We start from the raw sequence: 50181 nt of genomic DNA, 5'->3' as shown, positions 1-50181 counted from the left end.
CTCATCAAGCGCTCCGAGCGGAATCCCATCGTCACGGAGATGCTGGGGGGCACCTTGAAGGGCCGCACCCATGAGCTCCTCCATGTGCACTATCAAAAAAAGGGAAAATGATCAAAAAAGGTCTGGCGCGAAAGCGCCAGACCTTTTTATTGCTGTATAAATGAAAACCACGGGCTAAGCCCGTGGTTCTAAAAAGGCTAAGCCTATGCGGAGAAAAATGAGAAGAAAAGAGACCAAAGAAAGCAACCAGGTTGAGTACAAGCACGAATATAGACATTGGAACTAAATGAAAAGAACCCAAGCAAGAAAAAGTCTCGGAGAGACGAAAAAGACTGCACCCCACCGCCGATAAAAATCGGCAGCAGGGCACAGATGCAGTAGAAATAAAATTCGAAAGCCTTTAGGCTTTGCCAGTAAAAGCCCCTTATAGGGGCGAGTGCAGGCCACCCGTTATACGGGTGGTCCTGACTCCGATTCTTTTGTCACAGCCCGGCGGACGTCTCCTGAAAAATAGAGAGACCCCAGGGCGCAGACCGCGCCGTCAGGCCCCGCGGCGCGAATGGCGGCGGCCACGCCTGCCTCCACGGTGCTGCAGACCTGTGCGGGGATCCCCCGGGCCTCCAGCAGGCCGCACAGCGCCTCCGCCGTCAGGGCACGGGGACTGTCCGGGCGAACGGTGAACACCTGCCGGGCCAGGGGAGCCAGCAGATCCAGCATGTGGTCCACATCCTTGTCCGCCAGGATGCCCAGAAGAAACACCAGCTTCTGCCCGGGAAAGAGGGCCCGCAGGCTCTCCGCAGCGGCGGCGATGCCGTGGGCGTTGTGGGCACCGTCCAGCAGAAAGACCGGACTGCGCCGCAGGACCTCAAACCGCCCCGGCCAGCGGACGGCGGCAAGGCCGTCCCGGATGGCGGCGTCCGGGATCCGCCACCCCTTCCGGCGGAGGATCTCCAGCGCCGTAATGGCAACGGCGGCGTTCTTCATCTGGTAAGCCCCTGCCAGGGGGAGGCGCAGGGCCTCATAGGGGGCAAAGTCAAAGGTGCTGCCGTCCAGCGTCAGTGCCTGGGGACGGAGGCGGGAGAAATCCACCTCTGTCAGATGGGCGTTCTGCTGCTCACATACCCGGCGGAACACAGCGTCCGCCTCCGGACAGCCGCCGCAGCTGACCACGTCGCCGCCCGGCTTGATGATGCCCGCCTTGGCGGCGGCGATATCCGCCAGCGTGGGGCCCAGCAGGGCCACATGGTCCGTGCCCATGGCGGTGAGAACGGCCGCCTCCGGCACGTCAATGACGTTGGAGGCGTCCAGCGCGCCGCCCAGGCCCACTTCCAGCACGACAAGATCACAATCCCGTTGGCGGAAATACAGCAGAGCGATGGCGGTGATGAGTTCAAATTCTGTGGGGTGCTCCTCCATGGCCTCGGCGGCGGGGCGGACCTGCTCTGTGATGGCTGCCAGATCCCCGTCGGAGATGGGCACGCCGTCGACCTGGACGCGCTCGTGGAAGGTGACCAGATAGGGGGAGGTGTTCAGCCCCACCCGGTACCCGGCGGCCTTCAGAACAGCGGCCAGCATGGCGCAGGTGCTGCCCTTGCCGTTGGTGCCCGCCACATGGACGAATTTCATGCGCTTCTGGGGGTCTCCCAGGGCACGGAGGAGCGTCCGGATGCGGGCAAGCCCCGGTGTGTGCTTCTCCCAGTTAAAGGAGTGGATATAGGCAATGGCCTCTTGGCCAGTCATGGATGGTTCAGCCCCTCTCTCAAGTACGGAACAGTTTTTGCCGCTCCAGCAGATACACCAGGGGAACGGCCACCAGCGCCACCAGCACGGAGGTGATCATGCCGGTGACAAAGCGCGCCGCCGTGGCGCCGAAGACGTAGGCAAAGGAGTAGTAGCCGTAGATCACACTGTCCAGCCAGATGACAAGGGTGTTGGCGGCAGTGGTGATGACCGCGGCGGCTATGCAGACGATGTTGCACAGAATGGGACGGGCGGTCAGCGGCTTTGCGGTGCGCTTGAAGCGGATGGCCGCGGCCCCGATGACCAGGCCCCGCAGCATGGTGGGGATGGTCCACAGCAGGGTGGTGGCAGTGAAGCCGTAGCTCAAAAGCTGCTTCAAAAATTCTCCGATGAAGGCTGTCAGCGCGGCCTCAACCGGCCCCATCAGAAGCGCGGCAACGACCACCGGCAGGGAGCCGAAGGAGAATTTCAGGTTGTTGGGGCCCTGGACGGACAGAAACAGGGACAGCGGCACATACATGGCCGCCAGCACCGCGATGGTGCAGGTGGTGCGGGTGTTGAATTTGGACATAAAAAGACCTTCCTTCTGTTGATTCGGCAGTCCGATACCGGAGCGCCGCACAGAGGAAGGCTTGCCGCGTTTCTCCCATGCGGCAGCGGGATGCGGGACACACACTGCAAGGCTTCTGCCCTTTCGTCCGGAAAATAACTCCCCGTTTTTCCGGCACTATTTCACACGTGCGTCCCTACTCTGCCTGGATTCCTTCATTATATGCCTTTTTTCAGAAATGGCAAGACAAAATCCCCCATTTCTCTTCTGTTTTTTGAGTTGCTCCATGCCGGCCTTCTAGATGATTGGTCAAAGCACCCAATAAATGGAAAACCGCCACGCATAAGCGTGCTTTATATGTATGGTGTTCTCAAAGGAAAAGTTCAATTTCCATAAAATCATATTGCGGAATTCCTGAATATGTTCCGGCAGCAATTCGTATTGCAATGGCTCCTGTGGATAGGATTGTTTTGTATAATATTCGTGGAGCGTACAGATCCCATCCTTTCAACCTCCATCTGCATCAAAACAGTACAGTCCCTTGTCAGAAAAATCTTTTGCGGCTTGCTCTGCGCGTCCGGTTTTATTTGCAAGCAGTATGCTGCTGGGGCCCCTTTCCAATTGATCGAAATATGCTGTCAGCGCATCCGCCCTTGATGCGGATAATCCGGTATGGTATCATGGACCCGTAAGTCAAAATGCAGGGAGGTGGTCCTATGAAACTTGGCATTGATGGTGCTCCATGCAAGGCTTGACGGAACAGGCTTGTATGGAGATCAACTCTGTTCCAAACAGCTTTGCATTTTCCAAAAACAAAATGCAAAGGAGAATGAATATGGAGTATCCATATACAAAGGTCGATTTGGACGAATGGAATCGAGGAAAGCTTTTCAAATGTTATATCGATCATATGCGCATTGTCATGAGCTTGACCGTTGATATCGATGTAACAGGGCTGCTCAAATTTTCCAGAGACAATCATTTGAAGTTTTACCCCACCATGATTTGGACCGTATCAAAGGTCATCAATGCGCACGATGAATTTAAGTATGGCTGGGATGACAGCGGGGATCTGATCAAATGGGACTTTATTTCTCCGTCCTACGCTGATTTTCACAAAGAGGATGAGAACTTTACAAAATTCGTCACGGCCTATTCGGATGACCTGTTTGAATTTCATTCCTGGTTTATGCGGGACCGGGAGATCTATAAAGATCATCGCGGGTTTGTGGAAAACCAGCCTCCGAACTCTTTTGATGTATCCTGTCTGCCGTGGGTGACATATAGGCATTTTGATGTGCATGTGTTTGACGAGGGGAAATTTCTCGCGCCCGTCATCACATGGGGCAAATATGAGATGGATGGCGGGAAATACAGGATGCCGGTCACGATGAATATCCATCATGCGGTTGCGGATGGGTTCCATCTATCCAGGTTTTTTATGGAAGTACAGGAATTGATAGATTCTTTCGCGTGATCCCGTAAAAAACGGTGCTGCGGCAATTGCCATTGACCGGGCAGGTCCCCTTTGGGCCTGCCCGGATTTTATAGGACCGACGGTCCGGGGCGCGGCGGAGGAAAATGCAGTCATGGTGCCTGCGTGCCCTCCCGCCCGTTTTTGGGCGGGAGCTGGAATCCGGCCTTCCCAAAGGGGGCGGTAAAGGTGGGGATGCCCTCCGCCGCCGGGGCGATGGCGTACATGGGATAGAAGAAGGAGAGGCCCTCTGCCGTCAGATAGAAATTCTGGGCGTTGAAGCGGCGGCGCAGGGACTTCCGCCATCCCTCATGATACCGGGCGATGCCCGCCTTCTCCTGCCGCTGGATCTCCGCCGCGGCCAGGTCCAGCAGCTGCCGCTTCCAGGAGCTGCGGGTCGGAAAAAAGGCGGACAGCGCGGCGGGATAGCCCTCCGCCAGGTCCCAGGTGTCCCCCCGGCGGGTGACAAGCGTCTGCCCCGGCAGCGTGACCTCCCGGGACTGGGTGTACAGGCTCCACAGACCGCCCTCGTTGTATGTAACATGGTAAGTCAGCTCCGCGTGAAAGCAGGGCAGGGGTGCGCTGGCGGCCAGGGCGGCCTGATACTCCGCCTTTGCCTGGGGCAGGAGCCAGTTTTCACAATAGCGCAGGAAGGCGCGGCACTGTAACTGATAGTACCGCCGGATGCGGCGGGTGACCCCTCCGGCGGCCGGCACCGGCTGTGGTACGGACACCGCCGCGGTCAGTACGGGGATGCCGTCCACCGTCCACTCCCGCTCCGCCGCGAAAGGCTCTGTGTGCAGTTCTGTCAGGCTCTCTCTCATGCCTCTGCCGCTCCTCTCCCTGGATCTCGTTTTGTTTTAGCCTATGAAGGGGGACAGGCCGGGGTGAATGTGCTGCCGCTTTCCGGAAAAAATTAAGGAAAATCCCTTTACTTTCACGCAGTACAATGCTAAAATATATTTTAGCGGCGTTTAGCCGCCAATTTGCTGGAACGATCCCAGAAAGGGTGTTTTGATATGGTCAAGATCGGCAAGAAAGAGAAAAATGACCAGCTCTACAAAGCCATCCTGCAGCTGAAGGACGAGCAGGAGTGTTATGACTTTTTCCAGGACCTGTGTACGGTATCCGAGCTGCGCTCCATGGAGCAGCGGTTTGAAGTGGCGTCCCTGTTGAATGACGGCATGATCTACAATGAGATCCTGGAGCGCACCGGCGCGTCCAGCGCCACCATCAGCCGGGTGAACCGGTCCTTGAGCTATGGGACCGGCGCCTATGAAAAGATCTTTGCGCGAATCAAAAAGCAAAAATGAGCAGCTATGACGCGCTGGCCTCCAGCTATGACGGCCTGATGGCGGACGGCAGCTACCGGAAGCGGGCGGACTGGCTGGAGCGGCTGTTCCGGAAGAGCAGCATCCCGGTCCAGACGGTCCTGGATCTGGCCTGTGGCACCGGTACTATCTCCTGCCTGCTGGCGGAGCGGGGCTATCAGGTGACGGCCACGGACGGCTCTGAGGAGATGCTGACGCAGGCCATGGGGAAAGCGGCGGCCCTTGACGGGCAGCCGCCCTTATTTCTGCACCAGACCATGCCCCGCCTGCGGCTCATCGAGCCGGTGGACGCCGTGGTGTCCACCCTGGACTCTCTGAACTACCTGACCAAAGAGCGCGACATCCGGGAGACGTTCCGCAGGGTGTACCGCTGGCTGAAGCCCGGCGGCCAGTTCATCTTTGACGTGAATTCCCCCTACAAGCTCCGCCGGATGGACCGGCAGATGTATATGGACGAGACGGAGGACAGCTTCTGTGTCTGGCGGACATTTTTCTCGGAGCGGACCCAGGTGTGCACCTACCAGGTGGACCTGTTCCGCGCTCGGAGGGACGGCGCCTGGGAGCGGGACTTTGAGGAGCACCGGGAACGGGCCTGGACCGAAGAGCAGCTGCGGCGGTATCTCACCGAAGCGGGCTTCACAGCGATCATCCTCACCGGGGACCTGACCATGAAGCCTCCGGCGGAGGATGAGAACCGCTGGATCTTCCGGTGCAAAAAAGCGTGACATTTCAGTTGTTATTGTTGATAAGGAGCTATCTTGCATGAGCGATCGATTGGTGCGTGCGATTTCTAAAGACGGCAGTGTGAAGGCGGTAGCGGTCTCCACCCGGGGCCTGACGGAGCGGGCGCGGCAGATCCATAAGACCCTGCCGGTGGCCACGGCGGCGCTGGGACGGACACTGGCGGCGGCCTCCATGATGGGCAACGCCCTGAAAGGAGAGGGCGCCAGCGTGACACTGCAGATCAAGGGCGGCGGCCCTCTGGGGACGCTCCTGGCGGTGTCCGACAACCAGGGAAATGTCCGGGGCACTGTGGACAACCCGGCGGTGGACCTCCCGCTGCGGCCCGACGGCAAGCTGGATGTTGGGTCCGCTGTGGGCTTTGACGGCACTTTGACCGTCATTCGGGACCTGCATATGAAGGAACCCTATGTGGGCAGCGTGGGTCTGCTGGGCGGCGAGATCGCCGAGGACCTGGCGGCCTATTTTGTGGAGTCCGAGCAGATCCCCACGGCCTGCGGCCTGGGGGTGCTGGTGGACCGGGACCAGAGCGTGCGGGTGGCGGGCGGCTACCTGATCCAGCTGCTGCCCGGCGCCGGAGAGGACGTCATCTCCAAGGTGGAGGGCGGCGTGATGGCCGCCGGAGCCGTAACGGGCCTTCTGCAGGAGAACGACGACCCCAAGGCGGTGCTGCGGAAGGTCCTGTCGGATTTTGAACTGGAGATCCTGGAGGAGTCCCCCATTGAATACCGGTGCTATTGTAGCCGGGACCGGATGGAGCGGGCGCTGATCAGCCTGGGGCCGAAGGAATTGAAGGGGATCATCGATGAACAGGGCAGCGCGAAGCTGGCCTGCCAGTTCTGCGACAACGTGCAGACCTTTACAAAGGCTGATTTGGAAGGCCTTCTGGCGGATATGAAGAAAAAAATGTGATTTTTTGAAATTTCGGGTTGACAAATATGTCCTCTTTGCGTATAATAACTTTTGCCGTCTGACGAGTGCGGCAATCGGGGAGCATAGCTCAGCTGGTTAGAGCACCTGCCTTACAAGCAGGGGGTCACTGGTTCGAGTCCAGTTGTTCCCACCAAGTTATGATTTGGCCCGGTAGTTCAGTTGGTTAGAACGCTAGCCTGTCACGCTAGAGGTCGACGGTTCGAGCCCGTTCCGGGTCGCCATCTCCCACGAGATGGAATTTCTGTCTCGTGGGTCCCTTTCGGGGTCGTGATTCCCCGGCCGCGCCGGTTGGCGGGCCAAAAGACTTGCCCAGATAGCTCAGTTGGTAGAGCAGTGGACTGAAAATCCACGTGTCGCTGGTTCGATTCCGGCTCTGGGCACCACCTGCGGGCATAGCTCATCTGGTAGAGCGCCACCTTGCCAAGGTGGAGGTAGCGAGTTCGAGCCTCGTTGCCCGCTCCAGTTTGATGCCCACACAAAAGTGTGGGCATCAAAAATAAAAATAAATGTGGACTTTTTTCAAAAGTTCGCATATAATATAGATGTCTCCAATGGTGACATAGCCAAGTGGTAAGGCAAGAGTCTGCAAAACTCTGATTCCCCGGTTCAAATCCGGGTGTCACCTCCATGAAGAAATCCTAGAGCCGCAACGGTTCTAGGATTTTTCTTATGCCTGTTTTGAGCTATTTACCCCTTCGTTTACCCCTTACAGAATTTTATACCCCATTTCAGGAGCCGGAAACGCTCCTGATGAACGCCTCCATTCTGTCAGCACTGGCGTGTTTCATCTGGTCCGTAACGTGGCCGTAAACATCTAGGGTAAAGGCGGCTGTGGCATGGCCTAGATTGCCCTGTACCGTTTTGATATCGTCCCCAGAGCGGATAGCGGCAACTGCATAGCTGTGCCGCAAATCGTGAAAACGGGCGTCTGGACGTCCGATGGAGGCAACGACTTTTTTAAAGGACCTGTATAGCGTCGATTTTGTCAGGTGCTTTCCCTGCTCGTCGGTGAACACAAGGTCGCTGTGGTGCCATAATTCGCCAGCAAGGAGCCGTTGCTCCGTCTGTGTGACTTTGTGCCGCTTCAACTGGGCCATAACAAAAGGGGCGGCGGTGATCGTGCGATTCTTGCTGTTCTTCGTGGGAACGGGGACATATGCGTTCATGCCCTGCTCCTGGTGAAGCTGCATCTGTTTGTTGATAATCAAAATGCCGCTTTTAAAGTCAACACAGTCCCAGGTCAGACCCAGGACTTCCCCTTCACGCAGTCCGGTGAACAGAGTTACGATGAAGATGTCCTCGAACCTGTGTCCCTGGATGGCTCTTAAAAAGGCGGTGATTTGTGGTTCATCAAGCGGGTGTATCTCTTGCTTTTTTGCCTTTGGCAGTTTGCAGAAGTCGCCGTCTGCGGGATTAAGAGGGATGTAACGGTTTACAACGGCCTGTCGAAGTGCACCATGCAAAACACCGTGGACATTCTTCACAGTTTTTACAGAGAGGGGTGCGCCCTCATAAACAGTTTTACCGTCTTTCTTGACGGCCTTCCCATCCTTGTCCCTTTTGGGAACCTTCTTGCCGCTCTTCAGCAGGGAGTTAAAGTATTTCTGTACCGTGTGTGTATCCAATTCCTCTAACTTCACCGCTCCAAGATAAGGCTTGATATGCAATCGGATATCGTCCTTGTAAATTTTAACTGTGCGTGGCTTCACGCTGGTTAAATAGGTATCCGCCCAGATATCCAGCCACTCTCCTAAAGTCATTTTACAAGGCTCCCTGTAGGACTTGTTATCAACTGCGGCCACGGCCTGGGCTAGCTTCTGGCGGCACTCTTTCTGTGTTTTAGCATAGACGGACTTCCTGATCGGCTTACCTGTTCCGGGGTCATGCCCAGCTACAAAACGGGCCTCCCATGTGCCGTCTGGGCGCTGCCGGATTGAACCGGCTCCTTGTGCAGCTCTGGTGTTAGATTTTCGCGGCATAGAAATTCCTCCAATACTGCGTTACGGTTGTTCTGTGTGGTCATTTTGACCAAGCTGTTTTCTCATGCGGTATGCTTTCTGTTTACACGCGTTACAGCAATACCTTGCCCCGGCTCTCTCGGGTGTAAAAATCTTTCCGCACTCTTGGCACTCTGTAATACGGTTGAATCGACGGTTAAATTTTGCGTTTTTTCTGTGCCGATAACGGGAGCATTTGTAATAGTCATCGTAAACTTTACGGCTGTTGTATGTATAAAATGTGGTTCCGCATACTGGGCATGTCTTTTTATATACGGGATATGCTGGAGTGTTCCGAGTTTCGTATATTTCTTTAAGGTGCTCTTGGTACTCTTTTTCTTTAGCAGCTTGTTCTTGATAATATGCTTCCCACTCTTCTGGTGTCTTTTCGCGCACTCCAAGAACCTGACAACAATAGGACACTATTTCATTCGGTGCCCATCCTGTAAAATCGGTAATTATATCCATTGGATCACCCCCTTTTAATCGCTGCGGCAAAATCTCCTGTGTTACGGTTGTTCCGTGCCATCACTTTGATGGCACACCATTCTGTTACGGTTATTGCGTGTCGCCAAAGTGGCGACAACGATCCAATGAAAATCATCGGATTATTTTTTTGCTTTGTTACGGTTGTTGCATGTGCCCATTGTGGTCCTTTGCCGTCCCTGGTGTTGGTAGCACCGGGGGCGGTTTTTATTAATCTTCTTCCCTCCATATCCGTCCATCATTAGATTTCATAGTCGGATCAGTTTCTTTGTCAATTCTTCGTATTGCATCTGCAAGATAAATCTGGGCATTCTGAAGTATCATATTTTTTTCTAGGGCCGCGGGTACTACTCGCAATGCCCCGCCGGTTCTTTTCTTTACATCAGCGTCTATCGAAAGTAACTCCTCTTGCGTGTAATTTCTCGTTTTGCTTATCGATAAATACGAAACGAGAGCATTAATAATGTCATAAAACTCCATCGTTTCAATAAGAAGCATAAACGCAAAAGCATGCCCTGGCGTTTTACATATATTCATTATAGCACTTTGAGTCTGAGGTCTAAGGCCAGCGTTTTCTGCTAAATTTTTGTAATCATCTTTAATGACATTAGTTGTTCCTAGCATAAAGGAATAGCTAACCTGGAAGTAATCCGCTATTAACTTGAATTTGAGCATATCCGGGACAGATGTTCCTAACGTATAGGCACTCACAGCTTGTCGTGTAATGCCCAAATGTTTTGCAAGTTCCGCTTGCGTTACACTCCGATTTAAAGGACTTATGTTATTTCTGTTTTCCATCAGCGCCCGAAGTATTTCAGGAAAGGCCGAATTATATCCATATTCCCCCAAAGTACATTTGCTAGACTGCGACATCTTTACCATCTCCGTTAAATATATTTGCACTTTATGCGAATGAGCAAACTAAACTTGCGCGCAAATGAAATTTGCGGTATACTTACGATAGCAAATAAATCATACCACGGTGATGATGATTTTGCAAGCATTTTTGAAAGGAGATTTTGACGTGTCTAGGCAAAATGAACAGGTTCGGAGGGCAGCCAGGGTTGCAGATGTTCCATTTTGGAAAATTGCCGCAACCGTTGGGGTAAGCGAACCAACACTAACGCGCTGGATGAGATTTCCTCTTGATGAGGACAAGGAGACTCGCATCATGACGGCTATATCGAAACTGTCGCAGGAGGTGAGCTAATGGAGGACAAGCTGGAGAGGCTGGCATATTCCCCCACAGAGGCGGCGGCAGCGGCAGGCGTAAGCCGCCCGACACTCTACCGATGGATGCACATGGACGGATTTCCCGTAGCTCGGCTTGGTGGCTGTACTCGAATTCCGGCAAGAGCGTTCGAAGCGTGGTTGAATCGACAGGCAGGGGTACATGCAGATGCGTGATGGAAAAAGAAATGCCCGCCCTGCTGTGCCACCAGCAGAACGGGCGAAGCAGGAAAGTCACTGGGTAGGCGGCAATCCCTATGAGAATGATAGCACAGTACAGGCCAGAACACAATTAAAAATTGCTGACCTTCTATCCCACGGCCAGGACAACGCCGTTCCGCTCCGGCAGCTTGTGAGCATGACCGGCCTTGACGGTCGATCCGTCAGGCAGATGATCCAGGCGGAACGGCTGGCCGGAGTACCGATTTTGTCAGACAATGCAAACGGGTATTTTTTGCCAGCAAATGACGGCGAACGACTGCGGTTTATCCACTCTATGCGGCACAGAGCGGCGGAGATTACACGGACGGCGGAAGCGCTGGAAAAATTGGGAGGTCATAGTGTCAGAGCAAAAGACCGAGAATAATTATCTTCAATTTCTTCTGAGTAACGGTATTACACTAGATGAAATCAAGAAATACAGGCGGGACGGAATTTCCCTAGAAGAAGTGGCCGGAACCGTTCAACGCATGATCGACCGAGGCGAAGCCCCAACAACACAAGAAGAAACGGCCTCTGTCAAGCGGCACAAGAAATACCTGACAGAAGATGCACTAGAAGAATACTTAATCAAAAATGAGATGTCCGTGCGGTTGAACGTCATTACCCACGATGTCGAAATCAGCGGAATAGACGATGAATACAATCCAGAAACACGGCGGCAGGATTTCCCCGTAATCCTGTATGATGAATTGAAGCCAGACTTCATTTGTGACCGTCAAATCATCGTTGATCTTCTGTCTTTGATTGCTGGCCGATACCGTTATAATCCAGTGCTTGAGCTGATCGACGGCGAGGAATGGGACAACCGGGATTATCTGGGCGAGCTTATTGAAATTTTAGGTATCCAGAAAGAAGATACCTTGTCGCAGACCCTTCTATATAAGTGGCTGGTGCAGTGCTATCAGATGTTACACAACGACATCCGGGACGCTTACGGCGCAGATGGCATGCTAGTCCTGCAAGGTCCCCAGGGAATCGGAAAGACCTCTTTTGTCAGGACAATTGGAATCAGACCGGATTTTGTAAAGCTCGGACAATACCTGGACACCCACGATAAGGACACGCTGCGCCGATGTACATCAGCTTGGATCGTGGAGCTAGGAGAAATCGAAACCACCTTGAAATCTGACATTGAGCGTTTAAAGGCGTTTATCACAGCGGAGAAGGACGAATACCGGCTCCCATATGGCCGGGCAGATCAGACCCTTGCACGACGAACTTCTTTGATTGGAACTTGCAACAGTGAGCGGTTTTTGATTGACCCGACAGGCTCCCGCAGATTTTGGACGATCCCAGTTGAAAATATCGACCTCAACCGGCTTATGAGCTTCAATTCTTTGCAGCTTTGGCGACAAATCAAGGTGCTATGTGCAGATCATCCTAACGAGTTTAGATTGACGCCGGAGGAACGGGAAGAGCTGGAGGCCCGAAATGCACAGCATGAAAAGCCTCTGAAGGCGCAACTGGAGGTTGAAGATATTCTATCTGATGCAGAAGAAAATCCCAACAATTATGAATGGCGGTACATAACCGTTTCAGACTTTAAGAACGAGTATAGATCACTAAGTTCATGTACTGTAAATCAGATCGGTCAGGCATTGGACAAGCTGAAAATAGGCAGTATACAAAAACGTGTCAACGGCAAGCGGCCTAGAGTTAGACGGCTTCCCTGTATCAAGCGGGGATTTTCGTATTCACCTATCAACACAGGAAAGCCAAATGATTTCAGCAAGCTTTTACAGTAAGTGTCACAGACGCGTCACAGACGGCACAGGCAAAATTTTTAAAGTGTCACGCCATGTCACAGACGTGTCACGGACAAAAAAATACGCCGTCCGTGACGGTCAAAGCATTGCAGCACAACGATTACAAGAATGTGTCACAGACGGAACATACACTTTTATATAAAAGTCTGGAAACAGCAAAAAGAAGGGTATAACGGCCTATTTTGGCGCTATGGAGTTTTGCCGGAGTTTGTCCGTTCCGTCTGTGACACCCCCCCTAAAACAACAGAAAGGAATTAAAATATGCCCCGTAAATCACAGCGCAAAGGCCGCAGCGGAGAGTTAGAGCTCGCCCGCCGGTTACAGGCCCACGGCCTTGATGTCCGGCCCGGTGAGCCGGTTAGCTATGGCCGGGAACCTGACCTTGTGGGCCTTGATGGGATTCATTGTGAGGTCAAGAGAGCGGAACAGCAGAAAATTTGGGATTGGCTGGGACAAGCAAAACGAGATTCCAATAAATTCCATGATGGAATCCCGGTCGTGTTTTGGCGGAAGAATTTGAGGCCCTGGATTGTTTGTATGGACCTGAACGACTGGTTGCGGCTCTATGAAAAGTGGAAGAAACCAGAAAAAAAGAGAGAGGAGGTAAAAAGTGACCCCTAACAAAGAACGAGCAATAGCGGCTCTGATTACATATCCAACCAGGAAAGAAGCGGCAGCAGCGGTGGGAATTACCCCCCGTACATTACAGGACTACTTCAAAGACCCTGAGTTTTTGGAACGGTACAAGGCCGCTTTTGGGGACATGGTGCAAGATGCCACCCGGCAGGCGCAGCAAGCCATAAATCCGGCTCTGTCCGCCTTGCGGGAAATCCTGGAGGACAAGGATGAACAATCTAAGGACAGAATCAGCGCTGCCCGTGCCGCGCTTGAGTATGCTCTGAGGCTGACGGAGCAAGCGGACATTCTGGATCAGCTCCGAGAGCTTGAACGATGGAAGGATGAAACCGATGGGAAGTATTAAAGAACGTGTGGCGGCTCTGGATGCTTATATGAAAGGATTACAGCCGCAGCTCACAACATTTCTTCTGGCAGATGGGACAGAGTTTCATACGCCGATAGACCCGTTTACATATTTGAAGGACTACGGCGCATATGCACCGGATGGGCGGCGGATCGTGGCCTATCCTCACCCAACAGAACACACCGACGGTCTGAGCCTGTCACTGTATCAAATGATCGACAGTGCGATAGAGGCCGGACGGCTAGACCTGCCAGACCTGGAAAGTGACGAGGTGGGCAGATGAAAAAGGACTTTACAGCGCGTATTGCTCGCCTCCAGACAGTCCACAGGCAGCAGGGCCAGGAGCTTCTAACTGTGGTCTATAAGGACGGACACAAGCAGCGTTTGACTGGACACGAGGCGCTTGTGGAGGCTATCCGAAACGGGGCCAAGATTAACTATGCAGAGAACAGCGATAGCCATAAAGTTGGTTCACTATTTAATGCGCTCATTTCAGAAAAGTAACATTTTTAGCGGATATACCGCAGAAAGGATCAAAAATGACAAACACAGAGAGATACTTCAGAAACATTGAGTGGTTCCGCAAGGACCTGCGGGAGATCGATGCGCGGTACAAGCCCAAATATGACCACATTTCGCAGTTCAAAGACAGTGAGTACTACCCCAGCGAAAAAGCGTCATTGGACAAGCAGAGGGCGGCGGAGGTTGATGCTTTGCGCAGAGAGGCGCTGACGCGTATCCACGCCGTTGTCGATGACATGGAGAGGACGTATATGGAGCGTCCGTCCTCCGCCCCCACACAGGAGCAGCTTGCCTTGCTCACAGCGTTGAAGATGCGTGAGACCGTTAGCCGGGATGAACTGAGAGAGGCAGCGAATGCGCTGAAAGGCTGTCCGGTGGGTGAGCGTGTCTTGGAGGAGATTGCGAGAAAGAACAGTCATGCTATGACAATCTCCACGGAGATTTCCGGGGATGAGGTTCGAAAGCATATCCAGAGCCTGCGGAACAGCGCTGAGCACATGATTTTAAGGTTAGAGCATACAGACAGCCGCCGTGTGCACACAAACAGTGGGGACTACAGCCTTTTCCGCTTGGATGTTGACCCGGCAAACGAAGCGGATGCCCTGCGCATTTTCGGGTATGTGACCGATACAAAGCAGTTTGCTAATGCGGTCAATGCGGAGGTAGAAGTATGAGCGAAGCTATGAAGATTTCCATCAACAACGGCATCAAGAAGATCGAAGTCAATGACCGGGGGGAGTACATTCTCCTCCCGGTGGGGGATGATACCTTTATCAAGCGTTTCTACTCCCTGGCCAAAGAAACACAGAGAAAAGCGGCAGAAATTAAAACGGATACAGCGGATGTGGTTGCAACAATGGACGATATTATCGAGCTTGATAAAGACCTGAAAGCGCGTGTTGACGGCCTGTTCGGCGCGGACACCTGCAGAAAAGTATTTGGAGATATGACACCTGGTGTTGCGGCTTTCATGGAGTTTTTCGCACAGATCAGCAATATCCTAAAAGAATATATGACAAAAGAAGTTAGGGAGCAGGTATCCCGGTATACCAGAGGGTAAGGTGATTGAGTGGCCGAAAAAGTTGATGGCTCTATCAGAATCAAAGCGACGATAGATACAAGTGGGGCAGAAAGCCAGCTCAATAATTTGGGCGGCAAGGCATCAAGTGTCTTTTCAAAAGCGGCAAAGATTGGCGCTGCCGCGCTTACAGCCGCAAGCGGAGCTGTGGCAGCTATTGCAAAATCCGCTCTTGATAGCTATGCAGATTATGAGCAGCTGGTCGGCGGTGTTGAAACGTTGTTCAAAGACAGCGCCGATATTGTTCGCCAGTATGCGGATAACGCCTATAAAACAGCGGGAATGTCCGCAAATGAGTACATGGAGACCGTTACAGGCTTTTCCGCGTCCCTACTGCAATCTTTGGGTGGAGACACGGAAGCCGCAGCAGAAAAGGCAAACCAGGCGTTAATTGATATGTCCGATAATGCCAATAAGATGGGTACGGATATGGAGGCAATTAAGAACGCCTATCAAGGCTTTGCCAAGCAGAATTACACAATGCTGGACAACCTGAAGTTGGGCTATGGCGGTACAGTTGAAGAAATGGAACGCCTCTTGAAAGACGCCGAGGCGCTGTCCGGTGTCCATTATGACATATCCTCATTTGCTGATATTGTGGACGCAATCCATGTCGTTCAAACAGAATTGGGGATTACGGGAACAACAGCTTTAGAGGCATCCACTACGATCCAGGGGAGCCTTGCTTCCATGAAAGGCGCATGGGAGAATCTGCTTACTGGTATCGCGGATGAAAATGCGGATTTTGACACACTCCTTGTAAATTTTGTGGATAGCGTCGGGACCGTTGCAGAAAACATCCTTCCACGAATTTACCAGATTTTGAACGGGATCGGGGAAATGGTGTCTAAGCTGGCACCAGTTGTCGCAGAGGCAATTCCACAGCTTGTCAGTACGGTTTTGCCGTCCTTATTGAATGCCGGTGTTTCAATGATCGGAGCCATTGGCAACGGTATTATTAGCGCACTTCCGGCCCTGGTAGAATCAGCATTTAAAATTGTCCAAACATTAGCTGATAGCCTTTCCAATAGCCTGCCCGAATTGATCCCCGCTATTGCAGATATCCTTGTGCAGATCGTGGAGACCCTGATTGAAAATGTTGGTATGCTGGTTGATGCCGCTATCGCCATTGTTACAGCACTTGCAGAAGGTTTGATTGCAGCATGGCCAACACTTATTGAAAGCATCCCAATTTTGATAAACAGCTTACTTAATGCAATCCTTGAAAATGCGCCGAAGCTGCTGGAGGCAGCCGTTGAAATTGCCGTTACACTGGCAAAGGGCATTATCCAGAATATCCCCAAAATCATAGAGGCCGTTCCTGAAATCATTGCGGCGATCCTTGACGCTTTTGGAGAACTTGGCCTTCAAATCATAGAAATCGGCAAAAATATTGTAATAGGGCTTTGGGATGGAATCTGCCAAATGGCAGATTGGCTGAAAGAGCAAGTCAAGGACTTCTTTGGTGGGATCGTTGACAGCGCAAAAAGCGTGTTGGGTATTCACAGCCCCTCCAAAGTGTTTGCTTCTATTGGCGATTACATGATGCAGGGTATGGCGGAAGGCATTGCAGCCGGAGGCCGGGAGGCAGTCAAGGCAACAGAAGGAATCATGTCCGCCCTGGAAAAAGTCGCTGTCCCCAGCCTGTCCGGCAGCTTTAACGGCATTGCGGGACGCTTAGAATCTATCAAGACGCCGTTTGCGGGAATGAGCTTTCCAAATGTCCCTGCTAGCCCAATGATTCCGCCAAATATGGAATACATAAGCGTGATGAATAACAACTATAACGCAAGCGGCATTTCTGCGGCAGACGTGGAAGCTGCGGTTTCGAGAGGCTTTGCGGCAGTGGGGACCGGCAGCACAAATGTCAACGTGGAGTTTAATGGCAGTCTTGCGGCGCTGGCCCGTGTGCTTGTCCCTGCCATCAAGGCTGAGGAACAGCGGAGAGGTCCGACAATTGGAAACAACTTTGCGTAAAATATAAAAGAACCACCTCCGCCGCGCTGAAGGTGGTCCCTGCTGGATGATGGATTCTGTTTGATTCATTATACCACGAAAGGGGCACAGTTTCAATGACAACGAATGAGATCGCGGCGGGGGTGCAGGGTGGACAAGCTGACTATTTGCAGCTATGGGAAGCTGTACGGGGATTTGCCCATGATCGGGCCTATCGGTGGGTAAGATACGACGTGACCATTGATGATTTGCAGCAATGCGCCTTTCTGGCTCTTATAGAGGCCGTGGGAAGCTGGGACAGGGATCGGGGCGCATTCCTTACCCTGTATGGTCTAAAGCTGCAAGCGGCCTTTACAGAGGCCGTAGGACTGCGAACAGAACGGGATAAGCGGGACCCGCTGCGGACGGCTGTTTCCCTGGATGCTCCCCTGACTGATGATGAAGGGGATCCACTAACTCTGTCAGATGTCATTCCAGACCCGGCGGCCTCTATTGACAATGTGGCGGAATTGGATTTCCAGCAGCGCAGGCGTACAGCCCTAGAAAAGGCCCTTGCAAGGCTTCCAGAGGCCCAGCGGGCGGCGGTGGTTGGAAAGTGCTGCTATGGCCGCAAAGTGGATACACGGGCTTACAGCGCAGGATTGCGGGCACTCCGGCATCCGTCCATCTCGCGGGAGCTGAGGCAGTACGTGTAATTAAAGAGGGGGAGCCGCCCGGCAGGCAGCTCCCGCTTCTTTTAGCTGTTCTGCTTGGCAGTGATCTCCACGTCCTCGGCCTTGCATCCAAGATACGCGGCGGCAATCACCTCTACCATGTGGCGGTTGTTGTGCAGATGATCCAGCAGTTCCTTGATAGTGTTCTGTTCGTTCATGTTCTTACCTCCAAAAAGTTTTTGATTTGTTCCGCGACAAACTGGGGTGGAAAGATCGTGCTCAAAATATCCTTTGTAATCGCCTCCCGCTCCCTCAATTTATCGACTTCCCGTTTATCGGCACAGATACCGAAGAACTCGTCGAGAGAGATATCCAGTGCCGCACAAATAGGGCCTACCGTAAATATGGACGGGCACTTTGACAGGCTTGAAAAATAACAGTTCACAGTGGATACAGGAACGCCCGATTCATCGGAAATGGCCTGATTCGTCATGTGCTTTGCATACTTCTGTTCTCTGCACAGTTGTTTCAATAAATCCATATCAATTCCTCCTTGCGGTTTGGAGGGGACCGTGATACAATAACCACAATCACCCTCCGTGGTGGTTGCTGGGGCTTCTTACATCTTGCTTTGGTCGGCGTGGATGTAAGGGGCCTTTCCTTTTGGCTGCTCGATACAGTCTACCAGGGCAAACAGCAGCTTTGTCAAGTAGACAGCCCCGGCAATGGTTACAACGGTTTCCATCATGCCACGCAGAAGCGGCGGCTTGTGGTGGTCCTGGTGAATCTCTCCGCCACGTCCGGCAGGGCCTTTTTCAGGGCCGTGGTATCCAGGCGAGTAGTGGTGACGGCCTTATATGTGACCTTCCAATCCGTACCCAGCAGGGTATCCATGCCGTGCGCGTCCATGTGGGCCTTGATGGAATCTGTCAGGCTCTCGATCTCTGCCGTAAGTTCTTCCTGCATCCGTTTCAGCTCCCGCAGCTCATTGATGCGGTTGTCCAATTCGTTTATACTCATGATGTACGCTCCTTTCGTTTCTTGGGGGTATAACTACCCTCGGTTCGTTGTGCGTGGGCTTAAACGTCTGCTCGGCCAGCGGTTTTCAAGGCATTTCGTGCCTTTTCCAGCGCCTGCCGCTGTGCTTCTCCAACTGTGCGCGGCGGGTAAATCCGCATCCAGCCCTTAGGGATAATAAAATCAACGGCTTTCCCCTCATGGCTCGTTTTCTCCCGGCGGCAATCGCCGGGCCTTTCCTGGGCCAGCTTGTCCAGCTTGCGGATCAACGCCTTGTTATGGGTGTAGATGCTGGCCGCCTTTTCTTCCTCGTTGAAATTGATAATGGTTTCTTGCTCATACAATGAAAGGTTCAATTTTTTGCCTCCTTACTTTGTTCAGGGCTGACGGATTGTAGAGAGCACACCCGGAACGTTCCCGGTCCATCTGTCGCAGCCGTCAGGCCCTGTGTGGGATTTGAGAATTTAGAGGGAATATCCGATTCGTCCTCGGCCCGTCCGTCGCATCTCTTGTCCCTTGCTGTGATTATAATATAACATATCTAAGCCTAGATATCAATAGGGAGATCGCACAAATATCTAGGCGTAGATTTGTGCAAAATATATCTGGGCGTAGATTTCTTTTCGTGCTATAATATAGTTATAATGGGAGAGGGAGCATTTAAAAAAAGCCCTCCCCAGAAGGGAGGGGAATATGGGCGAGAAAACTGAAGCGCAAAAGAAGGCCCAACAGAAATACATGGAGAAGTTTGCAGTTGCGCGGGTAAGGATGGATCGCGATAAGTATGAAGCCATCCAGACCCACGCCGAATCCCGCGGGGAGAGCGTCAACGGCTTCATCAACCGGGCCATTGAGGAGGCTATGGAGCGAGAGAAAGGAGAAATATAATTATGCCAATTCTTCACAATGGGAGTATTACTTGTGAACGGTGTGGAAAAGAATTTGCGTGGATTCATTTTGAATTATCGCGTGTAAGAGTAGATAGCTCAGTCATTCCAGTGGAAACGATTCCAGAGGGACAGCCAATGGTTCATTCTTGGTACGAGGATGGCGCAAGGTATTACGCTGCGGTAAACTGTCCTCATTGCAATTTCGACAATTTTTTTGATGGCTCCGTTTGACAACGCCTGCCCTATCTGTTATTCTGATCAAAACGCTGCATGACGGTGGAGGCGGTGGAGGTCGCAGCTCCCGGAGGGGGTGACTTTCATGTTTGACGATTTTGAGCCGCTGGACGTTGGCGGACCGGATGGCCCTGATATTTGTCCTGATGGCATTGACTGGGAATCCACGAACGAAGACGGCCTGTAAAACCTAAAATCTCGAGCCGGGGAGTAACATCCCCGGCAAATTTATTTAAAAAAAGGATATGCAGGAGAAATAAAATATGCTATAATTCCTCCATATTCGACATGGGGTGATTGCTTTGCAGCATCTTTATATAGATGAATCTGGATCAATGACAAGCGAGCACACAGATCACTGGCCTTATTTTACTATCGCTGTCGTTATGGCTCCAAATAAGGAAAGGGCAAAGCGCATTGTAAAGAGATTTGTTTCTAAAAATATGGAAACCTTAAAATTGTCTGATTCCGCGCATAAGATGTTTTTAGATGGAAATTTTCATGAACTGAAAGGGTCATGTATGAGCGGAGATATACAGGCAAGTTTTATCGAGTATATGTGTCAAAACGATACAATCAAAGTTTTTCTAATTCAAGTAAAAAACCAAGAGATCCGTTACGGCCTTTATAAAAACACTGCGCGTGCATTTAATTACATTTTAGGGCAAGCTATTACTAATTTATTTAATTCCGGCCTATTGCAAAAGGATGATTATATGTTACATATCGACGAACGAAACCAAAAAACCGGGACCATACATAGCTTAGAGGATTATTTGAATATCCAACTTTGCATTGACAGAGAGTTTGCGGATTCAGTAGTCGTTAAATATTATGATTCAGCACAAAATTCTCTTATTCAAGTCGCAGATGTATTCTCTAATGCATATTATAAGCATTGTATGAAAAATGGAAATGCTGAGCATATCAGTGATGTATTAAATGCAAAAGCTGCAGAGGGATATTTCCCAGCTGTCTATCAGTTTCCACAAAAGATAATTAAAATTACATATGGCTCATGAATATTGACAACGGGTGAGGAGTATGATATATTGTAATTGCCAACAGTAAGTCCTATCTATGTGCCATGTATTTGGTAAGCGTCATGTGCTGGCGTCGCATATAGGCGATTGGCAAGTTTACACCGGGCTAAGGGGAAACCTTTAGCCCGTTCTTTGTGAATAGATAAAATCACTATTTACTACCCCAACTTTTACCCCTTACAGCTTTTATAACGCTTTACGGCATTTTACATCGAAATCCGCAAAGCTCTGAAAATACTAGGTTTTTTAACTGTACTTTACAGCATTTTACACGCCTGACTCAATTCAAATCCGGGTGTCACCTCCATAGGAAACCCTGTATTCTCTAAGGATACAGGGTTTTCTCCTGCTTTTTTTGCGGAGATTCCCTTACGAGGATAAACATGGATGTGACTGAAAGGTATAAGGACAACTTGGTCATTGCTTGAAATCCGTTTGTTTGGCGCGAAACAATACTGGAAAACACCCGTAAGCGTGGTTCAAATAACGGAGCACATAAGAACGCTACAGGTCATTTAAGGAGGATATTAAACCATGGCATTTGGTAATATGCGAAGAAAAAAACAGCAGGTAACCGCATTAGCAGATATTCGAAGGATTTTACAGGAATGTACCGTTATGAATGTTGGAATGATGGATTTTGAGAGCGGATTTCCTTACGTGGTCCCTCTCAACTATGGATTCCAGATGAGCGAAAGCGGTGAGATTATTCTTTATGCACATATTGCCAGATCCGGCAGAAAACTAGAGCTTTTAAGGGAATGTGATAAGGTGTGTGTCGCTGTTAATCGCTTCTGGGGATTAGAGCAAGCACCAGTTCCTTGTGATTGGACCCTTTCTTATGATAGTTTGATTGCTGAAGGCAAAGCGACCCTTGCTCAAGGCGAAGAAAAGAAAACCGGAATGGATTTACTCATGGCACACTATGGAATGCAGGGCGTCCCTTCTTACCGGCCCGGAGAATTCAACGCTATGCAATTGCTAAAGGTTTCTGTTCTCCGCTACACTGCCAAGCAATATCGAGGAAGCGACTATTCCTCTGGTAATTATACTCTTGCCGCTCATTCCTAGGAAAAGTTGAACAGGAGCAGCAAATGCGAACAAATTTTTGGGATTTGTCCGGGTTGCGGCTCCTGTTTTTTTGTTTCAAGCGCCTGCATTTGCAGGCGTTTTCATTTGATGTATAGATGCAGGGGATATCAGCGTCTGAGAACAAAAACTGAAAAGGCTATTGCTAAAATGGCCATATTCTATCCATGAAGGACTTCCCGTCAAAGAACAACTGCCTGATATGCTGATACCATGGAAGCACAAGAAAAATCCATCTTTAAGCCGGCATCCGCTCTGCTGCGATCTTACGTTTATTGCTTCTGGTGGTCTGTGGAGCAGCTCATCATATAATAATGATTTCCGTTGAAGTCAAATTTTCCGACTTCCGTCATTCCTGCTTTTCGGGTATGTGCCGCATAGGAGCGCCCATTGATTTGGTTGATAAATGTTACCATTACCGGAAAGCGGTCTTTCATGCTGTTTATGGAGGCCGCAAACACCTCTTCAAACACCCCTGTGCCGCGAACGGACTTGTCCACGCAAACCGGGCCATACTGATATGTGCTTTCCGCCGTCAACGCTTTTCCATGAAAAGAATATGCAGGCAGGATCTGGATCATATAGGCAAACAGCGGCCATTCCGCCCAAAAGCTCCACGGCGCTGCCAATGCAAACGCAACGATCCGTCCATCTTTTTCTGCGATCGTAACACCGTTTTCTTTTTCAATCAAAGCTGTCATTTGCTCAGTCGTCATCTGTGTCGTCACAAAGCCGTCCGGTTTATCTTCCGGGGCGATCGTATCGCGGTGATACCTTGCCAAAAGCGCAAAGATCCCGTCCATATCCTGCAAAGATGCCTGTCGAACTACCATAGTGTACAAATTCCTTTCCATATGAAAAATTAAAAAGATAAAGTCACAGCGGAGAAGGGCCTTGCAACGCCTCTCCGCTATGTGGAACTGCTCCATCAGCAGGAAAGGATGTCCGATCCCTGCTGTCCGCTTCTTCTTACCAGACAGATAACGCAGGTCAGCGTCAGCCTGATAGCCGGATACAATATACCATATCACACCAGTGCCGTCAACGGGTCTCTTGCTACATTCAATCGCCCATTGTAAGTTGGTCCAGCATGTATTATGGTCCTGCAGCACTGCGTTTCCAGCAGAAAATTGACGCCTTGATAAACTGCGGACGGCGTGGTATAATCCAGGCCGGACAATTCAGGTAAAAGGAACATAAGATGATGGATCGGATGGCTGCTTTTTTCAAAAAGGACACTGTATTATGTATCGCGCTTATCCTGGCGGCGGGCTCCATACTTGCCGTGCCGCCGGACAGCGAATATCTGGGATATGTTGATTTCAGGACGCTGGCGATCCTGTTTGGCCTGATGACCGTGACAGCCGGACTGCAAAAGATCGGGGTGTTTGACCAGATCGCGGAAAAGCTGCTGGGACATGTCCAAACCGCCCGGGGGATCATTCTCTCGCTGACCTTGCTGTGCTTTTTCTCCAGTATGCTGATCACCAATGATGTGGCGCTGATCACCTTTGTGCCGTTTACGTTTATCGTGCTTGGGATGCTTGGAGCGGAACAAAGGGACCGGCTTCTGCTGCCGGTGGTGGTGATGCAGACCATTGCGGCCAACCTGGGCAGTATGCTGACCCCCATCGGCAATCCACAGAATCTGTATCTCTATGGCAAAGCGGGGATTTCCGTCCCGGCGTTTTTGAGGCTGATGCTGCCCTACGCGCTTCTGTCCCTGGTTTTGCTGGTGGCCTGGGGACTGCTTCTGGGCCGTTCGTGTGCGCAGCCGCCGGTTTTTGAGAAGGACACGGCGCAGGCATCCCCCCGGCGTGAAAAAGGCGCCGCGGCCCTGCTGATCCTCTACCTCGCCCTTTTCATCCTCTGTCTGCTGGCAGTCGGCCATATTCTGCCCTGGCAGGCAGCTTTCGCCGCCGTGCTGATCCTGGTATTTTTAACGGACCGGCAGGTCTTGGCAAAAGTGGATTACGCTCTGCTGCTGACCTTTGTGGGATTCTTCATTTTCATCGGCAATGTGGGGCGGATCCCCGCTTTTCGGGCGTTTTTACAGAGTATCATTGCCGGAAGAGAGATCGCAACCGCGATTGCCGCAAGTCAGGTCATCAGCAATGTCCCGGCGGCACTGCTTCTGTCGGGATTTACAGAGGACTTTGCGGGGTTAATTGTAGGGACGAACCTGGGCGGGCTTGGGACCCTGATCGCGTCGATGGCCAGCCTGATCTCCTATAAGCGCATTGCGAAAGAGGCAGGTGACCGCAGGGGACGCTATATCGCGCTGTTTACGGTTGGGAACCTCTTCTTTTTGGCGGCTCTTGTTTTGCTGAATGTGTTGATCAGCCGCTGAACAGGACTGCTTTAGATCGCGTATACAGTCCGAGCCGATGGGGGGACGGGATGGCAGACAAACCGCCCTGCATGATATATCCGGAGCGAAATGGGCATCTATAGCAAATTTCAGATGCTTTTTTCGTTCGGATCAGTAAAGATATGACTGGTTTGGAAGGATTTGGAATATCACGAGGGAGAATAGCTTGCTTTTTCCCAACATTTCCGTTATGATAAACATATACAAGGAGGCGATTTGAAGGGCGTTCAGCATAAATATCGTTGCGTGCGTTTTATAGGCGGCCCACGCGGGAGGAGCCGAAGGGATTTCCTTCGCACCGGCGGCTGCCTGACAGTCAAGCTGATCAAAAAGCACGGATGAAATCAACATCGTTTATGTGTAAGCGTGGGAACCGGACCATAATGGTCAGATTCTGCGCTTTTCATTTTTTATTTCAAAGAAAGGTGGTGCAGCTGATGAGCTGGCAGGACGAATTGAGAAATGGGATCCGGACGGCGGAGCAGCTTGCGCCGCTCCTTCACTGGACCCCGGAGGAGACGGCCAGGCGGGCGGAGATCGTGGAGCGATTCCCCATGCTGATCACGCCCTATTATCTCTCCCTTGTAGATACAGAGGACCCGGACGACCCCATCGGGAAGATGTGTATCCCGTCCCTGGCGGAGTTTAAGGAGGGCGGCTCCTTCGACACCAGCGGGGAGGCGGACAACACCAAGCTGGAGGGCCTGCAGCACAAGTATGCCCAAACGGTTCTGCTGCTGTCCACCAACCAGTGCGCCATGTACTGCCGCCACTGCTTCCGCAAGCGTCTGGTGGGCCTCAGCGAGGAGGAACTGAACAAGCGGGTGGATGAGGTAGTTGCCTATGTGCGGGAGCACCGGGAGATCACCAATGTTCTGATCTCCGGCGGCGACGCCTTTCTGAATCCCAATCATATCCTCGAGCGGTATCTCCGGGAGCTGACCGCCATCGACCATCTGGATTTCATCCGTTTCGGCTCCCGTACGCCCGTGACGCTGCCGGAGCGCATTTACGGAGACCGGGAGTTTTTGGACCTCTTCGCGAAATACGCGCAGCAAAAGTCCCTCTGGGTGGTGACCCAGTTCAACCACCCCAGGGAACTGACGGAGCAGACGCGGCAGGCGGTCCGGGCGCTCATTGAGCGGGGCGTGCTGGTGCGGAACCAGACGGTGCTGCTGCGGGGCGTCAACGACAACGGCGAGACCCTGGGCACGCTGCTCTCCGGCCTGACCCGCATGGGCGTGGTGCCCTACTATATCTTCCAATGCCGCCCGGTGACCGGCGTGCGGGAGAGATTCCAGGTGCCGCTGGGGGAGGGCATCCGGATCGTGGACAATGCCAAGTCCCGGCAGAATGGCTTTGGCAAGGCGGTGCGCTATGCCATGAGCCACCCCCGGGGGAAGATCGAGATCGTGTGCCAGGGCGCCGGCGGGGAGACCCTGTTCAAATTCCACCAGAGCAAGGACCCGGCGGACAGCGCCAGAGCCTTTACCGTCAAGCTGAAGCCCACGGACGCCTGGCTGGATGATGGTCTGCAAAGCGGGCTGTGATACGGCCGGGATGAAAAGAAGCCCGTTGCAAAATAGGAAGTAAAAACAGCGAGGCCAGGCCCCCGAAAGAGGGATCCTGACCTCGCTGTTCGCTTTGCTGCTTCCTTGCAGCCAAAGGATAGATTCAGAACGGCCTCCAGCTTTCGGAAAGAAAACGACTGCGGAAGGCGTTTGCGATATATTGCGCCCATTTTCGTGTCCAACCGCCCCGGCCGAACGATCAGACAGCCACTGGTAAGCGGGAAAGTTGTTTTGATGACGGCGCGCAAGCTTATAGTCCGCATGTGCCGAAGAATGCGCCCGTCACGATAAAAGCCGCCCTTGCCGGCGGAGCATTCGCCGCCTCCACGGAGAACGAAAGGTAATTTCCAGCCCGGTTTTACCCGGGTGCCGCCTTCATAGGAAACCCTGTAGCTGCAATGTCTACAGGGTTTCCCTGATGCCTTTGAAGGGGCGGTTTTCCTTTGACGTTTCCATTTGCAGGCGAATTTTTCACTTGTATTGCAGCGTGCTTGCAAAGACCATAAAATTATTGGGAGATAGGATGTGGATATTTTTAAATAAAGCACCCAACGGTATCAGAGATCAACAGGCAGGAAGGACAGTATGAAGCGGACGATTGAGGATCCTGATAGCGCTCATAAAATACAATATACATGCATGATTGGCAGTTCTGCTGCGGCCCTTATCAATAGGCTTTTCCATAACATCAGAAGGCAAGATGATTCTGAATGCTGTTTCGAAAACTGTTAGGACAAAAGAAATTGCCGGAGTACATATGAACCGGATCGTGTGCGCATAGCCCTGACAAGGGCACAAAAGAATGATAGGTTGCTTGGCAAGGGAGATTTAACGTGAGAATTATAAAAGTGATTCTCACGTTTTTGCAGATTAAAATGGGGCGTTGTAACCTTCTAAAGCGAACTCCGCAATCCTTGCTTTCTTTGAGCAGAAGGATTATAATGCGGCGTGTGGAATACATGATGGACTACATAACATGAAAAGAAACCGGTGGGAAAGGGACGTTCCCTCCACAGCAGCTGTGAAGATGGCAGAGATCCGGTTCCCTTCTGAAGCGGCAGAAATGAGGGAGTTTTCTGCTTTTCGAGCATCTCCGCTCTCCTCGTGTCCTTCCATTCTGCCATCTCTTTGTATTTGTCCAAATTTTCACCATTTCACAAATAGATAACCAGATGTTTTCCCGAATTTTTTTGCACCAATGAGATTCGGTCATATAAGAGTGAATCGTCATTTGCGATGCTGAAAAGGAGTGGATAGAATGAACTTGCCCCAACAACAGACCGGAAAGTTTTACTTAAAATGGCCCTGGAATGTAGTTGTGTATGTGGCGCTGGCCCTGCTGCTGCGCATATTCTCGATTCCTGTTATTTTGCTGCTGATGGCCTGGAACAAAAAGCAGCAGCCCGATGGTCCTGAGGAGGGCTATTGCCTCCAGCGCACCCGCCGCCAACTGGCGCGGCTGGGCTGGGCACTGCTGTACCTGTTGATTGCTGTTTGCTGCGGCGTGGTATTTTTCATGCAGCTCCAGGCGGATCGTTCCGCCTGGGAGCTCAAGGACTGGGTCGTGCTGGCCGTGTCCGGCGTGGTGGCTTTGGGCGCGCTGCTGCTGGGCGTGTATGAGACCTGCACCGATCTGCGGGACGCCTTTTTTCCCGAGAAAAGCCGCCTGGCCAAGTCCATCCGCTCCCAGCTGCCCTATCCGGATGAGGCGCCTGACGTCAAGGAACTGTTTGCCATGGTGGACCGGGATATCCGCGAGAACGGCCAGTGGTTTGACCGGGTGGCCGTGGGCAAGGAGTGGGTGCTGGGAGACGACGTCTCCGCCCTCTCCCGTATTCGCGTGGTCTTTGGACGGGATGAGATCAAGACCCGTATTTCCAAGAACCGCCGGCAGACCACCCGGATCATCGAACTGCACATTTTGGACGACCGCCGGCAGGTCCAGATTACGAGTCTGCGGAACCCCGGAGAGTTGGAGGCTCTGCTGACCTGCCTGAGACTCCGGGCTCCGGCGGCCCTGTTTCGGCCGTATCAGGAGTTTTCTGATTACTCCGGCAAGTCGGAAGAGGAGTGGGAGGAGCTGGAACGGGCGTACCAGCGCCGCCTGTCCCAGCGGCGGATGGAGACGGAGAGGCAGGAGCACACCGCGGCTCAGGGCAATCCCGCCTTCGCGTTCACCGATTCACATGGCCAGCGCACCTCCCGCTTTGACCGGAGGACTGTGGAGGAGCAGCTCTCCGAGCTGCAAGAGGGCGGACAGCCGATCAGCCTGGAGATCCTGGAACCCATTCCCGTGCCGGAGCTGCATGGAGCGCGCCTCATCTGCTTGTATGCCGGTGCGGTCCATGGGGGCCTGCTTCTGACCGCGAAAATGCAGATGGCGGGCGGCGGATACCGGTTCTTTGCCAAGGCGGCGGACACGCAGGAGATCCAAGAGGCCCTTGCCGGTCTGCTGGAGAGACGGCAGCCCCCCGACTTCTCGGACCTGTCCCTGTGGAAGCCGCTTCAGGCGGCGGATCAGGCCCGGCAGTCACAGCAAAAGAAGCTGGTCTACGCGGACAGCCTGGGGGCCACCCGGGAATTTACCAGTTTCTCACAGCGGGATGTGGAGCTGGTCGGGGAAGGGCTTGCCAGCGGGCGATACACGGCTGCCGCCCTGTACGCCGGGGCCCGGTATCTGTACCTGCAGGCCGGGGACCGGATGGATGGCCGGATCACCGTCAACGCCGGCTGTCCCGGCCCGGACGAGCTGCAGGTATTTGAGATAAAGTGTACGAGCCGCCAGGCCATGACTTGGCTGCTGGACATGAACGACGGGACCTTTGCTCCCGACTTCTCCCAATGGAAAGACATCACCAAGCGCCTTCAAAAGCAGGCGGACAGAACATAAAAAATACGGCGATTGCCGGTTAAGGAGTGTGGATCATGGGAAAATATTTCAGCGATGTGGTGGAAAAGGCGATTGAAGACATCTATTACTGCTACGACTCCCAGCGGGCTGCGGCAGCTATCGAACCTCTGGCCGAGGTGTCCAACGCAGGCGACGGAGACGCGGCTTATGTTCTCTCCCGCTGTCTGTCCGGCCCCCAGTACAGCTGGGCCTATCACCCCTTCCCGGAGGATGACGAGGGCGTGGAGCGGCTGATCCAGCGAAGCATCCGCCAGGGCAGTGCCATCGGTGTGCTGGGCGCCATGCGCTGTGGGATGCTCACCCCGGAGATGGAGGAGGAGATGCACCGGCATTTCGCCTCGCTTCAGGATGTTTGGAACGCGGTCTATGAGAAAGCCGAGGCGGGAAGTCCCTTCTGCCAGAACATGATCGGCAACACCTATTTCTGGCTGGATGTTCCCCGCATTGAGGGTAAGGGTCCCCATGATTTTTCCACCCGAGACGGGTTTGCCCAGTACCTGCATGACACGGAGTTGAAATGCATCCCCTGGTTTGAGCGAGCCTTCCAAGGCGGCATGGGTTTCGCCGGCCGCAATCTCTATAACATCTGCAGGGACGGCGACAAGGACTTTGGGATCGAGCCCCAGCCGGAGAAGGCGGACGCCGTGGCCCGGTTGGGCGCGGAGAAGGGCTATCCCGACTGGCAGGAGCGTTACGCTGGTATCCTCAAGGAGAAAAACGATTGGAGCCAAGAGGTGGTAAACCTGTATTTTTCCGCCGCGCAGAAGGGGCAGCTGTCCAGCTGGTACTATGTGGGCGTCGCCTTTGAGCTGGGCAAGGCGGTGGAGAAGGACTGCGTCCGGGCCATGAAGTGCTATGAGATGGGTCTCCAGGACCCGGATCAGATCGGCTGCGCCAACCGGGCGGGCCGGCTGCTGTTCCTGGGCAAGGATGGTATTCCCCAGGACTACGCCCGGGCGGTCCAGCTCTTTGAGCGGGCCCATACCAACGGCAAGAACACCTGGGCCAATGACATGCTGGGCAGCTGCTACCTGTTCGGCTATGGCTGTCAGAAGGACCCCGCCCGTGCCCTTCAGCTGTTCCGGGAGGCGGACTACACCAGTGACCTGCTCAACTATGGCCTGGGCACCATCTACACGGAAGGCCTGGGCGTCCCGGAAGATATCAAAAAGGGCGTGGAGTACCTCCAGAAAGCAAAAAACTACGCGCCTGCCCAGGAGGCTCTGCTTCGGTTTAAGAAAACCCTGTTCGGTAAATGGGTCCGCAGATAACACACCCACCCGGGATTTCCCATTGCTCTAGTTTTTTGGGAAACGGGGCTGGGACCATACGCTGTGGGGATCGCGTTTTCAAATAAAATGGAAAGCGGCGTGAAACGATCTGTAAATAAGTAAAAACAAGGGGGGACGCAAGGCAATTTGCCTTGCGTCCCTCATATTTTTTGCCGGGCAAAATGAAGTTAACGGCCTCTGCTGTCCGATGCTCTATATCTAAAAACAGTTTTATAATCAAATAACTTGAAAAGTGATAAATTCACTTTTCAAGTGTCACAGCGCATGTGCGCTGTGGCAGGCCGCGGACCGCGGCCTTGATTTGCATTTCATAGTCAATCACTGTGCGTTTTACGCACAGCAGGCATTGCCAGCTTAAAAAATCCCATGCGATTTTTCAAGTTAATTGACTATAGCCTTGTTGGAACCGGGTCCTTGCGGGACCGTGAATAGAGGACTGGCGGACACGCTTTTCCCGTATGCCTTCATTTGGGAGGAGATTTCCTTTTCTGGGGGGCTTTACCCCTTGATACGGCGGCCCTGCATTTCCGCATCAGGGGGTCAGGCTGGTGGTTCTGACTAGACGGATAAGCTATTTGCCGGGGCAAAGAACCGGACGCCTGCTCAGATCCGATCATCAGGCCTCCCGCATCTTTGGCCGATGCTGCATCCGCTAAGGCCCACAAAGACGGCCGCTTCAGCGCATGCCTGCCGCGATTTCATAGATTTCAAAATGGGCCTGCCGGTCAAGCCCTACATAGCCGCCGGTAACACCACCGCCAATGTGATTCATTTCCACAAGCTTCGGAATATCCTTTGCGTCGGCACCGATCTCCTCGAAGCTGAGAGGCATGCCTATTGTGCGCAGAAAGGCTCGGAAGGCCTCGACACCGGCTCTTGCGGTACGCTTGGGGTCGGAAAAATCCATCTCGCAGCCGAATACACGGGAGGCCATTTGAGCAAAGCGCATGCCGTCGTGATGTTCCACACAATAGCGCATCCAGGCGGGCATGATCACGGCCAGCCCCGCACCGTGGGCACAGTCATAAACGGCGGAGAGCACATGCTCAAGGTGGTGGCTGTTCCAATCCTGCCTGCGTCCTACGCCCATGATGTCATTGTGGCAGACCATGCCTGCCCGCATGATGTTGGCACGGGCGTCATAATCATGGGGGTCCTCCAACACGCGGCGTCCCTCGTGTAGCATGGCAAGAAGGACTCCCTCCAGCATGCGGTCGGTGGTTTCCACGTGAGGCGTGTTGGTAAAATAGCGTTCAAAAGCGTGGGACATGATATCCGTAATGCCGCAGGCGGTCTGGAAGGGGGAGAGGCTCTCCGTGAGAGCGGGATCCAGTATGGAGAACTTGGGCCGCAGACAATCCGCCTCTGCCGCAGTCTTTTCAAGCGTTTGCTCATGGGTGATGATGGAGTCGGGAGACCCCTCACTGCCGGAGGCGGCAATGGTGAGTACGGTGCCTACCGGCAATGCGGCTTCCGGGACCTTTCCGGAGAAAAAGTCCCAGAAATCGCCGTCGTAAACAGCGCCCATGGCGATGGCCTTGGCTGTGTCGATAACGCTTCCGCCGCCGACGGCTAAGAGAAAGTCGATCCGCTCCCTGCGGCATAGCGAAATACCTTCATATACGATTCCGCTGCGGGGGTTTGGCCTCACGCCGCCCAGTTCGGCTGTGTAGAGCCCGGCGGTGGAGAGGGAGGCTTGAATACGGTCCAAAAGTCCGGATTTTTTGGCTGACTGTCCGCCGTAAACCACAAGAACCCTTGAGCCGCCGAATTTTTTGACATATGCACCTGCTTCGTTTTCTCTGCCGCGGCCAAACACGAAATACGTGGGGCTGTAAAAGTCAAATGAATCCATAGTACACCTCAATAGCCGGCTTTTTTGCTGCCGGACTGGCCGTAAGTTTTAAAGCGCTCCATGGCCTGCGCCATCTGCTGGTCATTGAGCACATTCGGCTGGCCGATGCACATGGCTCGATACTGCAATTCTGCAAGATATTCCATGTTGCAGGCCAGACTGTACGCACTCCTGATATCTCTGCCGCAGACGACCAGACCGTGATTGCCCAAAAGCACCGCGTCGCCTGGACCACAGGCCTCTATGGCGGCCTCCGCAAGTTCCGGAGTGCCGAAGGTGCGATAGGGCGCGCAGGGAACTGTGGCGGCCCCGGTATCAGCGATCACGTAATGGACAGCGCGGAGGGGCTGCCCCAACACGGCAAAGGTCGTGCAGTACATGGAATGGGTATGGACGACTGCCCGTGCGTGAGGTTTGTGCTTATAAAACGCCGCGTGCAGACCCCATTCGCTGGAGGGCTTTTTGCTGCCGTCCACGATGCCGGCGTCAAGAGTCATGATGACCACATCCTCGGGAGCGGTGGAAAAATAGTCAATGCCGGAGGGGCTGATAGCCATAAGGCCCTTTTCGGGATCATAGATACTGATATTGCCGCTGGTGCCGGTGCTCAGACGGGCGGCGCTCATCTTTTTGCCGTATTCCACAATGAGCTCTCGTTCTTCTTTCATCAGCATGGGTATATTCCTCCTCACGTATATTTTGAAAAGTGAAATCGATTGCGGATCAGTAAAAGCTTTTTACATCGGTGGCGAAGTATTGGTTCAACAAATAGGGGACATATACGCCCTTGTCTGTCACGACACCGGAGATAAGATGGGGCGGCACCACGTCGAAGGAGGGATAGATGCCGTTGACCTTCGGTACGGTGTTGGGAATATCCCGATAGCAGAGGACCTGCTGGGGGTCCCGCATCTCAATGACAATATCGTTTTTGCTCCGCTTATCCCGGTCGGGAATTCCGGTGACATAGTAGGGAATACCGAAATACTTGGCCAGAATAGCGATTTGGAAGGTGCCGATCTTGTTGGCGATGTAGCCGTCCTGGGCGATGGAGTCCGCCGCGGAGGTGAATACGTCGATATGCTCCCGCTCCATGGCATAGGCCACCATGTTGTCAGTGATGACTGTGGTATCGAAGCCCATCTGTGCGAAGCAGCTGGAGGTCAGCCGGGCGCCTTGCAGATAGGGACGGGTCTCGGCGCAGAATACCTTGAAATCCTTGCCGTACTTTCGCACGGCCCGCATGACTGTGCCGATGATTGTTTCGCCGAAGCACTGGGTCAGGATCGTACCGCCATTTGGGATCAAGGATGCCAATTGGTCTCCAACGATCTGCATGGTGCTGTACCGCCGGTTCAGGGATTCTATGGTGTTCTCCACAATGGCCTGGATGGGATCCTTGTCCTGCTCCAGGGCTTGAGCCGCCACATCCACGCAGCGGCCGGTGATCTGGCCATAGCGGTTGGCGGTGGTGGGACGGGCGTGGGACAGGTCATAAGACGCCTGCTTTAAAAATGCAAGCTGCGCGGCCATGCCCATATGCCGCGCTTGCCAGGCGGCCAGCGCCATCCCCATGCCCACGGCGGTGTAGGGGCCGGCGCTCTGCGTCACCATATCCGTGATGGCTTGCGCCACCTCGTGATAATCCGTGCACTCCACAAAACGGACCTCCGTGGGATAGACGCGGCGGTCCAAAATGCGGACCTTGCCCTTGCTGTACCATGCCACATTTTCGTATTGCAGCAGGAAGGGCATATCGTTGTCCATTCTTACCATAGCTGTCTCCTTACCGGCATCAGGCCAAGATCATCCGGAATGCATGTACAACACTGCTTCCGTTCCGCAAATGCTCCCGGTGCTTGATTAGGGTGATGCCCAATTTGATGAGAGCGCGATCCATGAGAATGCGCTGGGATAGCTCGCTGACAGAGGTGAGCTCCGCGACCTTGGAATCGCCTACTACACGGCGGATGATCTCCGTGCCGGCATATCCGAGGGAATCTGCCAGAACACCGTCCAGATATGCCTGCCGGAACGCACTGGTCCGGTATAGGGAAAAGGTGACCATCTCGTCATACTTGGCTGCCAGCTTGGACATTGTGAGATCACAAACCGCAGAGATCGTCTGCTCCAGGGCGGCGGCTGCCTCCGTCTCCTCCGGCGTGGCATAGACCTTGCTGGCCCAGGCGAAGAACAGGTTTCCAATCACGTTGCCGATATCGTATCCCATTGGCCCGTAGAAAGCAAACTCGGGGTCCAAGACCCGGATGCCGTCCTTGTTGGCGAAAATGGAACCGGAGTGCAGGTCGCCGTGCAGAAGCGCCTGGGCGTTATTCATGAAGTTATTCCGGAGCTTGCCTACCTCCGCGTGAAGCTGCTGGTCGTTATAGAGAAATTCACGGACAAAAGCTTCGTTCCCAGGCGTCAGGACATTGCGCTTTTTGAAGTCGTCATAGGGCTCGGTCAAGACCAGATCCTCCGTGATCTCACAGAGCTCCGGGTTTGTGAAAAACTTTACCCGCTTCTTTTTTTCCGCCCGGTCCAGGACCAGATCGGTGGTGGGAAGAAGCGTGTCCGCCATAAAGGCAGAGATATTTTCTGCCAGATGGGGATATACACGGTTGGCCGCCAGCTCCTTCCGGAGGTTTTTGAAGGCGGAGACGTCTTCCATTGTGGTGGCGGCCATGGTCTCGTCGTAGTAGTAGACTGCGGGCACATACCCCGGGGCCAGCTTGCCCTCCAGCTGGAGGACCGCGGCCTCGATTTTGTTCCGGCAGATATCCAGAGGCCGGCCGGAGGAACGCAGGAGCTTGTCAGCCTGTTTGACAATGATGGAGTGCCCGTCCCGCTTAGACCGGACTCTGAACACATAGTTGATATTGCCGTCACCGATTTCTACACAGTCTGTCTCCTCATTTGAATCAAATTTGTGAAGCACTTCCACCGCATAACGCCTGACGTCGTCAGGGGTCATGAGAAAGAATTGGCTGAAGTCTCTCATATGCAAACCTCCTAAAAATATTTTTAATGGGCAAAGGCGGCTCTTGCGGCTTGCGGAACAGGGCGCAGGTTTACGTTTTCCGCGCAGGATGCCATGCCGCGGCAGGCAGAAGCCGTGACAACCCATACGATTTTAAGTAATACTGTTTCTCGATAAAAAACTTTAAAAAAGTTTTTTATCGCGGCGCTTCCAAGAAAAGTATTGACGACATTCCTGGCGGCTTCGCCGCCGGGCCGCCGAAGGCAGCCCAAATAAAATGATCAAATCATTTTATTTGGAATTAGTATAAATGATCAAATGGCGCGATGTGCGCTCTTTTGAAACGATGAGAAGATCGATCAAAACATCGTGCAGAGCGGGAGAAACCTCTTTGACGATTGTTTCTCGCCTTTGATGAAATAGAAGCGGTCAAAAATCAACAAACGGGTGTCAATAGATTGCGTATTTACGACTTTTGAAGCGGATAAGGCAGATTTGAAATTTATAAAAATGTGAGAATCATTAGCTTTATTATATATATAAACTCAGAAAAATCAAATATGTGCCAAGGATTACTGACCATGAAAAGGCAAATCTGCGGCGGGACGCCTTCGCGCTTCGCGCCAAGTGGTTGTACTTCCTTTCGAATGAAGCCCGCAAGGCGGGCGCTTTCGGCATTCCGGGAAGAATGGTGTAGAGGTGGATGCAATTCACTATTGCTCATTCCACATTCCCTCTGTATAATAAAGCTATCAGAGGGGGAGGGATGCGCGTGCAGAAGCGGTATCAAAAGATTTTTTCGGCCACGATCATTTTTTCGGTAGGACTTATGATCGTGGGTATTTTGATGGATGAACCGGCCGATATCCTCCCCGGGCTGTATCGGATCATTACGATGCAGGACTTGCTGATCACCGACTATGTCTACATAGCGGGACCGGGCGCGGCGCTGATCAACGCGGGGATCGTGACCATCATCTCCATCTGCATCATCAAACTCTCCGGAGACCCCTTTAATGGCTTTACCATCGTGGAAATGGGACTGATGGCAGGCTTCTCCCTGTTTGGGAAAAATTTCATCAATATCTGGCCCATCATCCTGGGCACCTGGCTGTATGCCCGGTATCAGCGGGAACCCTTTTCCAAATATGCCTCTGTGGCGCTGCTGGCCACATCTCTGGCGCCCCTTGTCAGCTATATGGTCCTGGGCAGCATCCACGCGAGCCTGCCGCTGGGACTGGTCACGGGGATCCTGATCGGGTTCATCCTGCCGTCCTTGTCCGCGTATACCTATAAGATCCAAAATGGCATGAACCTCTACAACATGGGATTTGCCTGCGGCCTGTTCGCCATGATGATCGTGCCGGTCCTGACGGCTTTTGGCGACAAGCCGGATTCCGTGCTCTACTGGGCGGAGGGATATAACCAACGGTTCATCATCGCCATCGGGATTACCTGCCTCATCATGATCGCGGCGGGCTTTTTCGTGACAGGAACGCCGCCCTGGGCAGTCTGGGCGGGATACCGCCGCCTGCTCTCCACCACGGGCCGTGCCCCCAGCGACTACCTGCGTATGTTCGGCCCGGGGCCGGTGCTGGTGAACGTCGGCGTCAATGGGCTCCTGGGGATCGCCTATGTTCTGCTTGTGGGCGGAGACCTGAACGGCCCCACGCTGGGCGGCATCTTTACCATTATGGGCTTTTCCGCCTTTGGCAAGCACATGTTCAACATCGTGCCGGTGATGGTCGGCGTGGCGCTGGGCGCCTATGGCATGCACTATACCCCGGATTACCCCTCCCTCCAGCTGGCGGGGCTGTTCGGCACCACGCTGGCGCCCATTGCAGGGCATTTTGGATGGCCCTTCGGGATCCTGGCCGGATTTATCCACTCGGCGCTGGTTTTGCAGACAGGCGGCCCGGTGGCCGGTCTGAACCTCTATAACAACGGATTTTCCGGCGGCCTGATCGCCATCGTGCTCTATCCCACCATCACCGCCATCTGGAAGCACCGCCGGCCCACGCTGCGGGATGAGAACTACTACGACCTCTTTGAGGAGAGCGGACCCATCGACACCTCCTTCTGGCGCACCAGCCGCAGTCAGAGCACGCACCACTCGGAGCACGAGCTGCATCCGGAGCAGGAGAGCGGAGAGACGGCGTCCCGCATGACGGACGACAAACCGGAGGAGACGGAAATCACCGGAAAACCCCAGGAGACACAAGAACCCCAGGAGACGACCTGAATGTCTATGGATAGGCCCGCCGCGGTGCATTGCGGCGGGCCTTCCCACAGACGCGTCGGAACCGGTATAGAACATATTTTATGACAGAAGGTGCCAGAATGTATATTGCGGACCTCCATATCCACTCCCGGTTCTCCCGGGCCACCAGCAGGGACTGCGACCTGCCCCATCTGGACTGGTGGGCGGCGCGGAAGGGCATCGGCCTGCTGGGCACGGGGGACTTCACCCACCCCGCCTGGCGGGCGGAGCTGCGGGAACAGCTGGTCCCCGCCGGAGAGGGCGTATATACCCTGCGGGAGGACCTGCGCCTGCCCCACGGCCTGGGCGGCGAGCCGCCCAGGCTCGTCATCACCGGGGAGATCAGCTCCATCTACAAGCGGGGCGGAAAGACCCGGAAGGTCCACAACCTGATCCTGCTGCCCTCCCTGGAGGCGGCGGACGAGCTCTCCGCCCGGCTGGAGGCCATCGGCAACATCCACTCCGACGGGCGGCCCATCCTGGGGCTGGACAGCCGGGACCTGCTGGAACTGACCCTGGAGGCTTGCCCGGACGCGGAGTTCATCCCCGCCCATATCTGGACGCCGCACTTTGCCATGTTCGGCGCCTTTTCCGGCTTTGACACCATGGAGGACTGCTTTGACGATCTGACACCCTGCATCCACGCCGTGGAGACGGGGCTTTCCTCAGATCCGCCTATGAACTGGCGGGTCTCCGCGCTGGACCCTTTGACGCTGGTGTCCAACTCGGACGCCCACTCACCCGCCAAGCTGGGACGGGAGGCCAACCTTTTGGACACGGGACGCACCTATCCGGAGCTGGTCCGGGCCATCCGGACGGGGGAGGGCTTTCGGGGGACTATCGAGTTTTTCCCGGAGGAGGGGAAATACCATTTGGACGGCCACCGGAACTGCGGCGTCTGCCTGACGCCCGCGGAGACGGAGGAGCGGGGCGGGCTGTGCCCGGTGTGCGGCAAAAAGCTGACCATCGGCGTGGAGCACCGGGTGGAGGCGCTGGCCGACCGCCCGGAGGGCTTTCGCCCCGCTGGCGCAAAGCCCTTTGAGAGTCTGGCACCCCTGCCGGAGGTGATCGCCGCTTCCACCGGCGGCTCCGCCGCGGGAAAAAAGGCCGGAGAGCTGTACGAGCGGATGCTCCGGTACTTGGGGCCGGAGTTTTATATCCTGCGGGAGGCGCCCATTCCGGAGATCGAACAGGCGGCGGGCCGGCTTTGACGGAGAATACGGTGCCATCTCCCTGCTGACCCCGGGGGAGATCCAGCAGTTCAGCGGACAGTTCTCCCTGTTCAGCGGGGAGGCCCTGGTGAAAAGGAACGGGAGCAGGCGGGCGCTGAAGAAGCAGGCATCCAAACCGCTGGAAGCAGCGCCGGACAAGCCTGCGGAACAGCTGAATCCGGAGCAGAAGGTCGCCGTCACGGCGGAGGGGCCGGTGACGGCGGTGGTGGCCGGTCCCGGAACGGGAAAGACCAAGACTTTGGTGGCCCGCATTGCGTGGCTGGTGGAGGAACAGGGCGTCAGGCCCGACGAGATCACCGCCGTGACCTTCACCAACCAGGCCGCCCTGGAGATGCGCCAGCGGCTGGAGGCGCGGCTGGGCGGACGGCGGGCAGTGAGCCGGATGCACATTGGGACCTTCCACGCCATTTGCCTGGAGCTGCTGGGAGAGGTGCGCCTTATCGGACAGGGAGAGGCCCTGGAGATTGCCGGATAGACTGAAAAACAAGAAAAAACTGGAAAAGCAATCTACAATTGCCTTAATGTAAACCGCATGTGGTTTACATTATAAGGACTTTTGGAATAGAATTGGAGCAGAAAAGATGAAGTTAGATGAAAAACTTGTTTCTTTGCGGAAAGAAAAAGGGCTAACGCAGATAAAAGTTGCCGAGGAACTTAATGTGTCCCGGCAAGCAATTTCTCGGTGGGAATCCGGTGTGGCAGTTCCATCTACAGAAAATCTGCGGTTTCTCGGTGAACTATATAGTGTCCCTATTGATTACTTGATAAATGAGGAGTTTGAGCGGCCCATTCAGGTTGAAGCAGCAAACGGAGAAAACAGAAAGAATAAAAACTGGGCGGCATGGCTGTGCTGCATACTTATAGTGGTTGTTGCAGCGGTGATAATCGGAGTAATTGTTGCTCGCAGAGGACCAGAGAAAGTGGATTTTAATGAAGTAGAGCGTGAAGACTGGAATGATGCAGACACAGATGACATTCCAATAGAATGGTAAAAGCCAGCGAAAGGGGGTGAAAATATGTATAAGGCTTTTCGTAAGGTTCTGGCTGCGGTTGCTGTGGTATGCTGTCTCTGTTTGAACGCTGGTGCAACAGGACCTGAATCGATCATTGTCCCCTATGATGGCTCCAAGGTGGATACGGCTGCCATTTTGCGGGCGTCAGGTTCTTTTAATGTGAGTGTGAACCCATACGCCAGGGCAAAAGGAGATACCGACTTCCCCCTGGAAGCAGGGGAGACGGTAAGAATCTATGCGACCTATTCTCCAGATAGCGCAAGCATGGACTTTGGCCTGGTAGATCCGGATGGCGTGTTCCACTATGTCAGCGCGGAAAACGGAAGTTTTGATGAGACATTTGAAGTTCCGGAGAGTGGGAATTACAGACTGGGCATCAAAAATAACTCAGGGCAAACTGTGAAGGTGTCTGGATTTGTAAAATATTGAGGAAGGGAGAAAGAAAATGAAAAAGAGAATAATCAGTTTAGCGATGTCCATAGTAATGTGTATATCTCTGCTTTGCATCCCTTCATATGCTGTAGAGATGGTTGAGGATCAAGCGATTCAAGAAGCTGAAAATATTCTTGAAAAAGAAGGTTTTTTCTTGCTGAGTGAAGCGGAGTATAAAAAGGAAACGAGCCATTCGATTAGTGGGGACATCGTAATTACTCGAGATTATGTAGATAAGAAATCAGAATTATTTCTTATTAAGGATGGAACTGTTGCTACTTATGTGTATGCAGACCTTGAAAATCGGATACTGACTCGTACAGATTATATTGGTGGAAGTGTACAGGTAAATACTCAAGAGATTAGAGAGAGCGTAGACCAAAATGAAAGAATGACCAGAGGGATCAGAGATTATGAATCTCTGGGGAGAGTAAGATATAGATACGCAAATGGTTCCCAATATAGCTTGTGCGGAGCAAATGTAGCATTGGCATCTACAGTATCTAATTCTGGACAATATGATTTGGCTGGACAATATGATGACGAAGTTGCTCTCGCTTATGCAATCGTCGGGTTTATTGGTATTCCGCTTGGGTTTGCATATCCTGTCGCAGCAGCGATTATAACGGGTGTGGCTACACTTACAGGGTATGTGTATTCAATCAAAGAACCTTATTATATTAGCGCAAAAACAACGACCAATAACTGGAAGGTAACTGATACATCTTCAAGCAGCAACTATGACGTGATTGAAGGAGTCAAGTATGTTATTACAGAACAAGGACGGGTTGGAGAAACATACTATGATGGCGACTTTTGGGAGAAAACGGCATTTACAGGGAGAAACGAATCCTTCGCAAATTATATCTATCCTTTGTTGTTTAACTATGTGATTTTTGAAATCTACGACTGGAGTATCACGTGATGCCTGCAAAAATATTATTAATTTTTGCTAATATCATTATAGTTTGTGCAGCGGGAATAGGGTATTTTGTTGGATTCCACGACAAGAAAGTGTCATATCTATTTGCAATCTCATGTCTCTGTTGCATTTTAGCGCTTATCATGATTCTAAAGAAAAAGGATAAAAAGTGAGAGAAAGCGGTCACAGAATTTACGTGGCCGAAATGGGAAGCCATAGAGGAACTATGATGAATGCTATTACTTACTTATTCTTGATTAAGACATGCTTTTTCCTTTTTCTGGGAGTAGTCATCATTATGTTTGCGCTTGATTATAACATAGTAGCAGCTATCTTGCTTGTTATTGGTTTGGTGCTGATGTGGAAATTATATCGTTGTCCAGAATGTAAATGCCATCTTGATTATAGAGTTCCTCTCCGAGATCAAGACTATTGTCCATCTTGCGGATGCAATCTTACTTTGCATGAAATGTGAGAAGCCTTCTATATAAGCCGGCCTTAATAGGCCGGCTTATATTCTTTTATTCATCCATTAGCTTCCGTCACTATTTTTTCCCCCGATTTTCTATTAATCATCATAATGTCCTTTGCAGGAAACAATATAAAGATTGAAGCATTAAGCGCTTTATCGTATGCTTTATAGTCCATAATTGTGCCTCCCCAAATTCCGACTTATTGCGCTGCGTTTATCATAGCCGGTCAACGCACGATCAGTAAAATTGCCGGAGGCGGGCATCAACGGTCCTTCAAAATGGGGCTTTTCCGCGGCCCTTTGTAAAATGGGAAAAGTTTGGTATAATGCTCCTATACGGATATGCGGAATGACCAGAGGAGGAAAAAGACCATGAGGGGTATTCGACGTATTTGGGCCGGACTGCTGTGCGCGTTCGTTCTGCTGACACAGACCGGGAGTCCGGCCGTGGCAGCGGAGCCGTTGCCAAGCTCCGCGCCGCTGACGATTTTATTTACCCATGATACCCATGACCACTTTTACCCTGACGGCGATGGACGGGGCGGCTATACCCGCCTTGCCACGCTGTTGGAGGAACAGCGGGCTGAGGCCGCCGCAGATACCCGGTATGGGGAAAACGGCAGGGCCGTGGTCACCCTGGACGCCGGAGACTTCTCCATGGGTTCCTTGTTCCAGACCATTTACGCGGCGGATGCGCCGGAACTGCGGGCCCTGGGGGCCATGGGCTGCGACGTGACCACCTTCGGCAACCATGAGTTCGACTACCGGCAGCAGGGACTGGCGGAGATGCTCCGGGCGGCGATGGACAGCGGGGACCCGCTGCCCGCCATTGTCCAGGCCAACTACACTACCCCCGTGGCCCCCGAAGCGGGCCGGGAGCTGGTTCAGGCCATGGAGGACTATCCCGTGATGGACTACGTGGTGCTGGAGCGGGAGGTGGGGGATGACACCCTCCGGGTTGCGGTGTTCGGTGTCATGGGATTGGATTCCCACGAGTGCGCGCCCATGTCCGGTATGGAGTACCAGCCCATTGAGGAGGCCGCCAGACGGGTGGTGGCGGAGATCCGGGAGAAGGAGCGGGCGGACTATATCATCTGCCTGTCCCACAGCGGCACCGAGGAGGGGCGGGGGGAGGACTATGAGCTGGCGAAGGCCGTGGACGGCATTGATGTCATCATCTCCGGCCACACCCACAGCACCCTGCCGGAGCCTGTTCAGGTGAATGACACCCTCATCGTCTCCTGCGGAGAATACACCCAAAACCTGGGTGTTCTGACGGTCAGCCGGGATGACAGCGGCGTGAAGCTGGAGGACTATCAACTGATCCCGGTGGATGACACGGTCCGGGAGGACCCGGAAATGGCGGCGCTGGCCGAGGGTTTTCAACACCGGGTAAATGAGACCTATCTGGCCGGTTATGGACTGGGGTATGACCAGGTGCTGGCCTCTGTGGAGGGGAGCACATTTTCCATTGAGGAGACCGGGAACCTGATCGGAGACGCCTATATCCGGGCGATCCAGCGGCTGGAGGGCGCGGACTATGTGCCGGTGGATTTCGCGGTGGCGCCATCCGGCGTGATCCGGGACTTCCTGCGGGCGGGGCCGGTGACCACAGCCCAGGCGTTTGATATCCTCTCCCTGGGCTCCGGCGCCGACGGCACCCCGGCCTATCCGCTGGTGTCGGTGTATCTGACGGGGAAGGACCTGAAAAATGCCTTTGAGGTGGACGCCTCCATCTCGGCGCTGATGCCCGCGGCGGAGCTTTACGGCGCGGGGATGCGCTGGACCTGGAATCCCCACCGGATGATTTTGGATAGAGTGACCGCGTCGGAACAGATCCTGCCGGAGGGCGGCACGGCGCCCATTCAGGACGACCGGCTCTACCGGGTGGCGGCGGATCTGTACAGCGGCCAGATGCTGGGGGCCGTGGAGGCCCAGAGCATGGGCCTGCTCACCGTCACACCCAGGGATGAAAACGGAGAGATCGTCACAGACCTGGAGAGCCGCATCGTCAAAGCGGCCGACGGCACGGAGCTGAAGGCATGGTATGCCCTGGCCGCCTATCTGGAGGAGCAGGGGACGGTCCGCGCGCCGGAGAGCCGCAAGACCGAAGCGGCCAGCTGGAGCCCGCTGGCGCTGCTGGCCCATCCGGGCGCGCCCACGCTGGCCGTGCTGGGAGTCCTGCTGGCGCTGGCGGCACTGGTGGTCCTGACCGTGACGCTGATCCGCCGGAGAAGAAAACGCCGCCGCTGGAAAAGAGGGTGAGCAGAGAAAAGGGGCTGTTTCCTTTGGGAAACAGCCCCTTTTGCGAAGAAAGGAGAGGGTGCGGCGGCCCGCGCCGGACGGGAGTCAGCGGTTTATCATCAAATCACTTGAAAAGTGATACATTCACTTTTCCAGTGTCACAGCGCATGTGCGCTGTGACAGGCCGCGGACCGCGGCCTTGATTTGCATTTCATAGTCAATCGCTGTGCGCTTTCCGCACAGCGGGCATCGCCCGCTTGAAAAATCCTATGCGATTTTTCATATAATTGACTATACCGGACCGCCCCGCGGCTCCGCGGGAAGCGTCTGGATGCGGTCGCACATGTATTCCGCCACCTCCCGGTCGTGGGTGATCAGCAGGCAGGAGAGATGGTAGCGTCGGCGGACCTCTTTTATAATTTGCAGGATCTGCGCCTGGACGGAGATGTCCAGCATGGAGGTCGCCTCGTCCAGCACCAGGACCCTGGGCTGGAGCAGCAGCGCCCGCACCAGGGCCAGACGCTGGATCTCGCCGCCGCTCACCTGGTGGGGGCGGCGGGTCAGCAGCTCGTCCGTCAGCTTGACCTGGTCCAGAAGCTCCGCCACCATGGCCCTGCGGCCGCCCTGGATATGAAAGATGTCCATCGGCTCTGTCAGACTCTGCTGGAAGGTCCAGCGGGGGTCGAAGAAGGTCTCCGGCCGCTGGGAGATCAGCTGTGTCTGGCGGCGGAAGGGCAGAAGCGCCTGACCGCTGAGATGGGTGATGTCCCGCCCCTGAAAGAGGACCGTCCCACCGTCGCAGGGGATCAGCCGCAGGAGGATGCGGGCCAGGGTGCTTTTTCCGCATCCCGAGGGGCCCATCAGCCCCAGCGTCTCCCCCTGGCAGAGGCGGAGGTCCACATGGTCCAGCACCTGGATAGGCGCGCGGCGGAGGCAGGGGCGAAAGGTTTTTACGATTTGGCGGCATTCCAGGATATCACTCATACAGAAAACACCTCACCATATGCTGGGACTCCGGCTGACAGGCGCCGGGGCGCTCCCGGGTGCACCGCTCCCGGCAGTGGGGGCACCGGGGGGCAAAGGGACAGCCGGGCAGCCGCTGGCCCGCCCGTGGGGCAATGCCCTGGATGGGCTGGAAGCCGTGCTCCGGCAGGGCGTTGAGGAAGGCCGCCGTATAGGGGTGAAGGGGGTGCTCCAATACGCCCTGCCCCATTTCCAGGACCTGCCCGGCGTACATGACGGCCAGGGACTGGCAGAGGCTCCGGGCGAGGGTCAGGTCGTGGGTGATGACCAGCATACTGGCAACACCGCGGCCCCGCATGGAGCCTAGAGTGTCCAGCACCTGGTCCCGCAGGGCGCTGTCCAGGCCCTTGGTGGGTTCGTCCGCCAGCAGCCAGGCGGGTGTGCAGGCGGAGCCGACGGCGCAGAGGACCCGCTGCTGCATCCCGCCGCTCAACTCGTGGGGATAGGCCTTCAGCACGCGGGCGGGGTCCGGAAAACCGAAGTCCCGCAGCAGTTGGGCGCTCCACGCCTTCGCCTCCCGGCGGCTTAGGGACAGCGGGCGCAGGGCCTCCGACAGGTGGGCCTGCACGGTGCGGGCCGGATTCAGGGATTCGGCGGGATTTTGGGGGATCAGGCCGAGCTTGACGCCGAGCGCGCGGCGTGTCCCCAGGAGAGGGCTTCCATCCAAGGTGATGCTGCCCGCCGCCTTGGCGTAGGGGGGCAGCAGGCCCAGGACCGCCATGCCCAGCACGGATTTGCCGCAGCCGCTCTCGCCGATGATGCCGGTGATCTGCCCGGCGGGGAAATGGACGGACACGCCGTCCACCGCCCGGACGTCCCGGTCCCGCAGCTGAAAGGTCACGGAGAGGTCTTTGATGCGCAGTCCGTCCGTCATAGCTCCCGCACCTCCTCATTCCGCACGTCCAGGCGGTCCCGCAGGGCGTCGCCCAGCAGATTGATGCCCAGCAGCAGAAGCACGATGCACATGCCCGGCACGATGATGAGGTGGGGGGCGCTGCGGTAGTGCAGGCGGGCGTCGCTGATCATGACGCTCCAATCCGGCATGGGAGGCCGCAGCCCAAGGCCCAGATAGCTCAAAGAGGCGATGGACAGCACGCACCGGCCCACCCGGGTGGTGAAGAGCACCACGATGTTGGGCAGCAGATTGGGGACGACATGCCGTGTCAGGATCCGCAGCGGGCCGGCGCCCAAGCTCCGCAGGCCCTCCACATACGCCTCCTCCCTGAGCCGCATGGTCTCCGTGCGGACGATGCGGGAGAAGCCCGCCCAGGAGGTGAGGACCAGGGCCAAGATCAGGTTGGGAACGCCCGGCCCCAGGATACCGGCGATGGCGATCATCAGGCAGGTGCCGGGGAGCCCCTGAAAGATGTTGGAGAACACCGTCAGCACCCAGTCCAGCCATCCGCCGAAATACCCGCCCAGAACGCCGATGACCATGCCGAAGAACATGGACAGCACCGTGGCGGCAAGCGCCACCAGAATGGAGCCCCGCCCGCCGTACAGCACCCGGCTGAGCATGTCCCGGCCCAGGGCGTCCACCCCCAGCCAGTGGGCGGCGGAGGGACCCTGGAGCTTGACGGTGGTGTCGATGGCCGTGGGGTCGTAGGGGGCCAGCCAGGGGGCCAGCAGGCTGGAGAGGAGGATGACCGCCAGCAGTGTGACGGCAAATGCCAGCTGAAAAGAGGATCGCCGCTTTCTCATATCTTCCGCCCTCCTAACCGCACCTTGGGGTCCAGCAGCATACTGAGGATGTCCACCAGGAGCGTGATGGCCACATACACCGCGCCGGTGAGCAGCACATAGCCCTGGAGGGCCGGATAATCCCGGTTATTGATGGCCTCCAGCGCATAGCTGCCGATGCCGGGCAGTGCAAAGATGGATTCCACGATGACCGAGCCGCCCAGCATCCCGCCCAGGGAGTTGCCCAGCAGGGCGACCACCGGGACGATGGCATTGGGCAGGGCGTTGCGCAGGACCAGCCGCCAGCGCCCGATCCCCCGGGCGCTGGCGGCGGTGCAGTACTGCCTGCCCAGCTCCGCCAGCAGGGAGGAGCGGGTCAGGCGGGCCGCAGTGGCCATGGTGGCGGAGGAGAGGACGGAGGCGGGCAGGATCATATAGCGCAGTCCGCCGTTTCCGCTGGTGGGCAGCCAGCCCAGCGTTTCAGCGAAGAGCAGGATCAGCAGCAGCGCCAGCCAAAAGGCGGGGATGGACAGCTGCAAATTGAGGACGGCTTGGATGAGCCGGTCCGGCCAGCGCCCACGAAAGGCGGCTGCGGTGCAGCCCAGCAGCAGACCGCCGGCGCAGGCCAGCGCCATGGCGCAGACCGCCAGCTTCAGCGTGACCGGCAGGCGCCGCCCCAGCTCCTGGGCCACCGGCATCCGGCTGGAATAGGAGTCCCCCAGGTCCCCGGTAAGGGCGCGCCCCACCCAGCGCAGATACTGCACAGGATAGGGGGCGTCCAGACCCATTTGATGCGCCATCGCCTGGATCTGCTCCTGGGTGGGCTCGTAGCCGCCCTGGGACAGCGCCAGCTCCGCGGGATCTCCGAGGGAGAGGACGCCCAGGACAAAGGCGGCCAGGGAAATGCCCAGCAGGACCGGGACCAAAGAGGCCAGCTTATGGATCAGATAACGGCCCATCGCGTCGGATCACTGCTTCCAGGCCACCAGGGGCAGTTCGATGCCGTAAAGCTTGGCATCATAGCCGGTGAGCTTGGTGCTGTAGGCCATCAGGGTCATGTCGTTGAACAGGGGCACCACGGGGAATTCCTGGGTGGAGATCTCCTGGATGCGGTCATAGCAGGCGGTGCGCACGTCCATGTCCAGGGCGGCGGAGGCCTCGTCCATCAGGGCGTCCACCTCGTCGCTCTGGTAGCCCAGGCTGTAATTCTGGTTGTGGTCGCCGCTGGTGAGCATGAAGCGGCGGAAAATGGTAGCGGGCTCGGAGTTGGAAAGGCCCTGCTGCATCCGGGCGATGCCGTAGTCGCCGGTTTTCATCTGCTCTTTCATGTTGGTCATCTCCATGGGCTGCAGCTCGCAGTCGATGCCGATCTCGCTGAGCCAGGAGGAGATCAGCTCGGCTTCCCCCTTCTGGGCGGCCTCGTTGCCGTTATAGAGATAGGTGACGGTGACGCGCTGGCCGCCCAGCACCTCGTTGGCCAGCTCCTTGGCCTTTTCCAGGTCCTCTTCCACGGGGAATTCCTTGTAGAAGGGGGTGGAGTAGTTCAAAATGTTGGTGGTGGGGGTGCCGAAGCCGTCATAGACGCTCTCGGTGATGACGGAGCGCTGAAGCGCCATGCTGACGGCCTGCCGCATCCGCACATCGTTGAAGGGGAACTCGGTGCCGTTGAGGGTCAGGAAGCGGATCATGGTGGACTTGGTGGTGGTCAGGGCGAAATCGCTGTTGCCCTCCAGCTGTACGGCCAGGGAGGTGGGGATGGCGTTCAGATCGATGACGCCCAGGATCTCGCCGCTCTTCAGGGCGGAGAAGCGGGTATCGGCGTCGGGGATGACCTTCACACGGATGGTCTTGGCCTTGGCGGTCTCGCCCCAATAGCCGTCAAAGCGCTCCAGAAGCACATATTCGTCCAGCTTGTTTTCCGTGATCTTGAAGGGACCGGTGCCCACACAGATGCCGTTGAAGTCGCCGTTTTCGTCAAAGCAGCCGGGGCTGTACATGGCGCTGCCGAAATTCACCATGTTGTACAGCTGAGTGGGGGCGGGCTGGGAGAAGGTCAGGCGGACGGTGTAGTCGTCCACCTTCTCGTATTTTTCCAGATTGGGGTAGTGGGAGTTGATGTCCAGGGGGTAGAAGGAGGAGCTTTTCACCTCGATGCCCATGCGGTCAAAGTTGGCGATGACCGCGTCGGCGTTGAAGTCGGTGCCGTCGTGGAACTTCACACCCTGGCGCAGGAAGAAGGTCCACTGGGTGCCGTCCTCACTCATCTCCCAGTCCTCCGCCAGACAGGGGACGGGGGCGGCGTTGTCATCCTGGGTCACCAGCGGCTCCCAGACATAGAGGATCTTGCTGCAATAGTAGCCGTCCTTCTCGCCGGGAGCCAGATTGCGGTAGCCGGCCAGAACGATCTCGGCGTCGGGATCAACGGTGGACTCCGCAGCGGGGGCGGCGTCGGGCACCGGCTCCTCTGCGGCGGGGCTGCCGCCGCAGCCGGTCAGGCTCCACACAAGGGTCAGGGCCAGCAGAAGCGACAAGAGCTTACAGAACTTCTTTTTGCTTTCCATGTTTTATATCTCCTTTAAAATATGATCCAAATCCTCCGTGTCAGTCACAGGGGGAGATTTGTCGGAAAGGGCGGGCTCCCAGACCAGAAGCTGGGAGGTGAATGGATACCGGCAGAGCAGGCTCCCATCGGGAAGCGCCTGGTGATACGGCATGACGAGGGAGAGAAGCCGCTGGTCCGGAACAGGCTCCGTGAGAAAGCCCCGGACCCGGTCCAGCAGGGCCGCCTGGTGGGGATAGCGGTATTCCCGCCGGTTGGGGAGGTCCAGAAGTTGGTGGGAGATCCCCATGGAGGTCAGGATCTCTCCCAGCTCCCGGCATCCCTGCCGGGTATAGTGGACGGAGAGACCGGCCTTCTCCAGTGCCGGAAGCCACGGCAGCTCCGGCGGTGCGTTCATCCCCGCCACGCACAGACGCCGGGCCGTCCGGTGGAGCTTGTTTAAAAACAGTTCGGGCTCCTGGACCCGGTAGAAACAGTTATAGGCAAACGCCATGTCCCGGCGGGGGACCTCCGCCGTCTCCCAGGGGGCGCAGATGGTCTCAAGCGCGGCGCCCTGCTCCGCCGCGTGCCGTTCCAGATAGGCCAGATTGTCCGGCGAAAGGTCCACGCAGGTCACTTGGGGAAAATCCCGGACCAGGCGAAACGTGTAATTTCCCCAGCCGGGGCCGATCTCCAGCACGGAGGAGACGCCGTGGCTCCGGGACAGACGTTTCACAGCTTGATACACCGTGCCGGAGTAGGCGTCCGGCGGGATAAGGCCCGTATTCTGGATCCGCGCCCGCCAGAACTGCTGTTCCAGCGCTAAGTCGGCGATACGGGGAGACAGGGTGCCGTCGGGGCGGAGCAGTTTTTTTCGCCAGCGGTCGCCCGCGGCGGTGTGCTGGACCGGCAACAGATCACTTCCTTTTACAAGACAAGATAAAACGAGCCATTACCACAAAAAATGCGGTAATGGCCCGTTTTTGCCAACACAAAATACCAGCCCCTCCAAATGCGCGTGGAGGACCGGTCATCCACCAGGCAAGTCTTCTGGCTCGTGCGTCATCGCTCCTGCCGCCTTCCCAGCTTACGCCAGTGACATGATCGCAGTTGCTCCGCACTTACAGCGGCGGCTCCGCGCGGGATTTTCACCCGGCTTCCTTTTTAAGCGTTCCACAGAGGGAACACACCTGGATTCCTATCCACTTTTCAGCAGGGCAGCCTGCCCCAAGTCAAGGAAAATGAATAAAATTATTATAGCGCCTTGAGGCCGGTTTTGCAACCCGCTTTTTCGAAGAAATATAGAAACTGTACCGAATGGGAGCGTTTCCGGCGCATTTGCCGCGGAGTGCCCAATGATTCTTGATTATTTCTGCGGGAGTGTCCAAAATAAAGATTTGATGATATAATAAGGGATATGAGGAAACAGACAAAAGAGGCATGGAAGAAA

General features: G+C 54.7%; 51 protein-coding genes, 5 tRNA genes, 1 pseudogene and 2 riboswitches. Of the genes and pseudogenes, 34 read left to right on the top strand and 23 right to left on the bottom strand.

Annotation, left to right across the window (positions count from 1 at the left end; all coding sequences use genetic code 11):
- The first annotated feature begins 3 nt into the window (after nucleotides 1-3).
- A complete protein-coding gene (locus Q0Z71_RS13165; protein ID WP_298023560.1) occupies nucleotides 4-111 on the top strand; it encodes an iron hydrogenase small subunit in 108 nt (35 codons plus the stop codon).
- 339 nt (nucleotides 112-450) lie between these two features.
- Here the strand turns inward: Q0Z71_RS13165 and Q0Z71_RS13160 are convergent, their stop codons facing one another.
- On the bottom strand, nucleotides 451-1740 hold the full coding sequence (locus Q0Z71_RS13160) for a folylpolyglutamate synthase/dihydrofolate synthase family protein (RefSeq protein WP_298023554.1): 1290 nt from the start codon (nucleotides 1738-1740) through the stop codon (nucleotides 451-453).
- 19 nt (nucleotides 1741-1759) lie between these two features.
- Entirely contained in the window at nucleotides 1760-2311 is a 552-nt protein-coding gene (locus tag Q0Z71_RS13155; protein WP_298023550.1) for a folate family ECF transporter S component, read from the bottom strand.
- An 81-nt stretch (nucleotides 2312-2392) separates the two neighbouring features.
- Nucleotides 2393-2496: riboswitch (THF riboswitch) on the bottom strand.
- A gap of 629 nt (nucleotides 2497-3125) precedes the next feature.
- On the opposite strand from Q0Z71_RS13155, the gene Q0Z71_RS13150 reads away from it, so the two are divergent.
- Nucleotides 3126-3767 (top strand): CatA-like O-acetyltransferase, encoded by a 642-nt coding sequence (locus Q0Z71_RS13150; RefSeq protein WP_298023547.1) that lies wholly within the window; start codon nucleotides 3126-3128, stop codon nucleotides 3765-3767.
- A gap of 110 nt (nucleotides 3768-3877) precedes the next feature.
- Here Q0Z71_RS13150 and Q0Z71_RS13145 read toward each other — a convergent pair whose 3' ends face one another.
- The gene (locus tag Q0Z71_RS13145; RefSeq protein ID WP_298023543.1) at nucleotides 3878-4588 is read right to left on the bottom strand and encodes an RsiV family protein; all 711 of its coding nucleotides are present in this window, start codon (nucleotides 4586-4588) and stop codon (nucleotides 3878-3880) included.
- A gap of 195 nt (nucleotides 4589-4783) precedes the next feature.
- Between Q0Z71_RS13145 and Q0Z71_RS13140 the strand changes: the two genes are divergently transcribed.
- The 8 genes from Q0Z71_RS13140 to Q0Z71_RS13105 all read left to right on the top strand — a co-directional run bounded on the left by Q0Z71_RS13140 (nucleotide 4784) and on the right by Q0Z71_RS13105 (nucleotide 7397).
- Complete coding sequence (locus Q0Z71_RS13140; RefSeq protein WP_298023539.1) at nucleotides 4784-5077, top strand: YerC/YecD family TrpR-related protein; 294 nt, start codon at nucleotides 4784-4786, stop codon at nucleotides 5075-5077.
- On the top strand, nucleotides 5074-5820 hold the full coding sequence (locus tag Q0Z71_RS13135) for a class I SAM-dependent methyltransferase (protein ID WP_298023536.1): 747 nt from the start codon (nucleotides 5074-5076) through the stop codon (nucleotides 5818-5820). Before Q0Z71_RS13140 ends, Q0Z71_RS13135 begins: the two co-directional genes overlap by 4 nt.
- A gap of 37 nt (nucleotides 5821-5857) precedes the next feature.
- Nucleotides 5858-6748: an Hsp33 family molecular chaperone HslO gene (gene hslO, locus Q0Z71_RS13130; RefSeq protein WP_298023533.1), complete on the top strand. Its 891-nt coding sequence runs from the start codon at nucleotides 5858-5860 to the stop codon at nucleotides 6746-6748.
- Nucleotides 6749-6825: 77 nt separating this feature from the next.
- Nucleotides 6826-6902 (top strand) — tRNA-Val (locus Q0Z71_RS13125).
- 11 nt (nucleotides 6903-6913) lie between these two features.
- A tRNA-Asp gene (locus Q0Z71_RS13120) sits at nucleotides 6914-6990 on the top strand.
- A gap of 86 nt (nucleotides 6991-7076) precedes the next feature.
- Nucleotides 7077-7152, top strand: a tRNA-Phe gene (locus tag Q0Z71_RS13115).
- Between the two features lie 3 nt (nucleotides 7153-7155).
- Nucleotides 7156-7231 (top strand) — tRNA-Gly (locus tag Q0Z71_RS13110).
- Nucleotides 7232-7322: 91 nt separating this feature from the next.
- Nucleotides 7323-7397 (top strand) — tRNA-Cys (locus tag Q0Z71_RS13105).
- A 100-nt stretch (nucleotides 7398-7497) separates the two neighbouring features.
- On the opposite strand, the gene Q0Z71_RS13100 is transcribed toward Q0Z71_RS13105, so the two are convergent.
- The 3 genes from Q0Z71_RS13100 to Q0Z71_RS13090 all read right to left on the bottom strand — a co-directional run bounded on the left by Q0Z71_RS13100 (nucleotide 7498) and on the right by Q0Z71_RS13090 (nucleotide 10125).
- Nucleotides 7498-8748, bottom strand: coding sequence for a site-specific integrase (locus tag Q0Z71_RS13100; RefSeq protein WP_298023530.1), 1251 nt, complete (start codon nucleotides 8746-8748; stop codon nucleotides 7498-7500).
- 21 nt (nucleotides 8749-8769) lie between these two features.
- The gene (locus Q0Z71_RS13095) at nucleotides 8770-9234 is read right to left on the bottom strand and encodes a hypothetical protein (protein WP_298023525.1); all 465 of its coding nucleotides are present in this window, start codon (nucleotides 9232-9234) and stop codon (nucleotides 8770-8772) included.
- 228 nt (nucleotides 9235-9462) lie between these two features.
- On the bottom strand, nucleotides 9463-10125 hold the full coding sequence (locus Q0Z71_RS13090) for a helix-turn-helix transcriptional regulator (RefSeq protein ID WP_298023522.1): 663 nt from the start codon (nucleotides 10123-10125) through the stop codon (nucleotides 9463-9465).
- A 336-nt stretch (nucleotides 10126-10461) separates the two neighbouring features.
- On the opposite strand from Q0Z71_RS13090, the gene Q0Z71_RS17155 reads away from it, so the two are divergent.
- The 11 genes from Q0Z71_RS17155 (at nucleotide 10462) to Q0Z71_RS13040 (ending at nucleotide 17703) form a co-directional block, all read left to right on the top strand.
- Nucleotides 10462-10659, top strand: a complete 198-nt coding sequence (locus tag Q0Z71_RS17155) for a helix-turn-helix domain-containing protein (RefSeq protein WP_363316721.1) — start codon at nucleotides 10462-10464, stop codon at nucleotides 10657-10659.
- Nucleotides 10652-11068 (top strand): hypothetical protein, encoded by a 417-nt coding sequence (locus tag Q0Z71_RS13085; protein WP_298023519.1) that lies wholly within the window; start codon nucleotides 10652-10654, stop codon nucleotides 11066-11068. The genes Q0Z71_RS17155 and Q0Z71_RS13085 overlap by 8 nt, the downstream gene beginning before the upstream one ends.
- Nucleotides 11043-12449, top strand: coding sequence for a VapE domain-containing protein (locus tag Q0Z71_RS13080; RefSeq protein ID WP_298023516.1), 1407 nt, complete (start codon nucleotides 11043-11045; stop codon nucleotides 12447-12449). Before Q0Z71_RS13085 ends, Q0Z71_RS13080 begins: the two co-directional genes overlap by 26 nt.
- 282 nt (nucleotides 12450-12731) lie before the next feature.
- Nucleotides 12732-13091: a hypothetical protein gene (locus tag Q0Z71_RS13075; protein ID WP_298023512.1), complete on the top strand. Its 360-nt coding sequence runs from the start codon at nucleotides 12732-12734 to the stop codon at nucleotides 13089-13091.
- The gene (locus Q0Z71_RS13070; RefSeq protein ID WP_298023510.1) at nucleotides 13081-13452 is read left to right on the top strand and encodes a hypothetical protein; all 372 of its coding nucleotides are present in this window, start codon (nucleotides 13081-13083) and stop codon (nucleotides 13450-13452) included. The genes Q0Z71_RS13075 and Q0Z71_RS13070 overlap by 11 nt, the downstream gene beginning before the upstream one ends.
- Nucleotides 13439-13735 (top strand): hypothetical protein, encoded by a 297-nt coding sequence (locus Q0Z71_RS13065; RefSeq protein ID WP_298023507.1) that lies wholly within the window; start codon nucleotides 13439-13441, stop codon nucleotides 13733-13735. The genes Q0Z71_RS13070 and Q0Z71_RS13065 overlap by 14 nt, the downstream gene beginning before the upstream one ends.
- Nucleotides 13732-13956 (top strand): hypothetical protein, encoded by a 225-nt coding sequence (locus tag Q0Z71_RS13060; RefSeq protein WP_298023504.1) that lies wholly within the window; start codon nucleotides 13732-13734, stop codon nucleotides 13954-13956. Before Q0Z71_RS13065 ends, Q0Z71_RS13060 begins: the two co-directional genes overlap by 4 nt.
- A 35-nt stretch (nucleotides 13957-13991) precedes the next feature.
- Nucleotides 13992-14648, top strand: coding sequence for a hypothetical protein (locus tag Q0Z71_RS13055; RefSeq protein ID WP_298023500.1), 657 nt, complete (start codon nucleotides 13992-13994; stop codon nucleotides 14646-14648).
- Nucleotides 14645-15034: a hypothetical protein gene (locus Q0Z71_RS13050; RefSeq protein ID WP_298023497.1), complete on the top strand. Its 390-nt coding sequence runs from the start codon at nucleotides 14645-14647 to the stop codon at nucleotides 15032-15034. The genes Q0Z71_RS13055 and Q0Z71_RS13050 overlap by 4 nt, the downstream gene beginning before the upstream one ends.
- Before the next feature lie 9 nt (nucleotides 15035-15043).
- The gene (locus tag Q0Z71_RS13045) at nucleotides 15044-17029 is read left to right on the top strand and encodes a hypothetical protein (RefSeq protein ID WP_298023494.1); all 1986 of its coding nucleotides are present in this window, start codon (nucleotides 15044-15046) and stop codon (nucleotides 17027-17029) included.
- Nucleotides 17030-17124: 95 nt separating this feature from the next.
- Nucleotides 17125-17703 carry a sigma factor gene (locus tag Q0Z71_RS13040; RefSeq protein ID WP_298023491.1) on the top strand — a complete coding sequence of 193 codons (579 nt, stop codon included), beginning with the start codon at nucleotides 17125-17127 and terminating at the stop codon, nucleotides 17701-17703.
- 41 nt (nucleotides 17704-17744) lie between these two features.
- Here Q0Z71_RS13040 and Q0Z71_RS13035 read toward each other — a convergent pair whose 3' ends face one another.
- The 5 genes from Q0Z71_RS13035 to Q0Z71_RS13015 form a co-directional block, all read right to left on the bottom strand.
- Nucleotides 17745-17879, bottom strand: coding sequence for a hypothetical protein (locus Q0Z71_RS13035; RefSeq protein WP_298023488.1), 135 nt, complete (start codon nucleotides 17877-17879; stop codon nucleotides 17745-17747).
- On the bottom strand, nucleotides 17876-18202 hold the full coding sequence (locus Q0Z71_RS13030) for a helix-turn-helix domain-containing protein (RefSeq protein WP_298023485.1): 327 nt from the start codon (nucleotides 18200-18202) through the stop codon (nucleotides 17876-17878). The genes Q0Z71_RS13035 and Q0Z71_RS13030 overlap by 4 nt, the downstream gene beginning before the upstream one ends.
- Nucleotides 18203-18280: 78 nt before the next feature.
- A complete protein-coding gene (locus Q0Z71_RS13025; RefSeq protein WP_298023481.1) occupies nucleotides 18281-18406 on the bottom strand; it encodes a hypothetical protein in 126 nt (41 codons plus the stop codon).
- Nucleotides 18406-18681, bottom strand: a complete 276-nt coding sequence (locus Q0Z71_RS13020) for a hypothetical protein (RefSeq protein ID WP_298023479.1) — start codon at nucleotides 18679-18681, stop codon at nucleotides 18406-18408. Before Q0Z71_RS13020 ends, Q0Z71_RS13025 begins: the two co-directional genes overlap by 1 nt.
- A gap of 59 nt (nucleotides 18682-18740) precedes the next feature.
- Nucleotides 18741-19034 carry a hypothetical protein gene (locus tag Q0Z71_RS13015; RefSeq protein ID WP_298023476.1) on the bottom strand — a complete coding sequence of 98 codons (294 nt, stop codon included), beginning with the start codon at nucleotides 19032-19034 and terminating at the stop codon, nucleotides 18741-18743.
- Nucleotides 19035-19371: 337 nt separating this feature from the next.
- On the opposite strand from Q0Z71_RS13015, the gene Q0Z71_RS13010 reads away from it, so the two are divergent.
- The 3 genes from Q0Z71_RS13010 (at nucleotide 19372) to Q0Z71_RS13000 (ending at nucleotide 21916) form a co-directional block, all read left to right on the top strand.
- Complete coding sequence (locus Q0Z71_RS13010; protein WP_298023473.1) at nucleotides 19372-19566, top strand: hypothetical protein; 195 nt, start codon at nucleotides 19372-19374, stop codon at nucleotides 19564-19566.
- Nucleotides 19567-20104: 538 nt separating this feature from the next.
- Nucleotides 20105-20824, top strand: coding sequence for a DUF3800 domain-containing protein (locus tag Q0Z71_RS13005; RefSeq protein ID WP_298023470.1), 720 nt, complete (start codon nucleotides 20105-20107; stop codon nucleotides 20822-20824).
- Nucleotides 20825-21379: 555 nt separating this feature from the next.
- Nucleotides 21380-21916 (top strand): pyridoxamine 5'-phosphate oxidase family protein, encoded by a 537-nt coding sequence (locus Q0Z71_RS13000; RefSeq protein WP_298023467.1) that lies wholly within the window; start codon nucleotides 21380-21382, stop codon nucleotides 21914-21916.
- A gap of 290 nt (nucleotides 21917-22206) precedes the next feature.
- Here the strand turns inward: Q0Z71_RS13000 and Q0Z71_RS12995 are convergent, their stop codons facing one another.
- A complete protein-coding gene (locus Q0Z71_RS12995; protein ID WP_298023464.1) occupies nucleotides 22207-22767 on the bottom strand; it encodes a GNAT family N-acetyltransferase in 561 nt (186 codons plus the stop codon).
- 368 nt (nucleotides 22768-23135) lie between these two features.
- Between Q0Z71_RS12995 and Q0Z71_RS12990 the strand changes: the two genes are divergently transcribed.
- From Q0Z71_RS12990 to Q0Z71_RS12975, 4 genes are all read left to right on the top strand, one after another.
- Nucleotides 23136-24284: an SLC13 family permease gene (locus tag Q0Z71_RS12990; protein WP_363316718.1), complete on the top strand. Its 1149-nt coding sequence runs from the start codon at nucleotides 23136-23138 to the stop codon at nucleotides 24282-24284.
- 458 nt (nucleotides 24285-24742) lie between these two features.
- Complete coding sequence (locus tag Q0Z71_RS12985; protein WP_298023461.1) at nucleotides 24743-25855, top strand: KamA family radical SAM protein; 1113 nt, start codon at nucleotides 24743-24745, stop codon at nucleotides 25853-25855.
- 1279 nt (nucleotides 25856-27134) lie between these two features.
- Nucleotides 27135-28766 carry a hypothetical protein gene (locus Q0Z71_RS12980; protein ID WP_298023458.1) on the top strand — a complete coding sequence of 544 codons (1632 nt, stop codon included), beginning with the start codon at nucleotides 27135-27137 and terminating at the stop codon, nucleotides 28764-28766.
- Between the two features lie 35 nt (nucleotides 28767-28801).
- Nucleotides 28802-30058, top strand: a complete 1257-nt coding sequence (locus Q0Z71_RS12975) for a tetratricopeptide repeat protein (RefSeq protein WP_298023455.1) — start codon at nucleotides 28802-28804, stop codon at nucleotides 30056-30058.
- Between the two features lie 697 nt (nucleotides 30059-30755).
- Here the strand turns inward: Q0Z71_RS12975 and Q0Z71_RS12970 are convergent.
- The 4 genes from Q0Z71_RS12970 to mtnK are packed head-to-tail and all read right to left on the bottom strand — an operon-like array spanning nucleotide 30756 to nucleotide 34935.
- Complete coding sequence (locus Q0Z71_RS12970; protein ID WP_298023452.1) at nucleotides 30756-31934, bottom strand: iron-containing alcohol dehydrogenase; 1179 nt, start codon at nucleotides 31932-31934, stop codon at nucleotides 30756-30758.
- An 8-nt stretch (nucleotides 31935-31942) separates the two neighbouring features.
- Nucleotides 31943-32608, bottom strand: a complete 666-nt coding sequence (locus Q0Z71_RS12965; protein ID WP_298023449.1) for a class II aldolase/adducin family protein — start codon at nucleotides 32606-32608, stop codon at nucleotides 31943-31945.
- A 49-nt stretch (nucleotides 32609-32657) separates the two neighbouring features.
- Nucleotides 32658-33710, bottom strand: a complete 1053-nt coding sequence (locus tag Q0Z71_RS12960; RefSeq protein WP_298023446.1) for an S-methyl-5-thioribose-1-phosphate isomerase — start codon at nucleotides 33708-33710, stop codon at nucleotides 32658-32660.
- Between the two features lie 19 nt (nucleotides 33711-33729).
- The gene (gene mtnK / locus Q0Z71_RS12955) at nucleotides 33730-34935 is read right to left on the bottom strand and encodes an S-methyl-5-thioribose kinase (RefSeq protein ID WP_298023443.1); all 1206 of its coding nucleotides are present in this window, start codon (nucleotides 34933-34935) and stop codon (nucleotides 33730-33732) included.
- Nucleotides 34936-35686: 751 nt separating this feature from the next.
- On the opposite strand from mtnK, the gene Q0Z71_RS12950 reads away from it, so the two are divergent.
- The 5 genes and pseudogenes from Q0Z71_RS12950 (at nucleotide 35687) to Q0Z71_RS12930 (ending at nucleotide 40776) form a co-directional block, all read left to right on the top strand.
- A complete protein-coding gene (locus Q0Z71_RS12950; RefSeq protein ID WP_298023440.1) occupies nucleotides 35687-37156 on the top strand; it encodes a DUF1576 domain-containing protein in 1470 nt (489 codons plus the stop codon).
- Between the two features lie 98 nt (nucleotides 37157-37254).
- Nucleotides 37255-38872: pseudogene (locus Q0Z71_RS12945) on the top strand (UvrD-helicase domain-containing protein); the annotation flags it as partial.
- A gap of 115 nt (nucleotides 38873-38987) precedes the next feature.
- Nucleotides 38988-39398, top strand: a complete 411-nt coding sequence (locus Q0Z71_RS12940) for a helix-turn-helix domain-containing protein (RefSeq protein WP_298023437.1) — start codon at nucleotides 38988-38990, stop codon at nucleotides 39396-39398.
- A 24-nt stretch (nucleotides 39399-39422) separates the two neighbouring features.
- A complete protein-coding gene (locus tag Q0Z71_RS12935) occupies nucleotides 39423-39848 on the top strand; it encodes a hypothetical protein (protein ID WP_298023434.1) in 426 nt (141 codons plus the stop codon).
- A gap of 16 nt (nucleotides 39849-39864) precedes the next feature.
- Complete coding sequence (locus Q0Z71_RS12930; protein WP_298023431.1) at nucleotides 39865-40776, top strand: hypothetical protein; 912 nt, start codon at nucleotides 39865-39867, stop codon at nucleotides 40774-40776.
- Nucleotides 40777-41298: 522 nt separating this feature from the next.
- Here the strand turns inward: Q0Z71_RS12930 and Q0Z71_RS12925 are convergent.
- A complete protein-coding gene (locus Q0Z71_RS12925) occupies nucleotides 41299-41421 on the bottom strand; it encodes a hypothetical protein (RefSeq protein ID WP_298023428.1) in 123 nt (40 codons plus the stop codon).
- Nucleotides 41422-41617: 196 nt separating this feature from the next.
- On the opposite strand from Q0Z71_RS12925, the gene Q0Z71_RS12920 reads away from it, so the two are divergent.
- On the top strand, nucleotides 41618-43510 hold the full coding sequence (locus tag Q0Z71_RS12920; protein ID WP_298023425.1) for a bifunctional UDP-sugar hydrolase/5'-nucleotidase: 1893 nt from the start codon (nucleotides 41618-41620) through the stop codon (nucleotides 43508-43510).
- 270 nt (nucleotides 43511-43780) lie between these two features.
- Here Q0Z71_RS12920 and Q0Z71_RS12915 read toward each other — a convergent pair whose 3' ends face one another.
- Genes Q0Z71_RS12915 through Q0Z71_RS12890 form a run of 6 tightly spaced genes read right to left on the bottom strand, consistent with a single transcriptional unit; the run spans nucleotide 43781 to nucleotide 49644 of the window.
- Nucleotides 43781-44473: an ABC transporter ATP-binding protein gene (locus Q0Z71_RS12915; RefSeq protein WP_298023422.1), complete on the bottom strand. Its 693-nt coding sequence runs from the start codon at nucleotides 44471-44473 to the stop codon at nucleotides 43781-43783.
- A complete protein-coding gene (locus Q0Z71_RS12910; RefSeq protein WP_298023419.1) occupies nucleotides 44466-45386 on the bottom strand; it encodes an ABC transporter ATP-binding protein in 921 nt (306 codons plus the stop codon). Before Q0Z71_RS12910 ends, Q0Z71_RS12915 begins: the two co-directional genes overlap by 8 nt.
- A complete protein-coding gene (locus Q0Z71_RS12905; RefSeq protein WP_298023416.1) occupies nucleotides 45383-46213 on the bottom strand; it encodes an ABC transporter permease in 831 nt (276 codons plus the stop codon). Before Q0Z71_RS12905 ends, Q0Z71_RS12910 begins: the two co-directional genes overlap by 4 nt.
- A complete protein-coding gene (locus Q0Z71_RS12900) occupies nucleotides 46210-47151 on the bottom strand; it encodes an ABC transporter permease (RefSeq protein WP_298023414.1) in 942 nt (313 codons plus the stop codon). Before Q0Z71_RS12900 ends, Q0Z71_RS12905 begins: the two co-directional genes overlap by 4 nt.
- Nucleotides 47152-47160: 9 nt before the next feature.
- Nucleotides 47161-48753, bottom strand: coding sequence for an ABC transporter substrate-binding protein (locus tag Q0Z71_RS12895; protein WP_298023411.1), 1593 nt, complete (start codon nucleotides 48751-48753; stop codon nucleotides 47161-47163).
- 3 nt (nucleotides 48754-48756) lie between these two features.
- Complete coding sequence (locus Q0Z71_RS12890) at nucleotides 48757-49644, bottom strand: methyltransferase domain-containing protein (RefSeq protein ID WP_298023407.1); 888 nt, start codon at nucleotides 49642-49644, stop codon at nucleotides 48757-48759.
- Between the two features lie 109 nt (nucleotides 49645-49753).
- Nucleotides 49754-49940: riboswitch (cobalamin riboswitch) on the bottom strand.
- Between the last annotated feature and the right edge of the window lie 241 nt (nucleotides 49941-50181).

The sequence above is a fragment of the uncultured Dysosmobacter sp. genome, from assembly GCF_947631635.1.
GTDB lineage: Bacteria > Bacillota > Clostridia > Oscillospirales > Oscillospiraceae > Oscillibacter.
Note: the sequence above shows the minus strand (reverse complement) of the source record. Positions and strands in the feature narration are given on the sequence as shown.

What these genes read in the sequence shown, in the direction of transcription:
- Q0Z71_RS13160 (WP_298023554.1), bottom strand. Translation starts at nt 1,740, where the DNA reads ATGACTGGCCAAGAGGCCATTGCCTATATCCACTCCTTTAACTGGGAG.
- Q0Z71_RS13155 (WP_298023550.1), bottom strand. Translation starts at nt 2,311, where the DNA reads ATGTCCAAATTCAACACCCGCACCACCTGCACCATCGCGGTGCTGGCG.
- Q0Z71_RS13150 (WP_298023547.1), top strand. Translation starts at nt 3,126, where the DNA reads ATGGAGTATCCATATACAAAGGTCGATTTGGACGAATGGAATCGAGGA.
- Q0Z71_RS13145 (WP_298023543.1), bottom strand. Translation starts at nt 4,588, where the DNA reads ATGAGAGAGAGCCTGACAGAACTGCACACAGAGCCTTTCGCGGCGGAG.
- Q0Z71_RS13140 (WP_298023539.1), top strand. Translation starts at nt 4,784, where the DNA reads ATGGTCAAGATCGGCAAGAAAGAGAAAAATGACCAGCTCTACAAAGCC.
- Q0Z71_RS13135 (WP_298023536.1), top strand. Translation starts at nt 5,074, where the DNA reads ATGAGCAGCTATGACGCGCTGGCCTCCAGCTATGACGGCCTGATGGCG.
- hslO (WP_298023533.1), top strand. Translation starts at nt 5,858, where the DNA reads ATGAGCGATCGATTGGTGCGTGCGATTTCTAAAGACGGCAGTGTGAAG.
- Q0Z71_RS13100 (WP_298023530.1), bottom strand. Translation starts at nt 8,748, where the DNA reads ATGCCGCGAAAATCTAACACCAGAGCTGCACAAGGAGCCGGTTCAATC.
- Q0Z71_RS13095 (WP_298023525.1), bottom strand. Translation starts at nt 9,234, where the DNA reads ATGGATATAATTACCGATTTTACAGGATGGGCACCGAATGAAATAGTG.
- Q0Z71_RS13090 (WP_298023522.1), bottom strand. Translation starts at nt 10,125, where the DNA reads ATGTCGCAGTCTAGCAAATGTACTTTGGGGGAATATGGATATAATTCG.
- Q0Z71_RS17155 (WP_363316721.1), top strand. Translation starts at nt 10,462, where the DNA reads ATGGAGGACAAGCTGGAGAGGCTGGCATATTCCCCCACAGAGGCGGCG.
- Q0Z71_RS13085 (WP_298023519.1), top strand. Translation starts at nt 10,652, where the DNA reads ATGCGTGATGGAAAAAGAAATGCCCGCCCTGCTGTGCCACCAGCAGAA.
- Q0Z71_RS13075 (WP_298023512.1), top strand. Translation starts at nt 12,732, where the DNA reads ATGCCCCGTAAATCACAGCGCAAAGGCCGCAGCGGAGAGTTAGAGCTC.
- Q0Z71_RS13065 (WP_298023507.1), top strand. Translation starts at nt 13,439, where the DNA reads ATGGGAAGTATTAAAGAACGTGTGGCGGCTCTGGATGCTTATATGAAA.
- Q0Z71_RS13060 (WP_298023504.1), top strand. Translation starts at nt 13,732, where the DNA reads ATGAAAAAGGACTTTACAGCGCGTATTGCTCGCCTCCAGACAGTCCAC.
- Q0Z71_RS13055 (WP_298023500.1), top strand. Translation starts at nt 13,992, where the DNA reads ATGACAAACACAGAGAGATACTTCAGAAACATTGAGTGGTTCCGCAAG.
- Q0Z71_RS13050 (WP_298023497.1), top strand. Translation starts at nt 14,645, where the DNA reads ATGAGCGAAGCTATGAAGATTTCCATCAACAACGGCATCAAGAAGATC.
- Q0Z71_RS13040 (WP_298023491.1), top strand. Translation starts at nt 17,125, where the DNA reads ATGACAACGAATGAGATCGCGGCGGGGGTGCAGGGTGGACAAGCTGAC.
- Q0Z71_RS13035 (WP_298023488.1), bottom strand. Translation starts at nt 17,879, where the DNA reads ATGAACGAACAGAACACTATCAAGGAACTGCTGGATCATCTGCACAAC.
- Q0Z71_RS13030 (WP_298023485.1), bottom strand. Translation starts at nt 18,202, where the DNA reads ATGGATTTATTGAAACAACTGTGCAGAGAACAGAAGTATGCAAAGCAC.
- Q0Z71_RS13025 (WP_298023481.1), bottom strand. Translation starts at nt 18,406, where the DNA reads ATGGAAACCGTTGTAACCATTGCCGGGGCTGTCTACTTGACAAAGCTG.
- Q0Z71_RS13020 (WP_298023479.1), bottom strand. Translation starts at nt 18,681, where the DNA reads ATGAGTATAAACGAATTGGACAACCGCATCAATGAGCTGCGGGAGCTG.
- Q0Z71_RS13010 (WP_298023473.1), top strand. Translation starts at nt 19,372, where the DNA reads ATGGGCGAGAAAACTGAAGCGCAAAAGAAGGCCCAACAGAAATACATG.
- Q0Z71_RS13000 (WP_298023467.1), top strand. Translation starts at nt 21,380, where the DNA reads ATGGCATTTGGTAATATGCGAAGAAAAAAACAGCAGGTAACCGCATTA.
- Q0Z71_RS12995 (WP_298023464.1), bottom strand. Translation starts at nt 22,767, where the DNA reads ATGGTAGTTCGACAGGCATCTTTGCAGGATATGGACGGGATCTTTGCG.
- Q0Z71_RS12990 (WP_363316718.1), top strand. Translation starts at nt 23,136, where the DNA reads ATGATGGATCGGATGGCTGCTTTTTTCAAAAAGGACACTGTATTATGT.
- Q0Z71_RS12985 (WP_298023461.1), top strand. Translation starts at nt 24,743, where the DNA reads ATGAGCTGGCAGGACGAATTGAGAAATGGGATCCGGACGGCGGAGCAG.
- Q0Z71_RS12980 (WP_298023458.1), top strand. Translation starts at nt 27,135, where the DNA reads ATGAACTTGCCCCAACAACAGACCGGAAAGTTTTACTTAAAATGGCCC.
- Q0Z71_RS12975 (WP_298023455.1), top strand. Translation starts at nt 28,802, where the DNA reads ATGGGAAAATATTTCAGCGATGTGGTGGAAAAGGCGATTGAAGACATC.
- Q0Z71_RS12970 (WP_298023452.1), bottom strand. Translation starts at nt 31,934, where the DNA reads ATGGATTCATTTGACTTTTACAGCCCCACGTATTTCGTGTTTGGCCGC.
- Q0Z71_RS12965 (WP_298023449.1), bottom strand. Translation starts at nt 32,608, where the DNA reads ATGCTGATGAAAGAAGAACGAGAGCTCATTGTGGAATACGGCAAAAAG.
- Q0Z71_RS12960 (WP_298023446.1), bottom strand. Translation starts at nt 33,710, where the DNA reads ATGGTAAGAATGGACAACGATATGCCCTTCCTGCTGCAATACGAAAAT.
- mtnK (WP_298023443.1), bottom strand. Translation starts at nt 34,935, where the DNA reads ATGAGAGACTTCAGCCAATTCTTTCTCATGACCCCTGACGACGTCAGG.
- Q0Z71_RS12940 (WP_298023437.1), top strand. Translation starts at nt 38,988, where the DNA reads ATGAAGTTAGATGAAAAACTTGTTTCTTTGCGGAAAGAAAAAGGGCTA.
- Q0Z71_RS12935 (WP_298023434.1), top strand. Translation starts at nt 39,423, where the DNA reads ATGTATAAGGCTTTTCGTAAGGTTCTGGCTGCGGTTGCTGTGGTATGC.
- Q0Z71_RS12930 (WP_298023431.1), top strand. Translation starts at nt 39,865, where the DNA reads ATGAAAAAGAGAATAATCAGTTTAGCGATGTCCATAGTAATGTGTATA.
- Q0Z71_RS12925 (WP_298023428.1), bottom strand. Translation starts at nt 41,421, where the DNA reads ATGGACTATAAAGCATACGATAAAGCGCTTAATGCTTCAATCTTTATA.
- Q0Z71_RS12920 (WP_298023425.1), top strand. Translation starts at nt 41,618, where the DNA reads ATGAGGGGTATTCGACGTATTTGGGCCGGACTGCTGTGCGCGTTCGTT.
- Q0Z71_RS12915 (WP_298023422.1), bottom strand. Translation starts at nt 44,473, where the DNA reads ATGAGTGATATCCTGGAATGCCGCCAAATCGTAAAAACCTTTCGCCCC.
- Q0Z71_RS12910 (WP_298023419.1), bottom strand. Translation starts at nt 45,386, where the DNA reads ATGACGGACGGACTGCGCATCAAAGACCTCTCCGTGACCTTTCAGCTG.
- Q0Z71_RS12905 (WP_298023416.1), bottom strand. Translation starts at nt 46,213, where the DNA reads ATGAGAAAGCGGCGATCCTCTTTTCAGCTGGCATTTGCCGTCACACTG.
- Q0Z71_RS12900 (WP_298023414.1), bottom strand. Translation starts at nt 47,151, where the DNA reads ATGGGCCGTTATCTGATCCATAAGCTGGCCTCTTTGGTCCCGGTCCTG.
- Q0Z71_RS12895 (WP_298023411.1), bottom strand. Translation starts at nt 48,753, where the DNA reads ATGGAAAGCAAAAAGAAGTTCTGTAAGCTCTTGTCGCTTCTGCTGGCC.